This is a genomic window from Marinilabilia rubra (genome assembly GCF_003121985.1).
Taxonomy (GTDB): Bacteria; Bacteroidota; Bacteroidia; order Bacteroidales; family Marinilabiliaceae; genus Marinilabilia; species Marinilabilia rubra.
Genome location: NZ_QEWP01000006.1, coordinates 57,672 through 115,342 on the forward strand (window position 1 = coordinate 57,672; position 57,671 = coordinate 115,342).

A 57,671-nucleotide genomic window follows, 5' to 3' on the forward strand; every position below is an offset into this window, starting at 1 on the left:
AATAGCAATGTTATGTGTTTGTTGCATAGCCTGATCAAACATCAGATCGAACCAATCGGTATTGGCTGCAAAGAGCCACTCCTCACCGGTTTCATTTACAATGGCATCAATCGCCGGATCCTGAATGGCGTTGAGGTGTTCGGTAGTAAACCTGGGATTACGCCCGGAGTTCTCATAAGCCAGGTTGCCGGCGACAGCTACGTCATAGGGACTGGCAAATTCTGGATGTGTGGCTGGTTTTTGCAAGCTCACATTACCCGTGTAGTTTACTGATATACCAGCTTTATTGGCTTTCTTGGTAGTCACCAAAATAACACCTCCGGCACCACGCGAACCATAAATGGCGGTCGAAGCCGCATCTTTCAATACCGACATTGATTCAATATCTGAAGGGTTCAGATCATAAATAGCGGACATATCACTAGGTACACCGTCTAACACCACATGCACACCGGCATAATTAACAGAAGACTGCCCCCGGATACTAATCTCAAATCCTTCACCGGGAATACCACGATCGGTAGTAACATTTACACCGGCAACAGTTCCCTGCAAAGCATTGGTTGCCGACGGAATGGGACGATCTTTGATAACTTCATCGGCTTTTACCTGAGCAACTGAAGTTACCAGGTCGGCTTTGGTTTTAGTTCCGTAACCAATCACCACAACTTCATCCATGGCAAATTCTTCCGACTCCATTACTACATCGATAGTGCTTCGTCTTCCGATATTTACTCGTTTGTTTTTCATTCCTATAAAAGAAAACTCAAGGAATTGAACTTCATCAGAGACGGATAAAGAATAATGCCCGTTGGTATCACTAATGGTACCATTTTGAGTCCCCGAGGCCACTATGGTTACACCAACCAGAGGCTCTCCCTGCGTGTCAGTTACTGTTCCGCTTATAGTTTTCTCCTGTGCGCTGGCAAATGCTGATATGGCCAGAAACCATAAGCACAGAAGGCTATAATGGAATGTTTTTTTGAAATGAATCTTTTTCATAGATTAAAAATTTTACTTCAAGGCTTCTTTCAATCGTTTCTTTTAGAGATCTCTTTGTAAACAATCATTGACCGCCTTAACGATTAACAATTAGTGTCAACAAATGTATATCCCATCCAAGGTTTTAGGAAATTTTCTCTACCTACAAAAGCCCGACAGAGCATAATACCACCTCTACAAAACCACAACAAACAACAAATTTAAAACCCCTTTTACCCTGATTCCCTGATTCTTGAAAACAATTCATCTTTATTTTTCAATCTCAACAATGGCGCTCTCAATGTCAGTAATAAAAGCCCTTTTACTTTTTAACTTTTATTGACACAATGTTCAAAAATGAGAAACCAAAATTGTTTTGAACAACAAAACCCCACCAAAAATTAAACAAAACTTAATAAAAAAAAGAGCAACCTTTGAAAATAGGGCTGCTCCTGAAAAATTATTATGGAATAATGGAAATAATTTTATCATTTTCTCCATTTTTTTGAGTTCACTCAAACCTTAAACCCAGTTTGACACTCAATAACAGTTATCAAATCTTTTTTTTTTAAGTAAAAACCAACTCTGACCTTAAGAGAAGAGGTTGTCATAAAAGTATAATACGCCAAAGGCGTGTCATGTTGAAAGTCGTCGAAACATCTGTTTATCCAGGGAAAAGATTCTTCGACAAGCTCAGAATGACACTAAATTTGGACTTTTGAGGCAGCCTCAGCCAACGAAAGCCTGAAGGTTTTCTAAACTATTGTCAAGTCAAGTGTAGAATGTCAGGTAAGCCGCCGATATTTTTCACCTTGGGCAAATCAACAAAAAAGATAAGCATAGCAGTAGCTACGTGAGTCTATTTTTTGAGAAGCACAAGGTCGAAAGAGCAAGGCTTGGGCCGTCAGACTGTGCTTGACTTGACACTAGCATTTAAAAAGAACTTATATATTCAGACAAACTCTCTTCGGGTGATAAATCCAGTTTTTTGCGAAGCCTGTATCTGCTCATCTCCACGCTTCGAACAGAAATATTCATCAACGAAGCAATTTCTTTGGAAGAAAGATTCAATTTCAAATAAGCACACAACTTAAAGTCATTGGCAGTCAGACCCGAATGTTTTTCACGAATCTTATCAAAGAAATGGGCATGTGCATTGTTAAAATGCAGCTCGAAGGAGAGCCAGTCCTCCTGACTGTTGATTTGCCTGTTAATTTTCTTAATTAGTTTCTTGACTGAGGACAACGCCTGATCTCCTGAATTTTTCTCCAATTGCTTAATATCGTTCTTTATTTCGGAGAGCAACTCGTTTTTTCGAATGTTGATCATAGCTGCAGATGACAGTTCGTTGTTCTTCTGCTCAAGTTCCAGGCGGTATTTTTCCTCTTTCAACACCAGCAGTCGCTTTTCCGATTCAAGCTTTTCCCGCTCATATTTTTCTTTTTGGCGCTGCATTTTCTCCTCATCCTTTTTTTGGAGCCTTTCCTTTTCTTTCAGCGCTTTACGCCTGAAATATTCACGAATCATAAAGAAAACAGCCACCACCAACAGGGCATATAACACAATAAAGAAAGTTCCCAGATACCAGGGATGCTCGACTTCGAATGAATAGGTAACAATAGGCGACATATTACCATTCCCATCCATAACCCGGAGGTTGAGTTCATAATCTCCGGGAGAAAGATTAGGAAAATTGAGTTGTTTGCGGTTGATCCAGTCAGACCAATCGTCCGTTAACCCTTTAAGTTGATACTGTACTTTCCAAAAATCACCTTCCGGAGCATTGGGAGTGGCAATCTTAAACTCGATAAAATTGTTTCGGTAAGGCACACTCACCGGGTCTGATGGGGCTATTGATGCGGCGATGGTGTCTTTTGAACTAATCAGATTTACACCCCGGATAATCGGTGCTGCCGGAGAGCCTGCCACCAATGAATCCGGCACCGGGGCACGGCAAAATACCAGGCCGTCATAAATGCCTATAGAAAAAATGTTTTTCCTGAGTTTGGAAATACTGGTAAAATCACCCAGATGCTTATTCCTGAAGTGGGCAAAAGGTTCCTGGATATTTTTAAACTCATTGCCTTCTCTTTGAATGAAACCTAATGAGTTTTTGGAAATATACCAGAAAATATCCCCGAATTGTTCAATCCGCGAAAGGTTTTCAACGCCTTCAAACAACTCTGTGGCATACCTTGATTGGTAAAAATCATTATCCACCTCATCAAACTGAAAAAATCCCTGGGGATTGAAAAAAATCAAATTCCCATCGATGCGGGTCATGTAGGCATATCTTTCTATATTTTGGTTATCCATCCCAAAGAAATCCATTTTTTCAATGGCAAGCCCATCGTTTGATAACAACAATCGATAATACCCTTTTGAGGGATGTGCAACCCACAAGCGACCGATATTGTCAAACTCCATAAAGCGGGCAGATTCGTTAAAAGTGTTCAGTTTTGTGATAAACTTCCACTCCCCCTGTATTTTCTTATAAACGCAGATCCCGAAATAATTACCACTGTATACAATATCATCCCTTTTAGGATGCTTTTGAAAGATCCACGCACCCGGTTCATTCGAAATTTGGGTAAAGGCACCCTCTTTCAAAAGAAATGCTCCCTTATGATGACCAATCCATATCTGCTGATCAATGTTTTCAACACTCCAAACCTGCCCCTGTGAACCTTTCACCAATCTTGGACGGCTGCTCTCTTTTCTCAAATCCAGAGTATAAAGGCCCTGGTTACTGCCAATGTAATGCATTTTAAGCATTCTTTGACTGGCATATACTGTCCCAATTTTGGCTATTTCATCCAGCAAATAACTTATTCCACTATTGATTTTCAAATAATTAACACCCCCATCAAGTCCCAGCCACAAGTTGGTTTGATGATCCAGGAACAGACTTAAGATGGTATTTTTCTCTAATCCTTTACGTGTATCAAAATGGAGCAGGCGCACTCCTCTTTTGTTACTAACATAGATGCCATTCATAATGGTGCCGAAAACCAGGTTACCATTATCCAACTCCTGAAAGGAATAAATACGATCCCGCTTTAGTCCCACATTTAAACGCCATCGTTTAGAGCGAAGCACCCCATCCTTCCATTCGAACACGCCATCATCGTCAGAAACAATTAACAGCTCATTGTCCTCAACTACGGATATACCAACGATTCCCCCTCCAAAAACACCGGTGTTGGGAATTTTGACAAGTTCATCACCGACCACTTCAAAAAGCCCCTCTACATAATCTTCTACAAAAACACGTCCTTTACTTTTATGCAAAAAAGAAAATACGGATGGTGCATCTATCGAATCCATTGTTTGGGTCCCGGGAGTATAGAAAAACAATTTTTCAAATGACTGGAACAGAATGTGCCCTTCCAATTCGCCAACACTCCAGAATTCTGCAGCATGATTGCTCTCTTCCAGGCCTGCTGAGTATATTTCATAATAGTTTAGTTCTCCTTTTTCATCCTTTTTCCAAAACCCAAAACCACCATATCCTGCAGAGTAAAGAATCTGATCTTCTTTATTATAATGAACTGCCCTAAGGTTGTTGTGAAGAGGATTGGTATAATTGGTCCAACGAGTTCCGTCATACTCCCACAATCCGTTGTTGGCTGCAAAGTACATTATGCCGTCCCCGTCCTGCGTGATATCCCATATTTTTCCATCTCCCCTGAATTGCTCCCGCGCAAAACTTTTAATCAAAGATACACCTTGCTCAACCGGTCCCTGCCCCCAAACGGTGTATGAAGAAAAAAAACCAAAACCCAATAATATCAGTCGACTGAAAAGACTTATCCGCATATTCATTTGTTTATTCTCTATTCGTAAATTTAAAATAAAATAATCCTAAACAGTGTCTGTTCATAAAGTCCCATTTGGTGCGTTACGCTTGCCCGAAAATTACTCATCCCGAAGGGTAGGGACTGCGTATTTTTTGGCTTCACAAACCCCCGAAGAAAAATCGGGGCAGGCTTTGTAAATAAAACTTTCTGAACAGACACATATATTTTGACACTATTTGCTTAATTTATAGACGGGCTAAATAGTTAAAATCCGCTCCTGGATCAGGGAAGAAAAAAGGGGAAAGCATTTGCCGGTATCAAATATAACTTAAAAAAAGACATATATCTAAAAATTAAAATTCACGGGAAATCTAACCAAAAATGAGCCGGCGAATCGATGTTTTATTTCTGTAAGGTGTTTCTCCACTAAGATCTATTCATCAAACAAAACCACAAGGTTATCAAAGATCCAACTCCATACCTTCTAATTTCTTGATTTATTAGATTTTTATCCTTAAAATTGATGAACATTTGTTCAAGAAACCAAATTATTGAGCGGCGGAATCCGAAAAGCCTTACGAGTAGGTACACAAAACACCCTTTCACTTATGCTGAATACCACTTGCCCCAATTCCCCCAAATGCCCTATTTTCAATGGCATTCTTGCCGACAAAGTAACCACTGCCAAAGCTTATCGCACCAAATACTGTGAAGCCGGCCCACAAGGGTATAAAACCTGCAAACGCTTCCTGGCCAAAGAAAAATTTGGTGAGTGTCCTCCCAATTTATTACCAAATGCAGGATTAAGTCTGGATGAAATTGGAGCCCGTTATAATTTGGCCTGATTTATAAATGAATCTGTAACCACAATCTATCAAGGGCCGTGAAGTTTCAGATTGTCAAAATTTCTGTTTGTAGTTCATAATTTTGAATTTTAAGAGGAAAAGGGTTATCCGGAGGGGTAGCCTTTTTTTTGTAAATGCATATTCCCGAAATGTAGAAGGTTTCGCAGTTCAAGTCAGGGAGAGGTCCAGGTTAAACTGAACTGTAATCATAAGGGAAGTAATTCAGGAAACCAGCTTCAATAGTTCAGGACCTGCTATCCACGAAAATTTCATTAATTCGCTTTTTTAGTTCCTGAATTTCTTGTTCTACAGGCTGTTTTTTGTCGAGAACATGAACAACGATGGCGTCCTCAGTCATAACGGTGCTGGCTGTACCAGGGAGCAGACTAATAATCCAGACAAGAACCAGTGTTTTTCGCCGGTCCTGGTCGTGTTTGATGGTTATAAAATCCGGATCTATAGGAACAGTTCGGAAAAAGACGCGTCGGGCTACATCCCAACCACCTCTTAAGGCGGTTATGAGAAAAAAGGGAAAAAACCGAACGACTCCCAGGGGCCTTAAAACCCATTGACCGGGGGGTACAGTATAGATGCTGATAGCGGTAGTAGCCGCTATAAAAAGAACCACAAACCAAATGTCGCTGAGATGGTCTCCCCTTAACAATACCAGCCAACCTCCGGTGAATATAACAAATCGCAGGAGAAAGCTTTTAAGAAGAGTACTCCTTTTCGTTTTATTTGTGCCAGTTTGCATCATCTCTATTAATTATCTGAGAACCAAAAACAAAATTAAGAAAAAGATAAAAAAGCCGATTCCAACAAACTCCCAGCGGCGGAGTAATGCTTCTGCCGCGGAACTGATTCTTGATGTTCGCTTACTGTCTGAAATTATATAAAAGATTTTCTCAGGGCCTGGAATCGACTGAATACCGGATTCCAGCAAAGAAATCCCTTTACGCAATGGTTTTGCAACCGCAGCTCCGGCAAAGAGAATCAGGTGAATAAAATCCCCCGGTGGCAGGGATGGTTTCTTCGTTGGCCAAACGTTAAGGTGAGTAAACTTCAGAGTAAAAGCCATAATAATTACGCCTATACTGATTGTCCAAAATGCGGTCCAGTTTTTCTGCAGATTCATAAAAAAGTCCATTATCCCTTTTGCTCCTGAAATGTGGGAAAGTAATTCCCCGGGCAACAGGCCCGGGGACATAGTCCACCATCCTCCAGCCAACAAAAGAAGCACCCATGGCAGAAAAAAAGCAGGTGCCACATTACCTGAAGGTGCCTTTATCCGGTACAAAAGGTGTAAGAAACGACTCAGCAATAAAGCTGTGGTGACAGCAGACAGTTTAAGTAAAAGCATAAAAGTCTGAGCCCCCGGAAGGCTTGTTTCGCCAAGGAAGGTTTTCACCAAAGATTTGGTCCAGAGCCCCCCTGTAAGAGGTCCTCCGGCTATGGACAAAACGCCCAGTCCTAAACCCACCCACATGAGAATTCGCCACGCTCCTCCTACTTTGGCCGGAAGTGCTGTACCCATAAACAAGAGAGCTTTGGCTGTTCCGTGATTAAACGCATAAAGGGCAATTGCAGGAAGGAGCAACTCCGGGGGAATGTCACCGTACAAACCAATGCCCAACAGTACGGTCATAACGCCCATTTGGCTGATGCTTGAATAGGCAAGATTGGCTTTTGGATCAACCTGGGTCAGACCATAAATCGCAGCCCCAAAAACTGCCGTAAAGCCCAGGGAGACCATTAGCAAACTCAGGAAAGTCCATTCTACCAATCCCACCGGTGCAAGGTGCATCCACCCAACCAGGCCGGCTTTGATCATGGCCCCGCTAAGGACTGCACTGGCCGGAGCAGGAGCTGCCGGGTGCGCCAGAGGAAGCCAGAAATACAGGGGTATTGCCCCAACCTTTACTCCGAAGCCTATCAGACCCAGTAAAAAAATGAACGGGCCATCGGGAGATTCTGCCAGTGCCGGTGGAATATCGGCGAGTAGCATACTGCCGGCACTTTCCACAGCGAGATACAATGCAGTAATAAGAAACAACTCTCCAATGATGGCCATTACCAGGTAAATATTGGCCGCCCGCCTGGCTGATGGGGTACGGCTGTGGATGACCAACCCGTAAGAAGCAAAGGTCATCAAGGCAAAGAAGGTATAGAAGGATGCCACATCAGCGGAGATCAGCAGACCGAAATTCCCTGCCATAGTGAGGCCAAAATAAAATGAAAACTCACCTCTCCGGGCATCGTCTTTCAGGTAGGAACCTGAAAAAAGACCGGCTGTGGCCCATAGAATGGCGGTCAGCAGAAGGATAATTCTACGGGGCGTATCAAGAGAAAAGTGCGATTCCATTAAAAACCACGGTGCCGTGACTCCGGACACCTCCACCAATCCTAGCCAAAGGGCAGGTAAAGCAGCACCCGCCAGAATAAATCCGGAACCCCGTCGCCCGGCGGGCAGGAATACGGCGAAAAAAGCGGCCAACAGCGGTAATACTATGGTGAGAAACCAGATCATAGAAGATAAAATTTTTCGATAATTTCACGTGCAATGGAAAGAGGACTTCCAGTCACGGCAGCAAACAACCCGGAAGTAAGGGAGAGGATGCCGGTAACTACCACCGGGATTAACAATAGTGCCTGGGTCTCCAGACGACCAGAGCGCAGCCGTTCAACCACCTCATGATCAGGCTCACAAAACCAGGCCCTGTAAACGATGGGCAGGAAATAAGCGGCGTTCAAAGCACTGCTTGCCAGAAAAACCAGAACGACCCAATAACTGCCCGCTTCTACAGCGCCCAGACCGAGATACCATTTACTGATGAATCCGGCAACCGGAGGCACACCGATCATGCCAAAGGCAGCAATGGTAAAAGCCCCCATCGTGAGGGGCATGCGCCGGCCGATTCCGTTTAACTCGCTGATTTTTTTGTGACCATAGGTTTCGGCAACGTTTCCGGCTGCAAAAAACATGGTAATCTTCATGAGGCCCTGATGCACCAGGTGAACAATGGCTCCCGTCGATGTAAGGGCTCCCGGAATGGCCACACCAAGGGCAATATAGGAAATTTGGCTGACCGTGGAATAAGCCAGTCGCTTTTTAAAATCATTCTGATACAAGGCCCGGACTGAACCGTAAATAATCGTAAAAGCCGCAAATACTGCCAATACAGAGAGGAAGTTCATCTCTTCGGCTACACCAATCCCATAAACATCGTAGACCAACCGCACAATGCCAAAGGCCCCGGCTTTGACAACGGCTACGGCATGCAAAAGGGCGCTGACGGGGGCCGGGGCAACCATAGAGACGGGTAACCAACCATGCAAAGGAAAGATCGCTGCCTTGACTCCCAGTCCCGCCAAAACGAGGAAGAAAAGAATGGTCAGCTGGGTTGGATATTCCGAAATCAGGCTTGCAATAATTTCAGTCTGCCCAAAGTAAATTGGACCGGCAACGGCATACAATCCGACAACACCCAAAAACAAAATTGTGCCGCCGCCAATGGTATACCAAAGGTAGGTTCTGCCCGCTGCAACAGCCTCATCCGTCCCTTTGTGAACTACCAGGGGATAAGTCGACAATGTGAGAAATTCGTAAAATATAAAGAAAGTGATCACGTTCCCCGACAACGCAATGCCGGTACTGGCCGTTACACAGAGACTGAAAAAAGCAAAAAAACGATTCCGGTGCAGGCCTCCCTCCAGATAGCCAATGGCATAAAGTGTGGTGATCAGCCAAAGTGCTGATGAGAGGGCGGCAAAAAATAATCCCAGGGCATCCAACCTCAGAGCAAAGGTCAGGTCGGGGGCCAGTCTGAAAATGAAATTATACTCCTCACCACTCAAATAACCTGCAAAAACCCAGCCGACAAGGGCCACTTTGGCTACAGCTCCAAAAAGATTCAGAAAAGTCCGCATAGCGAACTGTTCCTCCCGCAACAGAAGAATCATAATCCCGGGAACCAGAGAACTGATGAGTATCAACAAAGGCAAAAAGCTAGTCGTTTCCATAGAAACCTCCTTTCAGTACTGCCTCGATACCCGAACCAAAGATTTCACTATTTTCCAGAAACTGAATCAGATAATCTGCCGGAAAAACGATCAAAAAGGAACTCACCGCTAGTAGTAAGGCAACGACCTCAAGCGTTTTGGGTACTGGTCGAAACGGTTCTTTCTCACGAGCGGGGGCAAAAGCCAAACGCAGAAGCATAAATACATAACCGGCAGTGAGCAAACTACCTGCCACAACCACAGGTGCCCACCACCATTGACCGCTTAATAAGATCCCCTTTAAAAGCATCCATTTCCCTACAAATCCTCCACTCGGGGGAAGCCCGATTAAACTGACTCCGGCGAGACCTATAGCCATGGAGGTTATGCGCATGTTTCCCACCAGGTCCCGCAGGGATTCTATGCGGTCGTGTCCCACAGCCATTATAACGATACCTGCGGAAAGAAAAAATGAGGCTTTGGCAATGGCATGAGAAATGACCTGATAGACTCCGCCTGTCCAGGTTACTGAAAGCCAATCAGCAGAATCAGCAGTCACCCCGGGAGGCAAAATCAAGAGTGGAAAAATCATAAGCAAATACCCCAGCTGGGCGACACTTGAATGTGCCACAAGCAATTTTAAGCTGGTCTGCATGAAAGCCTGCCAGGAACCCCAGATAACTGCAATGGCTCCGGCCAGTCCAATGAGTTGTCCGGCGGCATAAGTAATACCCACTCCGAAAACTTCCATCCACAGGCGAAGTAAAATGTAAAAGGCTCCCTTCACCACCAAAGCCGAAAGGAGCGCACTCACAGGAGCAAGTGCATTTGAGTGTGCCGGTGGCAGCCAGAAGTGAAACGGGAAGCCCGCCATTTTAATCAAAAGTCCGAGGGTTACCACCAGCAAGGCAAAGGTGGTTGTTGTGCCGGGTTCCAAAACCTGTCCCAAATGGTCAAGATCCAGTGTACCCGTACTTCCGTAAAGGAGAGCTACCCCAAAAAGATAAGCCATTGAGCCGGTAATTGCTGCCAGCAGGTAACGTAATCCGGCCTTTAAAGCACCGGCTTTCCCGGATAGCACAGCCAGAGCTACTGCACAGATGCTAATAACCTCAATGGTAACAAATAAATTAAACAGATCATTGGAAAGAAAGAGTCCGTTCAGTCCCGCCCACAGAAAAAGCCACAAAGGCCAGAATAAGGGGTATCCACCAGTGGCCGGATCCTGGGCACGCAAATACCGCCAGGCGTAAAGGCTGATAAAACCTCCCACCAAAGCCGTCATTCCAATAAAAACAGCTGCCAGAGCATCCATTCTTAACAGAATTCCCAATGGCGGGTCCCAACCTCCAGGAGTATGGATAACCGTTCCACGCTGGGTCACTTCAACGAAAGCGATAAAAGCCAGTAAAGCCGTGAGCAGACACCCTGCCAGGCCAACCAAAGCTTTTACTCCGGGCCTGAAAAACAGGGTGAGTATAGCCAGCAAAATCGGAAACCCTACCAAAAGGGCAGGAAGAGGGGATGTTGGTAAACCTGTCATTTTTCGATGGTAAAGGATTCTTCTCCGGTGAGTTGGTAAATGCGACGTGCCAAAGCCAGGGCAAAAGCAGCGGAAGCAACAGCCACGACTATTCCGGTTATAACTAAAGCCTGAGGAACCGGGTCAGCAAAGGAGAGGGCATCGCGTTCAGCAAAACTGACAAAAGCAAGAAAGACCCCTGACCCCATAATAATGGTGGCAATGATCTTTTTTATAAAATGTTTCGACAAAAAGACTCCTCCCATGCCTATGACAAAGAGAACTCCGGATGTTATGCTATAGATCTGATACGTTTCCATACTAAATAGATTGTTAGTCCCGATGCTTCGGGATAGATATAAGATGTAAGATGATTCGTACAATCTTGATATTCTATATTTCAATAAACACAATCTGCCGGCTTGAAGCGCATTGCAATCCCGATCCATCGGGATAACGGAGTATTGATACTTCTTGCTCAATTTAATTCGATTCCTCTTTATTCAATTGGTTTAAATGGACAAATACAGAAACCAGGGTTACGGCAATACTTATTGCTGCCAGCGTTTCTATAATCAAAATCAGTACACCGGCGTAAGAGGGCGGGTATTCAAACAAGGAAGCTCCTCCGGCCAATAAAAGAAAGCCCAGCATGAGGAAAAAACCAATTCCCATAATCAGGAGTAGCTGACTCAGCCAGCGGGGTATCACCGTAAGAACCGGTCTGCCTCCCAAATGAAGAAGTATCCCAATGGCCCCCCACAAAACCGCAGCCTGAAAAGCCCCTCCGGGGCCGTTTTTTCCAAAGTACAGAAGGAAAGCTCCAAACAGGAACAAAATTGGTGTAAAAAACAAAATAACCTGTTGTAATACGGGGTCTTCGGGAGTTTTTCGGTGTACCGGGAAAATTTTGATCCCTCCGACCGCCATAACGGCCAAAAGGCCCAGAAGAATCACGCCCATCTCCAGCCAGGTGTCGTAAGCACGAAAATTCAACAGCACAGCGGTTACAGGGTTTTCAACTCCCGATTCGGGAAGCAGAGCCTCCGTGGCTGCGGTTAACCCTCCACTTTCCGGTACCTTCCAGACAGCTTCCAACGTAATAAGCAGGAAAAGACCGAGTCCCAAAACTAAAACCACTCCGGGAAGTGATAAAAATGCGGGTTTCTTCTTCGAAACAGAATGGTTTGCGGCATCAGAGCTTTCCTGTTTACCTGAAGTAATAAAAGAAAAGTCCCTTAAAGCATCCAGGAACAAAACTCCCAGAAAACCAGATGCAATGGCGGCTTCGGTAATGGCCACATCCACAGCCCCCAGTCTTACCCATGCCAAAGCCAAAGCCAGCCCAAAGGCAAAAAACAGAAAGACGGTCTGGGTTAGTCTTGGTGCCAGAAGACATTGTAAAGCCAGGTAAACAATAAGGATGGCCAATAAGCTGTCGATCAAAACACTCATCCTTCCTCCTTTCTGTTTTTGGGTGGATTTTTTTCTTTCTGAAAACGGGCGATCAGATAACAGGAGGTAGAACTGGCGAGGAGAGTGAAGAGCCAAATAGAGAATATCTTAATCGCTGCCCAGGGCGATGCAATGTGAAGAGCCATGCCGGCTGCAATAAAGCCGAGCCCCAGATTGTCTGCTTTAGTGAGGGCATGAAGACGGGTAAATAAATCCGGAAACCGCAGCACTCCCAGAGTTCCCGCAAGGAAAAAGAAACAGCCCGCCACCAGGAGAATAACAGTGAATAATTCAGTTATGGTCATGGACTCTCTCCTTTCTTTTTTTTCCAGACTTTAACCAGCCCAATGACTAATAAAATGGCCAGCACATTGAAGGTAATAGCGACATTCAGAAAATCAGGATCCTCCAAATAACCCGCCAGCACCAACAGAATGGCCATTCCTGTGGTACCAAACAGCTGGGTGGTAAGCAAGCGGTCCGCGACAGTGGGTCCGCGCCACACCCGAATCAACCCCACTGCGATATTAAGTAACAGGAAGACAATGACAATGGTAAAAAAAACGTCCATATAAAATATTATTCAGTCTATGATTTCTGATTCTCAAATATATCAGCTAACAACTACCAAAAATTATTTGTTCAGGATGTCCTTTCCCACAAATCAGGAAAGCTGAATGAGGCCGGTTACTGATATTTATGTTCAAATATAGAATAAATCACTATTGTCCGGAGAAAATATCTCTTTTAAAAGGAGATTGCTTCGCCTTGCTCGCAATGAACATAGTGAAGCAATCTTAGTATTTTAACCGTACACCAATGATAATAAATTATTATCTGAATATTGAATACTATTGGATAAGTGAATCTCAAAGCTGGCAATTTTAAATCAGCCTATAAGTAAAATTGGTAAGCCGGCACCTCCTCAAAATCATGCGAAAAAACATGAGTTCATGGAATAAGAATGTTGGCCTCTTATCAGGAACGTACAAGAAAAATCGAACACTTGAAAAGCCCCCCTCATACAGAAGAAATTCCCTGTCGCTGAAAGCGGCGAATCCGAATAACCCTCCCGAATTTGTCGGGACAGGCTCTGGCGAAAGTCCCGGGGATTGGATGGACTATCTCCCCCTAAGATCCCTGATAAGGGATCAACATCCTCCAGCTCTTTTACAGGTCGAGCTCTTTGCATCTTGATCCCTGTCAGTTAACTTAATCAATCAGAAAAAAGGTATCATCGATCTTAATTCAACTCTCTTCGATCAACCGACGGTATTCATCCAGGAAGCTCTCGCTTTCCGAATTAGTTGGCCCCTTTCAGGGACCCGGTGCCGGGAGCATGTTTAACCCCGGGACAGTTGCCCCGGGGTTATTTAAGTTCGCCCCTTATCAGGGACTTGATGGATTAGCCCTATTTGTGTCATTCACAAGGAACGTAATTTATAGAAAGAACCTAATTGATAACATCATCGCAAATATAGACTACACCCAAAAAAAACAGATAAGTTTGAAAATTTGGGAATGAGAAAAAAGAAGATCCTTTTTAACATCTATTAAACTTTAAAAGAAGAGCCAGATCTCATCTGAAAATAAGGAATCCATTAATATTCAGGCTCCCATATTTCCACTTTTTTCTGTTACACAAAAAACCCTTAACAACTCTTATTCATCTTCTTGGCTTCAATATAAACTTCATTCAATCCACTCTTTACCCACTTAATCTTTTGACTATTTGATAGGCATACTTATTGAAAATACATTTGTGCAATGATGTTAATTTTTATTAATCGAAATAAAGTTCAACCAAAGACAATTTTTATATGAGAACATTTCTTTCTAAAATGAAAATTCCACTTGTTTATATGTTTTTGTTTTGCGGAATGATTATTTCAGCTTCTGCACAAAATTCATTAAATGTAAGTGGTGTGGTAACCGACTCTAATGGCGAATCGTTACCGGGAGTGAATATTTCAATCAAAGGAACTTCCCAGGGAGTAGTAACCGGAATAAACGGTGGTTACCAAATAGAAGTTCCGGATGGTGATGCAGTATTGGTGTTCTCGTTTATCGGGTTCCAGGTACAGGAAATTCCTGTTGATAACCGAAACGAAATTAATGTAACGCTCGAGGAAGATTTGGAATTAATCGATGAAGTAGTTGTTATTGGTTATGGCTCGGTTGCCAGAAAAGATGTAACAACAGCCGTCTCGAGCGTTTCAGTAGACGATGTGGATGAACGACCAATGGTTTCTGCCGCACAGGCCATTCAGGGAAAAGCGGCCGGAGTAAATGTTTACAAGCCCAGTGGAGAGCCCGGTGCCGGTATGGTAGTAAGGGTGCGCGGGGCAACTTCTTTTAATGGAAGCAACGATCCTTTGTATGTGGTTGATGGCGTACCGGTTGACAACATCGATTTTTTGTCGCCAATGGACATTGCCAATATTCAAATTCTTAAAGATGCGTCTTCTGCAGCCATTTATGGTTCGAGGGCCGCAAATGGAGTGGTCCTGATTTCAACCAAAAAAGCAGGTGAGGGAGCAAAAGTTGCTGCAAACTTTCAGTATGGGGTTAACCAGGTGGCCAACCAAATCGAGTCATTAAACGCAGCGCAGTACAAAGAATTAATGGATGAGCTCCGTCCCGGTGCTATTCCGGCAGGAACAACCGACAGGACCGACTGGTTTGATGAAGTTTATGGAACCGGAATCACTGAAAACTACCAAATACAGGTATCCGATGGCAACGAAAAATCGAACTATTTTATTTCGGGAGGCTACCTGAAAGAAAAGGGAGTAATCAGTTCTGCTTTCTTTAAACGTTACAATTTCAGGAGCAATGTGGAGAGCCAGGTACGCGACTGGCTAAAATTCGGAATTAACGTTTCGTATTCCGACAATACCAGCAATGGCATTACAACCGGCCAGGGATCAAACCGCGGTGGAGTAGTTCTGTCAGTGATAAACCTGCCAACCTCAGCCAGAATCAAAAATCCCGAAACCGGATTATATAACCGCGTTTTCTTTGGGCAGAATATTACCAATCCCATTGAAGCAATCGAAAATGAGAAGAACAACGAAAACAAAGAGAACCGCCTGATTGCCACAGGTAACGCTACCATTACTTTTTTGCCTGATCTTAATCTGAAAAGTTCACTGACTTTAGACCGGCGAAACGGCACGATAACGGGTTTTACACCGGTTGTACATGGCCCGGACAGAGACGACTGGGGATATGGCTGGGATACGCGCAATACAAACACGCTGTTAATTTTCGACAACGTACTGACTTATAAGAAAACATTTGCCCAAAGTCACAATGTAGAAGCCATGGCTGGTACATCCTGGACCGATTCCAGATGGTCGCAAAGCTACATTAATGGGTCGCATTACAGAAACAACAGCATTCAAACACTCAATGTGGCCAATAAAATTGCCTGGGACAATACCGGTTCAACGGCTTCAGAATGGGGCCTTATGTCAATGTTTGGAAGATTGGCTTATAATTTCGAAAGTAAGTATTTGCTGACCTTTAATGTTCGTCAGGATGGCTCCTCAAAACTACATCCCGATCACCGGTGGGGAACTTTTCCTTCGGCATCGGCTGCCTGGAGAATAAGCTCGGAAAACTTTATGCAGAATTTAACCTGGCTTGACGATTTGAAAATTCGTGGTGGTTGGGGACAGACAGGTAACCAGTCCGGAGTGGGCGATTATGCTTACCTGCAGCGTTACAACATCACCCGTCAGGCATGGTTTGAGACCGGACAGGAAGATGCCCTTCCACTTATTTCCCAGGCAAACCTTCGCACATCCGACCTTACATGGGAAACAACAACCCAGTTAAATATCGGGCTCGATGCTACATTATTCAACAATCGGGTAGTACTGGCCATGGATTATTATGAAAAGCTTACATCTGACATGTTAATGAACGTGTCATTGCCGGCAGGAGCTGCTGCAGCCAGTAATATCGTGCGCAACGAAGGCGAAATGGAGAACCGTGGTTTTGAGTTTTCGGTTGATTCACGAAACTTCACAGGCATCTTCAACTGGAGTACGAACTTCAATATGTCGTTCAATTCAAATGAATTGAAAAGCCTCGAGTTACAACAGGTTTATTACGACGCAGAAACAACAGATGCATTTCACCAAACAAGAATTGTTCGTAACGAGCCGGGACGTCCCCTGGGTGGGTTTTACGGATACATAAGCGATGGCGTTGATCCGGAAACCGGAGAATTGATGTACCGCGACATTAATGAAGACGGAAAAGTTACCGCTTCCGACAAAACCTATATTGGCGATCCGAATCCGGACTTCATTTACGGACTAACCAACTCGTTTTCATACAAAGGATTTAGCCTGAACGTATTCTTGCAGGGAGCCGTAGGCAATGATATTTTCAATGCCTCGAAAGGTGACATCATGGGAATGTACGACTTGAAAAACCAATCGACAGAAGTGCTCAGACGCTGGCGCACACCCGGACAGATCACGGATATACCAAAAGCCGGATACAACCTGCAGCCGTCGAGTTTCTTTATTGAGGACGGAAGTTATTTGCGCATTAAGGACGTGACACTTTCCTATAATTTCGAAGGAAATTTTCTCAACAGATTGGGTATTTCAAAATTGCAGCCTTATGTAACGGCCAGTAACCTGTATACATTTACCGACTACAGCGGAATGGACCCGGAAGTAAACCAATGGGGAAACAGCGGTGCCGTACAGGGTATTGACTGGGGAACCTATCCTCATAGCAAAACTTTCCTGTTTGGATTAAATGTTGAATTTTAATTAGTTACAAAATGAAAGCAAAATATATTTTATTCATTTTCGCAGCTCTTTTTATTGTTTCCTGTGAGATGGATTACGACCCGGTAGCTGTTTATTCAGATGTTACAGAAGGAGTTACAGAAGACAGCCTTCAGGTTGAATTTAAAGATAAAGCAGCCGTTTTAGAGCATAGACAAACACTGCTAAACTTGTACGAAAATGGTCAGGAGCATTGGTACCTCGATGTATTGCTGCTCGCAGAAGTACATGCCGACAATGCTTATGCCGGCTCACCAGGTGCTGAAACAACACCCTTTGAAGTGAATTCTATTGAAGGTTCGAACATCAACCTTAAGCGTGACTGGAACGCCCACATGGCAAATGTTGCCCAAACCAACAAATTAATAGAGAATATCGACGAAGTTAATGATCCGGCCCTTACCGAAACTGAAAAAAATCAGTTTAAGGCGGAAGCTAAAATTCTAAGGGCGATGATCTACTTCGATATGGTAAGGATTTGGGGAAATGTTCCGTTGGTAACCAAACAAGCCGGGGACATTACTTCCGAAACCGTCGAAGAGGTTTATCCGGCTTACTTCCCCCCACAAACCGATGCGTTGACCATCTATCAGCAAATTGAAGCAGACCTTTTGGAGGGCCTGGAATATGCTCCGGAAAATGATCCGGCGAATAAAACCCAACTTTCACAATCTGTTGCAAAGGCTCTGTTGGCAAAAGTTTATGCTGAAAAACCCCTGCGCGACTATGATAAAGTTATTAAGTATGCCGATGAACTCGCCGCCGATGGTTTTGAGTTAGTAGAAGAATACGGCGATTTGTTTGGTGTTGTGCTTAGCGACCCGAATCAGCCGCCATCAAACGACAACAGGGCTATTGATGCAACATTACGCAATTCAAAGGAAACCATTTATGAAGCTCAGTATTTTCCGGGAAACACCAATTGGGTAACCTGGATGTTTGGTCGCCCGCTCGAAGAATGGAACGCCAATTTCACCTGGCTGAAATGGATCACACCTTCGCGTGACTTAATCAGGGCATATGAGAGCGAGACTGGCGATAAGCGCTTTGAACAGGCCGTTGTATTTTACGAAGCAGACTGGAATCTTTACTATCCTGCCGATCAGTATGCATTTATGTATAAAACCCGCAGTGCTTACAACAGCATTATCAAATTGCGTTATGCCGATATCCTGCTGCTTAAAGCCGAGGCTTTAATAGCCAAAGGAGATTTTACGGGAGCTGCTGCAATTATTAACCAAACACGCCAACGTGCAGGTTTGAATGATTTGCCGGCGTCTGCATCAGCAAGCGAAGAATCTATTACAGAAGCCTACATGAAAGAACGCCGATTAGAACTCGCATTTGAAGGCCAGCGCTGGTTCGACCTGGTTCGCCTGAATAAAGTGGAGGAAGTGATGAACGCTGTGTTTGAAACAGATGAAGGACGGCCTGATCTGGTATATCCCTTCACAGAATTATCATACATTCTGCCGATTCCTCAGGATATAATCGATCAAAACCCAAATCTTGTTCAAAACCCTGGTTATTAATTTTGTAGTGCAATCATTGTTTAAAAAAGAAAATATGAATTCATTATTTAAATATTTCCTAATTGCAGGAATCTTCACACTGGCATTTGCCTCCTGTGAGGAGGACGAATATGGCCCCCGGAAAGAGTCGACTCCGGTAATCGAATCCGCTGCGGTTACACCCCCGGGTTTCACTTTTGGCGACTCCATCACGCTTACAGCAAGCGTTTCTGACCCGGCCACCGAGCTTACCAACCTCACCTACGAGGTAGTTTCAGCAAACCGGGTAGTTTCATCAGGTGAAATTCTGTTGGCAGGCGAAAGTGACGTAGTCAGCAAGAACGTGTTTGTGTCGTTACTGCCCAATCAGGAGGACAATTCCGATGTCCACGTCAACCTTGTAGCTCACAATATCCTGAAAGGGACCTCTTCTTATCAGATTGATGGGTTGACAGGAAACAGACCGGAGTTCAATCAGCTGTATATGGTAACCGAAAATGGCTTTGTAAATGTTCTTGAACCCCGGGCAGACAATAGCAATATCTTTCAGGGAAATGACCTCACGCTCGAAACATCATTTCATTTTAAAATTGCGGAACGCCTTCACGAAGACAATTCCATCGATTACAGCGGCGCTGTATTTGGAAATGTAAACGGCAAAGTTGCCATGATTGATGAAGATGGTGAGTCTGCCTTTGCTTTTACCCCCGAAGCCGATTATACCAGGGTTTTCACTTACGATATGTTTGCATTTGATGTGGAAACGACAGGAAGTACTTTAGGTGAGGCCGACCTGGCATTGGGTTCTTTCGGGTCAGAGGATATTAATGGCGAATCTTTCAGGACACTTAGCCGTAACCTCGAAAACGGAAAAACTTACAGTTTATTCGGCGCTCTTGCCGACAACCAAAACGTGTATAATCCTGATTTCTTTGAGCGTACCGCACAAAACAAAGTGACATTTTTGGGAGAAACCGGGGATTACACAATCTATTACAATCCTGTAAGGAAAAATATTTTTGTGGGTGTTGATAATCCTTCCTACCCTAATTATCTCTTAGCATGTGGTTGGGGATTGGGCTATCCTACAAAAGTTTCTTCTGAAGAAATAGCTTCAGCATATCCGGGACATCAGCGCACCCATACCGACTGGGGTTTTGACCATGTGATGAAATACGTGCTGCTGCGAAGAATCGACGAAGGGGTATACCAGGGAACATTTTACACACCCGGCGACCACGATTTTTACGCAGATTTTAAACCTTTTGAAAACACCGGATGGGCTAATGAAAAGAAAGCTGGTGATTTTACATTTACCGGCGAACAGATTATTTCAGGCGATAACAACTGGAACATTCCAAATGGTGAAGATGATCCGGTTATTACTCCGTCCAATTACAGGTTCACAGTTAATCTGAATGACAATACAGTTCACATTGAGCAAATAACACTTTATTAGTATGAGGGGATTACACATTTTGACAATAGCATTGATGGGGATTTTCTGGTTTAGCTGTGCCGCCTGTCAGAAAGAAGAAGTAGACGCTCCGGATGAAAAGGAGGAAATTGAAGTGCCTGAAACCGGAGATGTGACCATGTACATTACCACAAATACACGGTCGCAGGATTTAAACCAGCAAGCTGCCGATTTCAGCGATAAAAGCAATATGTCACCAACTACCATCAAACTGGAACCAGAAACACAGTACCAGACAATGGATGGTTTTGGAGCGGCTCTGACCGGTTCATCATGCTACAATTTAATGCAGATGACACAGAAAGACCGGACTGCGTTTTTAAAACAAACTTTTTCGGACTCCGAAGGGATGGGACACAGCTATATTCGGATAGCCATCGGTTGTTCCGACTTTTCGCTCAGCGAATACACCTGTTGTGACACTCCGGGAATTGAAAATTTCGGCTTAACATCAGAAGAAACAGAGTACGTGATTCCTATTCTGAAAGAAATTCTGGAAATTAATCCGAACATTAAAATTCTTGGATCGCCGTGGACGCCTCCACGCTGGATGAAAGTGAATAATCTTGAGGATTTGGAACCATACAACTCGTGGACCAGCGGCCATCTGAACCCGGCTTATTATGCCGATTATGCCACCTATTTTGTGAAATGGATTCAGGCGTTCGAACAGCAGGGGATTGACATTTTCTCGGTTACGCCACAAAACGAACCGTTGAACCGTGGAAATTCTGCATCCCTTTTTATGGGCTGGCAAGAACAACTCGATTTTGTTAAAAACCATTTGGTGCCTCAGTTTAAGGAAGCATCATTTACCACCAAAATTTATCTGTTCGACCATAATTACAACTACGACGACATGGCCGACCAGGAAGATTATCCGGTGAAAATTTACGATGCGGGAATTGATGAAGAAGTAGTAGTTGGTGCAGCCTATCACAATTATGGAGGTAATAAAAGCGAATTATTGGATATTCACAACAAATATCCCAACCGTGAACTGATTTTCACTGAAACTTCCATTGGGACGTGGAACGACGGCCGGAATCTGGAAGTGCGTTTAATTGAGGATATGCGTGAAGTTGCTCTGGGTACGGTTAATAACTGGTGCAAAGGTGTTATTGTCTGGAACCTTATGCTTGACAGCGAGCGTGGCCCCAACCGCGAGGGAGGTTGCCAGACTTGCTATGGAGCTGTGGATATTGACAAATCGAACTATTCATCTTTAACGCGAAATTCACATTATTACATTATCAGTCATCTGGCGTCGGTTGTTAAACCCGGAGCCGTTCGTATCGGCACTTCCGGATTTTCAGACCCGGGGTATTATTACTCAGCATTTGAAAACACCGACGGCACATATGCTTTTGTTTTACTTAACAGCAATGCTTCTTCAAAATTGATCACCATCGATGATGGCAACAATCATTTTAGTTACGAAGTTCCTGCTAAATCAGTTATTTCTTATCGATGGAAAAAATAAAACCAAACGCAATGAAGAAAATAAAATATTTAATACTCGGTTTAATGGGGTTGGTAGCTTTTTCCTGCACAGAAGACGAGGCTACCGAAATCCAGCCGGAAGGCAATCCCGTTTTAGAAATTGATGATCAGTTTGCCAACGTTCATTTTGGCGACGATCTTCCATTCACTGCAACAGTAAGCGACCAGACGCCTCTGTCAACATTAACGGCAGTTTTGTATTTTGGAGAGGAAGAGGTTTCGAGAACTGAGATTCGCACCAAAGAAAACGGGGAATATTCAGGAACCATTCATGTTCCTTTTGAACAAAATATCCCGGATGGGACTGCCACACTGGAATTTGAATTGGTAAACACAACGCTCAACAGTGTTACACAAACCTTTGATGTGCCTGTTACGCGTGCTGAATATCCCTATCTGATTTTGGTGACCGAAGATGGTTCCTATCCGATGGTTCCTACAGGAGAATCTAATGAGTATGCTGCAACAGAAGCTTTCCCTTCTACCGATCTATCGGCTTATATTAAAACCCCGGTTGTCGATGACAAAGGCAATGAAATGGTCTTCGGTTGGGATGCCGGTGAAATCACCAAAGGCTCAACAGATTATATTCCTTTCGTGAGTCCGGTATCGGGTACATATTCCGTAACCTTTAATACACTAAATTACGAAGCCGGACCATTTTTCGAAATCTTGTTCAACGGGCAGAAAATGAACATGATTGATAAGGAGAATTACCAAATCGACGTTGATCTGACCCAGGGGCAGGAAATTCAAATAGAAGGACTCGGAAATCTTGATCAATGGTGGATTGATGCAGATTACCTGGACCAACAAGAAGTTGGCATGTATAACTTTGTTCCAATTGACGGGAAATACAGGGTTACTGCGAATCTGTCCATGAATTATTTCAAGGCAGAAGCACTTGACGGAAATTCACCAGCTTCACTGAATGAAGACGGAACAGGTGCTATTTGGGTGATTGGTACCGATGTTGGAAAACCCTCTGTGGATGGAAATGAGGTAGGATGGAATCCGGATAACGCGCTGTGCATGGCCCCTGTTGGTAACAAGCAATACCAGCTTACGGTGGTTGCAGGTGAATCAATCAGAGCAAGCGAGATTAACTTCAAATTCTTCCACCAGAAAGGCTGGGGAGGCGAATTTACAAACGAATCTATTTCAACTGAAAGCGACATTATTTTCATTGGAAACGGAGAAAATGATCGTGACCCCGGTAACCTTGGGCTTGTTTCGGAGCTGGAAGCGGGTGCAACTTATGTTTTGGTTGTGGATCTTTCTGCGGGGAATGACCAGGCTGTTTTAACAGTTACCAGGCAATAACAGATAAAAGGTTTTTATTTTAAAAGGTTGTGCAATCTCACAAGAGATTGCACAACCTTTTTTTTGGCATTAAACATTTGATTCAGAATCCATTTTGCCCCCTGCCTGCCGGCAGGCAGGGGGGCAAATTAAAATAACCCCGGGTACACCTGCCCGGGGTTGAAAATAAGGATATAATTGGTCTCTGAAAGAGGCCAACATTTCATAATTCATTAAAATACCCGGAATAGTTGGCCCCCTGTCAGGGACCCTGCAACTCCGAACTCTACTCCCCGGGCTTATCTGCCCGGGGTTATCTAAATTTGCCCCTTATCAGGGACGTAATGGATTAGTATTGTATGCATCATGTAGCTGTTTTTAAACAATCTTTCAGAACAAAAACTACTAAAATTTTATCCTAAAGAATTCCCCAAGTACAAAGCTAATTGTGATTCCAAACAAACATCCTTGCACCTCATTCTTGTTAAATAACCCCCAATGTGCTGATGCGTAGAAATATAAGTGTTTTTCAGCAGCTCCTTAACAACCTGACATCAATCACTTTTGCCAAACAATCAACGTCATTAGTCAAAGTTTTATTGACATTTATCAGGAATAGGAATTGATTTGCAAACGAAAATCTTTTATTTATTAATCCTAAAATTCCAAAATGCCCACCGTCTCTTTTCCTACCCTGAATTATGGCATAGCTGAAATGAAAAACGTTCAGCTCTCTGGTGATGAGCCGGAAGGGTTGAGGTTTTTTAAAAAAAATTTTTTGTTATGTCAAATTCTCAGGACTACCAGGCCAAACTGGCCGATGCAAAAGCCATTTCAGGCGACCAAATTCAAACTCCTTACATGCCGGCAGGCATTTATGTCCAGGAAGCCGAAGACCTGGCACGCTGGGCCACCAAAGATCTGGCACAACTGGCTGCTTCCGGACTGTCTGAACATTATGTGACCGATATCCCTGCACGCGCAGGAGCGCTCAGGGAAGTACAGTCGATGTGGGCAGAAGAAAGGCGCGACCAAAAGGACGCCGAAAAAGAGTGGAAACTAAAAGCGCCCCTGGCTTATGAGTATCGCGACGATATGATAGACACCCTGCGCTATGCCTTCCGGAAAAATGAGTCCCTGTTGATGAATGTATCTAAGATTGCCGATGGGAGCGGCCACGCCGACATGATCCAGGATCTGAATGATTCAGCGGTATTGGCCCGTTCCAATCCCGAAGCCATGCAGGCCATAGGAGTAGATGAATCATTCTGGCAAAAAGGCGCCCAACTCTCAGATGAAATGGCGGACTTAAGAGCCCGTGCCAATGGGGAAAAATACGCAGACAATAAAACAAAGGAGTTGCGTGACCAAATGTACACACTTCTTAAGCAGGCCGTGGATGAAGTTAAAGACTGCGGCAAATATGTCTTCCGAAAAGACAAAGACAGACTGCAAGGTTATTATAGCCGCTATAATCAGAAGCATTAAGCTTGTTTTAATCGTTAGATTTTCTATCAGCATTAAGGGTTCCGGAGCTTCCGGGACCCTTTTTGTTTGCCCCTGCCGGTGAATTGCACCTCCCTGCCAGTGAATTGCACCTCCCTGCCGGTGAATTGCACCTCCCTGCCGGGGAATTGCGCCTTCCTGCCCGGCAGGAGAGCACAGTTCACCCGGCAGGAGAAGGTAATGCACCGGCAGGAGACGATAATGCACCGGCAGGAGATGCCCCTCCGGCGGCAGGAGAGTGTGCTGATCCGGCAGGAGCACATGATCAGGTGGCAGGGGCAACAATTGTTGCGACAGGAGCAGGTGATGAGGCGGCAGGCGGCGGTGGCGGGGCGGCAGGAGTGTAAAGATGTGTTAACACAAACCCCCGATGTACTTTTCAAATTTCCCTTACCTGACAAGGTTTAAAAAAACGAAAATTGTATCTTTCGGAATTAATTACTAAAAATTCGATTATTTAAGCTCATGTCTGCCAAACTCAACCAGAATCCCGAACAGATTGCAAGAGATAAGATTGATACCACACTAACAGATGCCGGGTGGATAGTGCAATCAAAACACAAGGTAGATCTTTGGGCCGGCAGCGGGGTGGCTGTCAGGGAGTACCAGACAGACGTGGGACCGGCAGATTATGTATTGTTTGTTGACCGGAAACCCGCCGGAATAATTGAGGCAAAGAGAGAAGAAGAAGGGCATCGTTTAACAGTCGTCGAAGATCAATCCAAAGGATATGCGGAAGCAACGCTAAAGTATCTCAACAACGATCCGCTACCATTTGTATATGAAAGTACGGGTGTCGTAACCCGGTTTACCGATTACAGGGATCCCAAACCCAGGGGTAGAAATGTTTTCAGTTTCCACAGACCGGAGACCATCCGCGAATGGTTGAAAAAGGGCAAAAGCCTCAGAACCGCATTAAATGGCCTGCCATCACTTGATACCACAGGACTTCGGAGGGCTCAGGTCAAAGCGATTGAAAAACTTGAAGACTCTTTCAGGAATAACCGGCCACGTGCCTTAATACAAATGGCAACCGGTGCAGGAAAAACCTTCACTGCTGCCACTTTTATTTACCGCTTGCTGAAATTTGCCGATGCCAAAAGGGTTTTATTTCTGGTGGACACGAAAAACCTTGGTGAGCAGGCCGAACAGGAATTCATGACATTTCAGCCGGTAGATGACAACCGGAAGTTCACAGAACTATACACCGTACAAAGACTGGCGTCCAGCTATATTTCTTCTGACAGCCAGGTTTGTATTTCAACCATTCAGCGGTTGTACTCTATTCTCAAAGGCGAAGAGCTGGATGAAACTGCTGAAGAAAGCAACCCCAACGAAAGCACCTGGATGCAAAAACAGTTGGGCAAAAGAAAGGCCGTGCCGGTTGAATACTCCGAAAAAGTTCCCATCGAAAAGTTTGATTTCATTGTAATCGATGAGTGTCACCGGTCCATTTACAACCTTTGGAAGCAGGTGCTGGATTATTTTGATGCGTTTCTGGTTGGTCTGACAGCCACACCTGACAAGCGAACATTTGGTTTCTTCAATGAAAATGTGGTAAGTCAGTACACGTATGAGCAATCGGTCACCGATGGTGTCAACGTGCCTTATGATGTTTACTCCATTGAAACCGACATCAGCAATAAAGGAGAGGTTGTTCAGGCAGGTTGGTTTGTTGACCGCCGGGACAAACTAACCAGAGAGAAACGCTGGCAGCAAGAGGATGAAGATACCGAATACTCGAAAAACGATCTGGACAGAAAAGTCGTTAACCCCAGCCAGATCAGAAATATCATTCGCGAATATAAAAGAGCTTTACAGACTGAGATATTCCCAAAAAGATTCAATGAAAACGGTGAATACGAAGTGCCCAAGACATTGGTATTTGCCAAAACTGACAGTCATGCAGATGATATCATCCGGATCATCAGAGAGGAATTTAATGAAGGGAACGACTTCTGCAAGAAGGTTACTTACCGGATTGACGAGGATCCAAAGTCGGTATTGAATCGTTTCCGGAATTCTTACTATCCCCGCATTGCCGTAACGGTTGATATGATTGCCACAGGAACGGATGTGAAACCGCTGGAGGTATTGTTGTTTATGCGCGATGTAAAAAGCACCAACTACTTTGAACAGATGAAAGGGCGCGGAACCCGCACTATTGATAATGATAAACTGATGCAGGTAACCCGCATGGCCAATACCAAAACGCATTTTGTGATTGTGGATGCCATCGGTGCCACCAGGTCCAAGAAGACAGACAGCCGCCCCCTTGAGCGAAAACCATCTGTCAAAATGAAAGACCTCCTGGGGGCGATCACCATGGGCGTTGAAGAAGAAGACCTGTTCCTGTCTCTTTCCAACCGGCTTATCCGGCTTGAAAAACAAATCACGCCAAAAGAAAAGGAAAAGCTGCTGGAACATTCAGGGGGTAAGAACCTAAAACAGATGGCTAAGGAACTGATTAATGCTTTTGACCCGGACACCATTAAAGAACGAACTCAGGAAAAAATATCACAAACCCCAATTGAAGAAAGGACTCCCTCAAAAGAAGAAGGGGCCAGGAAAGAAGCGCATCAGGAGCTGATACGTGAGGCTGCAAGTACTTTCAACGGAGAGTTGAATGAATATCTGGAAAATGTAAGACAGGAGCATGAACAAATCATTGATCACATCAACATTGATTCGGTTGTAAACTCGGGGTGGGACCATTTCACCATCGACAAAGCCAAAGAAACCGTTCATGATTTTTCGGAATACCTGAAAGCGCATAAAGATGAAATCAGAGCGCTGAGCATATTTTACAACCAACCTTACCAGCGCCGGGACATTACTTTCAAAATGATCAAAGAGGTGATGGAAAAGATCCGGCTGGAAAAACCCAAACTGGCTCCCGATTATGTCTGGAATGCTTATGCCACCATCGAAAAGGTTAAAAGCAACCAACCCAAAGATGAGCTAACAGCGCTGGTTTCGTTGATTCGACGAGCCTGTGGCATCGATAAACAATTGAAGCCGTTTGATAAAACCATCAATGAAAATTTTCAGGACTGGATTTTTAAACAAAACGCCGGAAAGCATAACCGTTTTACGCCCGATCAGATGGAGTGGCTGCGCATGATTAAAGACCATGTGTTGAGCAGTTATCATATTGATATGGACGACCTGGATTATACGCCTTTTGATTCCCGGGGAGGACGTGGCAAAATGTATCAGCTCTTTGGCAATGAAATGAATGACCTGATCGACGAACTTAATAAAATATTGGTGGCTTAAACAACAGACCGTTAGTCCCGATGCTTCGGGATAGATATAAGTAGCCCGGCCGCGCGGCAGCCGGAAGCCGGAGGCTGGAAGTTAGAAGCTGGAAACTTTCGCCTATAAGAAATTTTGATTCTTTTTGCGGCATATTTAAAAAACTAAGAAAATTATATAAAACACATTTTAAATGGTTTATGATTCTACTTAGATTTAAGAGAAATCATATAATGCTGAAAATTTCCATCTTAACACAAACCACCTGTTCAATCAAACAACTGATTCAACGGCTCTTGAAAAAGTTTAGCGGACTATTAGTAAATGAACCATTCCTTTGACGAAAATGTTAAAAATAAACCTGTGAGTTGATTTTATGAAAATTGTTCCTATATTCGGCAAGAACTTTAAAGCAATTCAATATACAGGTGAAAAGAAGGATGAATTTCATCGGGTTTTTTCAGTTTGGAATGACCCTGAGTATTTGGATTCTTTTTTCGAAAAAAATAAAATGCACTTGTCAGGTGAATTTTGGGGGAATATGGATGTTGAAACTGCAATTACTAAAACCCTTTTCTATGTGGAAGAATTTGAACGACAGTTTGAAGACCTCAACAGTAAATATAGCAGAAATGAATTAGTTAGGGAGTTAGATGATTTTTTTATCCCTTTGCACAAAATCAAAGAGTCAGGTGAAATAATTTCTCAACATAAAGCCTTTTTTAACTGGCTTCGTCTTTACGCATTAAAATTAGATGGGGATGTTTTTATTGTAACAGGAGGAGCAATTAAATTAACTAAGGCAATGCAGGACAGCAAGCATACAAATATGGAACTGAGGAAAATAAAGAGTTGTAGAGATTATTTGATAACACAGGGTATTATTACTGCAGATACAATCGTTGAAGAAGTAGAATTTTAAGCTTACAAAAACATGTCAAAAGCACTGGATAAAATATTGGCCATTGAGGAGAAACATCAATCAGGTTGGATGGAAAAAGCCAGGCAGAGAAAGGAAAACAGAGTCTGGACCAAACGGTCGTTTCAAATTGCCGTGCTTATTTTGCGCGAAATTCGACGTCAAAAACCCATTAACGGTATGACTCAGAAAATGCTGGCAGAGAGGCTGGGCGTTTCTGCTCAATATATCAACAAAGTGGTAAAAGGAAAAGAAAACCTCACCCTTGAAACCATTGGGAAAATTGAGGAAGTGCTGGGGATAACTTTAATTGAAATTCCTGTTTCAGAAAGAACATTCGATGTTTCTGTCGAAGATGGGGAAATGGATGACCTTTTATTTTACAACCAGGCATCTTCGTTCGCATACAAAGTTTTTGAATCTGATACCAACTATACCAAACCAAACGAGACCAATGGATAATGATCAAGTAAACGAAATTGGCTTTGCGCTTGCCAAGATTACCACCGAGCAATTTGCTGTTATTGAGACCAATTTTAGCGAAGGCACCAAACCTAAGTTAAGGGTGAATTTTCATTTTGCTTCCGACGCTCAAAAAATGCTGATTGGCATTTTGGGCCATTTTAGGTTCGACTGTGACGGGAGGCCCTTTTTAGTAGTAGAGGCCGGGTGTCATTTTAACATCCAACCTGATTCATGGAGTATGTTGGTAAATAAAGAAAAAAATGCACTTTCAGTACCCAAAGGTTTGTTGCAGCATTTGGGAGCTATTACCGTTGGTACCGTCCGCGGCATTCTTCATGCAAAAACCGAAAACACGAAATTTAACCGGTTCCATTTGCCTGCCATAAACCTGGCGGAGATAATTACGGAAGACAAAGTTTTCAACCTTGGAAACAATGAATAGAAGAGACTGTCCCGAAAGTCTGGAAAACAATTGTTCCACGTCATTCTGAACGCAGTGAAGAATCTCATTGTCGAAACACAGGATTCATTTGCTACGACCAGCGACAACAATGATGGAACCTCTTTGGACACCCTTTTTTTTTGTGAATGTGAATTGAAAAATATTGCCAGATAAGTCGAATAATTATGAAAGAGGATTGGGTTGAAGTTAAGTTAGGAGAAATTTGTAATGTAAAAATGGGTCAATCTCCTCCCTCTGAAACATATAACACAGACAAGAATGGATTGCCATTCTTTCAAGGAAAAGCAGAATTTACTGAAATACATCCAATAGCTAAAAAATGGTGTACTTCTCCCAAGAAAGTTGCAAATAAAGATGATATACTAATTTCAGTAAGAGCCCCTGTCGGAGCGACCAATATTGCTGATCAAAAGTGCGCAATAGGAAGAGGGTTAGCAGCAATAACATACAAGTATTCCAACTCTTATGTATGGCATTATCTAAAATCAATTGAGAAAAAATTAGATAACCAAGGAACAGGTACAACCTTTAAAGCAATATCAGGAACTGTTCTCAAATCTCAAATTTTCCCCCTCCCTCCTCTCCCCATCCAACGGGCCATCATTACCAAAATAGAAAACCTCTTTGCCTCCTTAGACAAAGGCATTGAAGACCTGACGAAAGCCCGCGAACAACTGAAAGTTTACCGGCAGGCGGTGCTTAAAAAGGCGTTTGAGGGGGAGTTTACAAAGGAGTGGAGGGAGAAACAAACTAATCTTCCCACTGCCGAAGAGCTTCTGGATGAATTAAAGAAAGAGCGTCAAAGGTTTTATGAAAAGCAGGTGGAAGATTGGAAAGAGGCTGTAAAGGAATGGGAAGAAAACGGGAAGGAAGGGAAGAAGCCTAAAAAGCCAACTTCTTTGATCAAGGAACTAAGTATTGACATCTCTATACTACCCAAAATTCCTGTTTTATGGGAATATATTAATATAGATTTTGCAACTTACAAGCTTGGAGATGGGTTACATGGAACCCCTTCTTATTCAACCCATGGGGATCACTATTTCATAAACGGAAATAACCTGGGCGGCAAGCATATTTGCATTAAAAAAAACACCAAAAGAGTCGATAAATCTGAATACCTCAAGCACAAACGCGACTTAAACAACGATACTGTTTTAGTATCCATCAATGGAACGATAGGAAACACTAGTTTCTACAACAACGAAAAGGTAATTCTGGGGAAAAGTGCTTGCTATTTTAATCTATTACCTCTTTTAGACAAACAATTTATTCGATGGCGAATAGACAGTCTTGAGTTTAGAAACTATGCCTTCAAGAATGCGACAGGAAGCACAATTAAGAATGTCCCTTTAAAAGCAATGAGAGATTTCGCTATTCCACTTTGCTCTAAAGAAGAACAACATCAAATCGTCCGCGAAATCGAATCTCGCCTTTCTGTTTGCGACAAACTGGAACAAAGCATCACTGAAGGGTTAGAAAAAGCAGAAGCCCTTCGCCAAAGCATCCTGAAAAAGGCCTTTGAAGGTAAGCTGCTGAGTGAGGCAGAAATTGAGAAATGCAAACAGGAAGCCGATTATGAGCCGGCGAGTGTGTTGCTGGAGCGGATAAAAAAGGAGAAAAAGAAGTAATCATAATTTACTAAAAAACAACTAAATATAGAGAAATGGCAAAATATGAGTAGTATTTTTTTTAATGTGTCCGGTTCTGAAGCTTACCATTAAATAACTTTACCCTCGAAAAAGAAAATTATCAACATTTTACTGATCAAAGTCACATTTAATTCCTGATCAGGTTTTACTGGGCAAAAGGCGCGCAGGCCTGTCCGTTTTTCCGGGCCGGCGGTGGCGAGAAGGCTTAGTGGGCGACTTCAAAGCCTTGCGGGCCAGCCGGAAATTAAGCCTGATGCGGGCGGATAGGTTTAAACGGACTAGACCTTTTTCTTTCTTTTTGGGGCAATGCCAAAAAGAAATTAAATAAAAGAAAGCAAAAATTGGTCTGCTGATTTTTTCAACAGAACCGAAATATGAGAAATAAATCTATAAAGAGATTGAACAATGACTGATACAGCAATCATTTCAAAGATATGGAACCTCGCAGGTGTTCTGCGTGACGACGGTGTGAGCTATGGCGATTATCTGGAGCAGATAACTTACCTGCTCTTTCTGAAAATGGCCGACGAACTGAACAAGCCACCGTACAACAAAGGTTTAAAGTTTCCCCGGCTGAAAGATGTGGAAGGAAAAGAAATAGAAGATGCCGACTTCTGTAACTGGGAAACGCTGGTCGGTAAAAGAGGAGCTGAACTGGAAGCCTTCTACAACCAGTTGTTGCGCAGTCTCAGTACCGAAAAGGGAATGCTGGGGCAGATTTTCACAAAGAGCCAGAATAAAATACAGGATCCGGCCAAGCTCAAGCGCGTGATCAATCTCATTGATCAGGAACAGTGGTCACTGATGGGTGCCGACATCAAAGGCAGGATTTATGAAGGTTTGCTGGAGAAAAATGCCGAAGACACCAAATCGGGTGCGGGGCAGTATTTCACTCCCCGTCCCCTCATCAAAACCATGGTGAAATGTATGCAGCCGGCGCCCCTGAAGACCATCGCCGACCCGGCCTGTGGTACGGGAGGTTTCTTCCTGGCAGCTTACGACTGGATAACAGAAAACCATGCACTGGATCGCGATGAAAAGGAATTTCTGAAAAAGGAGACGTTCCACGGCAATGAAATTGTGGCAAATACGCGCCGTTTGTGCCTGATGAATATGTACCTGCACAACATCGGCGAAATAGACGGAGACACCTTTATTTCGCCCAATGACGCCCTTATTTCCGACGATGGTAACCGCTTCGATTATGTATTGACCAATCCTCCTTTTGGGAAGAAAAGCAGCATGACCATCACCAATGATCAGGGTGAAATTGAAAAGGAAGATTTGAGTTACAACCGGCAGGATTTCTGGGAAACCACCTCCAACAAACAATTAAACTTCCTGCAGCATATCAAAAACATGCTGAAAGTGACTGGTCAGGCCGCCGTTGTTTTGCCCGACAATGTGCTGTTTGAGGGCGGTGCCGGAGAGGAAATCCGAAAGCAGCTCATGAAAACCACCGAGCTGCACACCATCCTTCGGTTACCCACCGGTGTTTTTTATGCCCATGGGGTGAAAGCCAATGTTCTGTTTTTCGAAAACAGGCCCGCCAGCAAAGAAGCTCAAACCCGGGAAGTCTGGTTTTACGATTACCGCACCAATGTGCACCACACCCTGAAAAAGAAACCGATGACTTCGGCGGATCTGGAAGAGTTTGTAAAACTCTACAATCCGGAAAACCGACATAAACGCAGTGAAACATGGAGCGAAGAAAATCCCAATGGCAGATGGCGCAAATTCACTTATAACGAAATTCTTGCCCGGGATAAAACCAATCTGGATATTTTCTGGCTCAAAGACAAAAGCCTTTCCGATCTCGACAATCTGCCGGATCCCGACGTACTTGCCAATGAAATCATCGAAAGCATAGAATCGGGACTTAATAGCTTTAAGGAGATTATGGGGACGATTAACGGAGGGGAGGAAAAATAAAGATTATTTACATCACAACATAAAAGGTTTTATCATGCAATATCAAGAGGCAAATAGCCTTGATACTACATACCATGCAATTCTTGAAGATTATAGTTTTATCGAAGTAACATCTATTGAAACAGCTTTCAAACAGAATAGTAAAACGCTATTTGCAGTAAAAAAGGAGTACTCGTCTAAGACCAAATCACTTTTCGATGATTATTATTTCATTCACTATAAATAATATTTCTATGATGAAAGTTTAGCCCCATACTCCTTTGAGAAAAACGGCTGGAAACTTTTATCAATAAACGAACCTTCTGGTGACAGAAACAATGCTGTGATTTACAAAATTGCTGCTCCCGATGGAACCGTCCGTAACATCTCAAATTTAATGCTATCTGAAGGGAATTGGTCGTTGTATTACAGAGTTTCAGGTCTATGCAATTTACTTAAATATTTCGAGACTTTTTTCAAGTATCCGGATTGGGACTATTTTGACCTGAAAAACGAATATAAGGAGCTACAAAAAGAGTACAATAAGCTTAAAAGGGTTAATCACAGGCAAAACAGGAGACTTGAGGAGAATGGGATAAATCCAGTTTAATAATCCCCTATTTTTGGACTTTTTATTGTTTCCTAGAATATTCTCAGTCCTCAATAAATAAAGTTTTACGGAATTTTAAATTAACTCGCCTCTCTCATTTATTCAGACCAACATAAATTAACTTAGATCTTAATCACGAAAATCATACATCAATCATAGAATTTTTAAAAAAATTCCTGTTATTTTCGATTAATTATAAACATTATCACTATTTATTTTATTATGAAAAAATTTTATTTCTTATTAGCTCTATTTCTGTGCGTAAGCATATCATATGCACAAACCTCCAAAACAATTAATGTGGAGCAAGCTGGAACTCTTAAAACCTTGCTTTCAGAAACGGAGCTATCAACAGTAACCAATCTCACAGTAACAGGAAATATTGATGCGAGAGATGTAAAAACGATGCGGGATGATATGCCCTTGTTGGCAATACTTGACTTAGAAAAAACAAACATCCAATATTACAGAGGCAGTTATGGTACTGATACATATATGACTGGTTTTGCAAATCAAATGCCAGATTATTCATTTTATAACAGATCAACTAACAAGTCTAAAGTCACCCTTTCTTCCATTACCCTTCCTAATTCAATTACATCAATAGGAAAAAATGCTTTTAGGGGTTGTACTGGTCTATCATCTATTCATAGTCCTAATGAAATACCTCCAAGTGTTGATAATTCAACTTTTTACCCAAGCTTTAAGAATACCTCTTTTAAAATTGTATTTGTTCCATCAAATTCAGTTGCAGCATATAACGATTCTCCAGATTGGAGTAATTTTATTATTGCAACTGATAAACATGTAACGATTAATGTTCCTACAGCAGGCTCGATGGCGGCAACCATCATAAACAATAATGCAGGACCTTTGGATTCTATTACTCACTTAAAAGTCACGGGTAACATTAATACTATTGACATCAATCATATGAATTCAAATATGAAAACTCTTACTTTTCTTGATCTCACAGATGTTTCCATCACTTCCAACACATTTCCAGAAAAAGCGTTTCAAGATAAACTTACATTAAATTCAATTGGCTTACCAAAGTCTTTACTTAGTATTGGCAATTATTCCTTCGCTGGTTGTACAAATCTCAAAGATGACCTTACTCTTCCCAATAAATTAACATCAATTGGGAATTATGCCTTTCAAAATTGCAGTGGATTTTCTGGGGAGTTAACTTTCCCTAATACATTAATATCAATTGGAGATTATGCTTTTTATAACTGTAAAAACATTTCAGGTGAATTAAATCTGCCTAATACAATAACATCAATTGGTCACAGCGCTTTTGTAAATTGCAATTCCCTTACAGGTAACTTAATTCTACCAGACTCAATATCATATATTGGAAACAGTGTTTTTAATCAATGCAGTGGTTTAACTGGAAGCTTAACTTTACCAAATACAATAACTTCAATTGGAGATTATGCTTTTCAAGGCTGCAGTGGATTTACTGGTGAGCTAACTCTGCCAGAATCAATAGTATCTATTGGACATAGTGTTTTTAAAGATTGTAGTGGCTTAACTGGCGAATTAACTCTACCTAATACAATAACTTCTATTGGATATTATGCTTTTTATAGTTGCAGTGGATTTACTGGAAAATTAACGCTTCCTGAAACGATTACTTCTATTGGAGATAGAGCTTTTTATAATTGCAGTGGCTTAACTGAACTATATATGACTAGAACTCTCAATAATATTGGTAGCAATTCTTTCGGTGGTTGTAAAAATATAGAACTAATAAAGTCCGCTAATCCAACACCACCAACCATTTACGAAAGCACTTTCACCGGTATTCCAATAGAAAGCTGCATGGTCGATGTACCAACGGGCTCAGTGTCTGCCTATCAATCCGCAGATTACTGGAATAGCTTTATTTTTTATAATACGGAAGCAATCTATAATTTGGATGCATCGGAGACTGTATGTTCCAATCAATTACCTTACATCTTTGGGAACCAAGAACTGATTGAGAATGGTACATATACCCAAAGATTCCAAACTTCGAATGGAACCGACAGTATTGTAAAGTTAGATTTAACTATTGCCTCAGCATATAATTTAACGGAAGAGGTAACTACTTGCCATGGGGAGCTCCCCTATACTTTTGGGAGTCAGGAGCTACTCAAAAGTGGCACTTACACCGAAACTTTCCAGACCGTCAACGGGTGTGATAGTACTGTGACATTAAATCTTACCGTTAATTCTGTAAATACCGGAATAATAAAGGAAGAAAATATACTAACTGCTCAGGCAACAGATGCCAGCTATCAATGGTTAAATTGTGACAATGGTTTTGCTCCAATTATAGGAGAAACTAACCAGACCTTCATTCCTAATAAAAATGGCAACTATGCTGTTGAAATTACCGAAAACGGTTGTACGGATATTTCTGGTTGTTTTGAGATCTTTTTTACAGAAATTTCAGAAAATAGTTATGGAGCAGAAACTGCTGTTTATCCAAATCCTACAACAGGCAAAGTAACTATTAGCCTAGGAAATAATTATCCTAAAACAGTCTCGGGCCTACATGATGTAGGAGGCAACTTAATCCAGAAATTTATATTTAAAGACAAGAGTGAAATCGATATAGACATCAACACAAATCCGGGGGTTTATTTTATTCATTTGCAATCAGGAAACCAGAAAGCTATTTTAAAAGTCATAAAAAAATAATTTCTTAAAAAGGGTGTGTCACACACAAAAAAAAGTGGCACACTGCTTTTTATGGTTCATATCCATTCAACAATAGGTAAAACCATAATCCTAACGGAATGAATGCTGTATAATCACCCACTTAATCTTGACTTGCGGTGTCATTTACGGTGTCAAAAAACAAAAGCACCCTGATAATCAGAGTGCTTTGTAGCCCCACCAGGACTCGAACCTGGATCTACGGTTTAGGAAACCGCTATTCTATCCCTTGAACTATGGAGCCATTAATGTGAGCGCAAAAATAGAAAAAGCTGCGTAATTAAAAAAGAAGGAAGCCTTTTATTATCTAAGTGAATAATAAACAGGCTTCCCTTTAATTCAGTGATCACATTGTAGGATCAAACATCTAAAACTTCGACAACCTCCGGGCCACCTCAACCAGGTTTTCATCTGTGCGGGCAAAATTGAACCGCAACAAATGCTTTTTGGATTTCTCATGATAGAAAGCACTTATTGGTATTGTAGTAACACCTGCCTCTTCCACAAGGCGGACAGCAAAATCTTTGTCCCTCTCATCCGAAATATCATCGTAACTAAAAAGCTGAAAAAATGAACCATGTGAAACAATGGGCTTAAATCGGGTATCTCCCATCAATTCATTAAAGCGATCTCGTTTTTCTTTGTAAAAGGTCGATAGCTCAAGGTATTCTTCTTTGTACTCCAAAAACTCTGACAATGCCCACTGAAAAGGTGATGATACACTCTGCATCATTACCTGCTGAACTTTTCTAAGCTCATTCATCACTTTTGAGGGCCCGGCACAATAGCCAATTTGCCATCCGGACACATGATAAGTTTCTCCAAACGAACTTATTATAACACTTCTTTCTGCCAGCTTGGGGTAAAGAGCGACACTCTGATGAGAATCGCCATTGAATACCATATGCTCAAAAATCTCATCAGAAAGAACAGTAATGCGTGTGCCGTTTATTATTTTTTGAAGGCGAAGCATGTCAAGCTCCGAGAGCACCATCCCGGTTGGATTGTGAGGAGAATTAATAATGATCATCCTTGTATTGGAAGTGATCATTTTTTGTACCTCTTCCCAGTCGATACGGAAATCGGGTCCCTTAAGTGGCACAAAAACCGGCTTTCCTCCATTTATCTCAATCGCCGGAACATAACTATCGTAAGCGGGTTCAAAAATAACCACTTCATCACCTTCCCTGATGAGGGCAGTAATGGTAGTGAATATAGCCTGAGTGGCTCCGGCTGTAATAGTAATCTCGGTTTCCGGATTGTATTTATGCCCGTAAAGCGATTCAATTTTATCTGACACCCTTTCTCTCAATGCCACAACTCCGTCTGAAGGAGCAAATTCATTAATGCCCTCGGAGATATGCTTCCGCACAAGATCAATCAGTTTTGGTGAACAGTGAAAATCAGTATAGCCCGCAGCCATATTGATGGCATTCTGACTGTCACCAAGTTCCGTCATCGCTTTCACAATACTATTCTCAAGGGTAATAAGCTTGGGAGCTATCATGATATTTTTTTTTATTTCTGGTTCTATGTGCTGTTTTTCAAATGCGCGTGATATAATTTCAATAGCCTCTTTAAATCCAGACAACCTGCTTCTATCAAATATACGCAATATTTACTGCAAAAATGCACCTTTTAATCAATTTACAACAATTCAAAAACAGTATCATACATTACTGAATATCAAAACATTTTCATTTAGCCGGGAAAGTTCAAAAAACCTAAGCCACTAAATTTCAAAAGCTTTTAACACCTTACAAAGAGCTTTCATTTTCCGCCAAATTTCAACCTTAATTTGATGGAGCTAACATTTTTCTTGATGATTTATGGTTTTGGCCGGAGCAAAACACCTTCAGGAATGTAAAAGACTTTGCAAAACACTCAAAGTATTTAATTCACCGAAACTGTGTGTATGTAACCGGTAAAACCCCAATAAAGCATTTAATATCACATTGCGCTCAAAAGAGTTAACGGCAATTTGTTTTAGATTATAAACGTCAGCTGATAATAATCGGTTGAACAAAGCGGCCTTTTGCGGAGTAAGAAACAATTCATGAACAGGTTCTGTTTGCACAAAATCGCCATTTTTTAAGTCAAACCAGGATTCTTTGCCAAACCGGTTTTCATTGGGATAAAACCCCAGGTATTGTGTTAGTTTGAACAGAATAAACAAATGCAGGTTCTCGACCCCTTCTACAGCGGAATCCATCAACTCAACTGAGTGGTTCAAAAAATCATACATCTCCCCTGCCGGATCCTGCATAATTAAAACCTTTGAAAGCAACTCGGTTAGAAAAAAAGCCTGAGCCCTCGTTCCCTGATGATAAGGGATATTTTCCATCGGGTGCATCAGGGAAAATTCTTTAATTCGTTGAAGATCTTTTCGCGGTGAGTGATACACCTCCATTGAGAGCCGGTTGAGCGGCTGCAATAAGGCAGTTTTCCGACTCTTACGGTTACCGCGCACTCCGTTTACAACATAATTTTGCCGGCCCAGCTCTCGTGTATAAATATGAATAATGGCGCTGGTTTCCCTGTATAATATATGATCCAGCACGATGCCCTCAGTCTTAACTAATGCACTCATGGTATATTTAGTACTTTTCGTAAGCAAAGATAGCAGATAAGAGTCAAAGACAGTGTAACCCTCACCGGGTAAATCATGTCCCACTATTCCATTGGACATGCGTCAAAAAAATTATCACTCCATTTTCCTCTAGCACACAGGGCATATAAAAAAGATTGTATGAAAACGACATTTTTTTGTTTGCAACAACACAAGATTGTTTTATATTTGCATCCGCGAATTAACCAATAGCAACCACTATGCCCAGGTGGCGGAATTGGTAGACGCGCTGGTCTCAAACACCAGTGATAGCAATATCGTGCCGGTTCGATCCCGGCCCTGGGTACTCAGAAGCCTGATGATAGAAATCGTCAGGCTTTTTGTTTCCTTTATAATACATTTCCAAATCGTGTCCCCGTATGGCTTTATAGGAACTCTTTTTGAACAACATTTTTTTCAATCACCCTTAAATCAATTGTCAATGTTTGTATATTTGTGACAAGAATTGATTTAGGGAGCAACTTGATTATTTATCATCTGCTTTTGCCGATCTCATTATTTCCAATTGAGGATTTTTTTATGAAGAAATACACTCTTTCCTTCTTGATTCTTTTATTCACACATTCTCTTCTGGCTGACATTGGTGTAGACTCTTTACTAACAGAGTTGGAAAAGACTATGGCAAAACGGTCGGTATATGATCAACAAAAAGAGGCCAGAATAAACGGGCTTAAGGAAATGAGAGCTAAGAACAACCTGAATCTCACCCAGGAGTTTTTGATCAACAGTCAGTTGATAGAAGAATATGAACCTTATAACTTTGATTCAACCTTTCATTATTTGACCATCAATCAAGAATTAGCCAAAACCCTGAACAATTATGAATTTCAGACTAAATCAAACCTTAAGATGGCAGACATCCTTGCATCATCGGGGAGATACATGGAAGCTGTTGATATACTGAAGGAAATTAACAGGGACTACTTAAACCAAAATCTTTTGATCCGGTACTATCTGGATTTCATTGATATTTATTCCGACTTATGTATTTACACCCAATCTCCCACTAATTACCGGAGATACTTTCGCATAACAGAAAATTACAGCGATTCGGTAATGCCGATGATAGATCCGCAATCAGAACTCTATCTTTCCCTGTTGGAAAAAAAATACCGGGACAACCGCCAACTCATGAAATGCCTGATGGTCAACTCCAAACGCCTGGAGAAAGCAAAAATGGGCACCCGGCTTTATTCAACCATAACCTTTGAACGCTCCCTGTATTATGATATAGTATCGGACCGGGAAATGGAAAAGAAGTATTTAATTCTCTCGGCCATCTCCGACATAAAAGCAGCCGTGAAGGACAACGCCTCCCTGGCAAAACTGGCAATAATTTTACATGAGGAAGGCCAATTAGACAAAGCTCATAAATTTATCAATTTCTCATTTGAGGATGCTGAGTTTTTCAATTCCCGGCTCCGGTTTATTTCCATCTCAAATATTCTCCCTGTAATTAATGAAGCTTACCAATTAAAAAGTGAGAAGCAAAAGGCTAAGCTGGAAAGATTTCTAATCATTATCTCTTTGCTGAGTTTGTTTCTGGGACTAGCCGTGGTATTCATTCTCAGGCAGATGACCAAACTGAAAAAAGCAAGAAAGGAATTACAGACCGTCAATGGAAAATTAAAAAGCCTAAATTTAAGCCTTAGGGACACGAACCAATCCCTTAATTCTCTCAACAAGGAACTTTCTGAATCCAATCATGTAAAAGAACAATACATAGCAAGCTTCCTGACCATTTGTTCGGAATATATAGAAAAGCTTGACGAGTTTAGAAAAATGACGAACAAACACATCGCCTCCCAAAAGATTGATGAACTTTTCAAATTCACAAAATCTCAAAAAATAATTGAACAGGAGACCAGGGAGTTTTATGAGAATTTTGATACTACTTTTCTACACATTTATCCCCATTTCGTTGAGGAATTAAACCGCCTTCTAAAAAAAGATGAGCGTATTGAGCTAAAGAAGGATGAGCGTATGAATACTGAACTACGCGTTTTTGCCCTTATAAGACTGGGAATCAATGACAGCTCGGAAATAGCCAAGCTTTTACGTTACTCAGTCAACACAATTTACAATTACCGGGTTAAGATAAAAAACAAAGCGGCTGTTAACAGAGATGAGTTTGAGGATCATATCATGAGAATAGATGCCTATTTAGAATAAAGCAATTGGTTATGCAAATATCCCAAAGCTATAAAGTTATTTTACGAAAAATTACTTCGTGGCTTGTATAAAAAATCTGCCATGAAAAAAATTCACTTTCTCATTTTTCTCTCTTTTTTGGCATTTAATGCAAAAAGCCAATTCAGTGTGACTCTTAAAGTCATTGATAACCATAATGGCGAACTAACAAACAATGTTGATGACTTTAATGGGACAAATGTTTATTGTTGGGCAGGGAATGATTCTATCACGCTGTATGATGACAGCGACTACTGGTGGCACCCTATGTACGGGAATTCCGAAAGGCCCGGAGGAGAACTGATCAAAAACAACGGGACCTGGATCTGGCAATGCACATTCGACAATGTGCCGCCCGGAGACTACCGATGGAACCCTTATATGAAGAATCTCGGATGGAAACCAATCAACACTTTTTACAACTATGCCCAGGAACCCGATATACACTTTAGCATCGGCAGCGATGGCAAAATAACGGGCCAAACAACTCTTGAGTTACCTCTGGTATCCACTTCTCTTTTACGACAATTTTGAGTCAGACATTAAAGTTTATACTCAAAATCAAAGAATATGTATGGAAAACCTACATTATCCGGCCCTAATTGGAGCGTACAACCCGGCAGGCATGCCCATAACCGAGGAGACAGCTCAGCAATCCGGAACACAAATCAATGTCCATCAATCCGGTCTTTACCTGGTTCAGAACGAACAAATTGTTCATAAAGTTTTAGTAAAGTAAATGATCCGGTTGAGTCAGGACCTACTGAAAAAAGTTACAAAAAAAGACCAGGTTTAAGAGCTTATCAATCGAAGAAGTATTGCTATACCCCGAGACTTGGTCGGCTTCTTAGTTTTGGCCTTTTGATTAGGCGCTTCTAAGATATCTTTGCACCCACCCAACAATCAAACACAGTGTAAATAGTGCATGTACTTAAAAAGAACAGATTAAAAACAGAACACTTCAACAATATTCCTACTACCCCTGGCCGGCTACCTCTAATGCAATCAATTTTCAATCCTGCTAAACTCCTAACCCGCTTTTGAAAAGTTAATGAAAATTGGCATTCTAAAGAGAAAAAAATCTATTTTTAAGGGTTCAAAAAGGGAAATGAAATTACAGGTTTGTTAATTATGCGCATTAGCTATATAGCATTACTACTATTACTCTCAGTACATTTACCTGCCATTGAGAAAGGGTTTCCCGTTATAAAAAACTTCTCTGCAGATGATTATTCAGGTGGAAGCAGAATATTTTCCCTTGTTAGCACGAATGATGGTATACTATATGCCGGCGATAAAAATGGAATTCTGGAGTATGATGGCTCAAATTGGAGAAAAGTCTCGTGTGGTTTTGCAATTAAATCTATGGCTATTGATTCCTCCAACATTATATTCATTGCCGGAGACAAAGGCATCGGAAAGTTGATTGTGGACTCCAAAAACCAAATGCAATATGAATCCTTAAATCATTTTATTTCTTCTGAGAAAGAACTACGAAAGTTTAGAAATGCCGAAGTTTTTTATCTGAAAGGAAAAATAGTATTTGCTCTCAGAAATGAAATAATCATAAATACCCGGGAAAACATCAGGATTATTGAAACCCCACATACCTTCAGGCACTATCAAAAATTAGATGATCAATTATACTTTTACTCTCCTGAAGATGGAGTATACATGCTTGAAGGCAATAAATTAGCCCTTTTATCAGACAATAAAGCCATCCGAAACCAGGCTGTCAGCGGATTTATCAGAATCAATAATAAACGGCATGTACTAATTGGAGAAAAAGGAGCTTACAACCTGGACGATGAAACCTTCACTTCACTTACCGATTCATTTAAAAAAAGTGAACTACAAGACCTTAGAGGAGTCAATCAAATAGATGAAAATACATTTGCTCTAAAGACCTTTTACGATGGGGTAATCATAATCAATTCAAAAGGCGAGGTATTGAATAAGTTCCACTTTGAAGGCGGTTTGATAAACAACACCGTATTCTGCATTCACAAGGATGAATGGGATAACTTATGGATTGGAACGGCAGCAGGGATATCTGCCGTGCATATGGATTATCCCTATACCGTATACAATGATCACCATGGGCTGGGGACAGGGTTTGCAAGCATTAAGTATAAAAACAAAATTTATTTTGCAACCACTCAGGGGCTTTACGATCTGCATGCCAATAAAACCGGCAATAGAATGTTCAGAAAAATTGCAGATGGCCATGTATGGTCTTTGCATGAGATAAATGGCATTTTATACTATGGAACAGCCTCCGGACTGCATGCATATGATGAGCGCCAAACACGCAGAGTGAACAACTTCCCGTGTGGTTGGTACATTACTCAATTGCCGGAAAGGCCTGATTATTATTTAACAGGGTCTCCCATGGGGATTGTATTAATGAAAATGAATGAAGATGGGTTTTTGAGCCATGTAAGACTACTTGATGGGTTAAACGTTAATGTTAAAAACATAGAAATTGACTCTGAAAACAATATATGGGCCGAATTCGAAAAAGGCATTTTCAAGTGTAAGATCTCCGAAGATCTGCTAAAACTTGAAGGAATAAGGAGATTTGACAGACTTCAATTGGACAATAAATTTAAGCGCGTGCGAAAGTTGGGTGATGACGTCTTCTTTTTAGCTGATAGCGGCGCGTATCGGTATCAAAATAACGGAGATTTTAAAAGAGACACCCTTTTCAATGTTATGTTCGAAGATGAAAAAAGTCCTTCAAATTTAATTATTGACAGATATAACAGGATATGGATGTTTCAGGACGGCTTAATCCATTGCTATTTGAAGATTGGCAGCCAACTACAATCTAAGAATTTAACATTTAAATATTTCGCAAAAAACTCCTATCCCATAGATTATGAGAATGTATATTGTCTGGATTCTTTAAATGTAATTATTGGGCGTGAAGAAGGTTTCCTGCGCAGCAATCTGAGTCACGATGGCCTGCATCCGTTTTCGGCCAATCGAATTCGGGAAGTCGTGGAGATTTCACCCGATGGCAACATAAACCATCTGAAATCTCATGCAAAATATGTTCGAAGCAGTCAGGTAGCAAAGGCTGTAGAAAGCGTCAAATATGGAAATAGAATTAGATTCTATTACACCGTGGGATGTGGCAATTATATTTCAGCCCAGTATGCTACCTTCCTGGAAGGTTACGATGAAACATGGTCCAACTGGAGCACACAAAACATTAAAGAATACATGGGGCTGCCTCCGGGCGATTACCGGTTTATGGTGAGAGCGATAAATAAAGCCAACATAGAAAGCATTGTGGCCCTTTACGACTTTAAAGTATTACCCCCGTGGTATTTTACTTTAACCGCGAAAATTGTTTATGCCATTTTTGTTCTGTTGATGGCCTTTTTTATTGAAAGATTAATCCGACTCAGGACAAAAAAGATCAAGGAAAAGCTGAAGAAGGAGCAGGAAGAATTAATGTATCGGAAAGAGCAATCACAAATTCAAAGAAAATTAAAAGAGCAAAGGGAATTAGAAAAACTGAAGAATGAAAAACTGAGGATTGACAACCTCTACAAATCCAAGGAATTGGCAAACAGCACAATGGGCGTCATTAAAAAAAATCAGTTCCTGACAGAACTGAAAGAAAACCTCGAAAAGATTAAAAATTTTTCGGAGCAAAATAAGGAGGTAACCAATGATATTTCAGGAGTCATCCGGAAAATAAACAAGGACCTCGACAATGAAGAAAGCTGGAAAGTGTTTGAAGACTACTTTGACAAAGTGCATGAAAAGTTTCTTGAAAAAATGAAAGCCCGGTATCCCATTTTAACTCCAAAAGATTTGAGATTAAGTGCTTACTTGCGCATGAATTTAACGACTAAAGAAATAGCTCCGCTCATGAACATTAGTGTCAGAGGGGTTGAAATAAGCCGATACAGACTAAGGAAAAAGATGAATTTGGACCGCAATGAAAGCTTAAATGATTTCTTAATCAATTTATAGCATGCCCTCCAATATCAGGTAGATCCCCCGGCTGTCAGGATACCTTCTTTTGTAATAATACCTCCTTCACTATCCAGGGCGCTGAAAAACGCATATTTTATTAAATATCACTATTGTCCGGTAAAACAATAGAATTCTCTTTATTTGCGCTCAAGCCGCGCGGGCTTTTACTTCTTTTCAACAGCAAAAAGAAGTAAACAAGAAATGCCGTCGCTTAAAGAATCCCGAAATAAGTTTTTGTTGCTTTTGCCTTTTGGGGCAAAAGCTTACAAAACAATAATCGGGAAAAAATCAGAATATTTTCCTAAAATCCGGAAACTCGCTTCGCTCAAACAATCCGGATTTCTTGACGGAAAACAGTCTGATTTTCTTAACGAGATTGTCTTGATGCGAAATCGAAGTCTACAAATTTGCCAAACACGCATAATAACCATACATTCAATAGACTGACTGCCATGTTAAATATTTTAACCGGACACCAGTGATTAAATATTTAAATAATGACAACGAGTCTGTAAGTGAGAGGTTATTTCACAAAATACTCATATTCCTTTGCACTTATATATAAGAAAACAGCTAATCAAAAGAACCAAATTTACTTCACCGTTCCAATCTCGAAGTATTTGAATACTCCTTCGATCGGATAGGCTTGTAAATTCTGCTCTTTTGACTTTTTCAGCAGGCCTATCTAACCAATAGTTCTTTTTCAGGCATCTCAAATGAGCCCCAATCGGCCTTTTGATTATTAGTAATTGTGTAATTTAATGGAGAATTTAACACCGGAAACATACCTTTAATTGTGTTCCGTTGTTCTGCCCCGGAGAATCCCAGATAGCTATATTTGCCATAATGCATTAATTTTGTTTTTAAGGCACCCAACGACTCCGGATTACTGACATTTATATGACCTACAACCTGGTTTCCCGAAGAACTTTGGATGGCATACACTAAGGTTTCGGTTTCATAAATTTCATCGATGCTTTGTACCAATTCGGGCGAAACAGAAGAACCATAAACTCCTGTTAAATCACAGTTATCTGCATACCTGTTATCGCTCCCCAGTATCCAGACACTTTGATTCACGGGTAATTTTTGTATTTCGGTATCATTGACAATGTTCACCTTCACCCCTCGTCTCGAATACATTGAAGACCAATCCCCGGCAAAAGTTTTATAGGCTTCAAAAAAGTCACTCGATTTTGGAAGAATAATGGTCCAGGCTTTTGAGCCAAACAATTTTGATAACGCAGGAGGAACTTCTTCGGGGGCAAGGATTCTCATGACATCAAAACAGGGGTCAATTTCAATACGGATTGGTTGTTTGGGGAAACGGTATGAAAACACTTGCGAAAGTTGTTGAAGAGCGGCCGTTTTTCTGACAACTCTATCTTCACCTTGCAAATAAACATGAAAAGGAACTTCCATATCAAAAGCTTTTTTAAGGCCTGATTGTCTCAATTCAAAATTAAGTGTAAATGAATTTCCTTCTTTTTGTACATCTACATTCTTAAGATCCAGTTTCGGAGCCCCTGTTTCGTAAACCCACTGCTGAAAGAAGTTATTAAGGTCATCTCCTGTTACCGCCTCAAAAGTCTTTTGTATGTCCGAAAATGTGGCTCTTTTAAATTTATAATTTTTGTAGAAAGTTTTGTAGGTTTCAACAAATGTGCTGGTTCCCAATTTTTGCCGAAGCATGTGGTTTATAAAAAGCACTTTCCCATATCCGATAGCCTGACTAGTCATATCGGTTTTAAATTTAAAATCGCAAACGGGAAAATCATTTTCATTGTTGACGTAATCGGTATAATTCTTCAATTGTGATCTTCGATAGTTTGCACCTTCATTTTCCAGCTCTTTTATCAGGAAATCGGCCATGTAGGTGGTCAGCCCTTCACTCCAATTGCCCTTTTCATCATCCACATAAACACTATTCCCCCAGTAATTGTGGAGCATTTCATGTGGATAAGACGAGTTTAATATCCAGGGAAAGCGCATTACCTTTTTCCCCAGCAGCGTGAATGAAGGCAATCCATATCCTGTTTCCCAAAAATTTTCAACTACATCAAACTTCTCATATGGAAAATCTCCAATGAGGTTGCTGAACAAATCAAGGTATCGACCTGAAACCTGAAAGTACCTTTCGGCCAACCTGTCATCAGATTTGAACAAATAGATATTTATATCAATATCATTAATTCTTCGTGAATAACGCTCATACTTGTTACCTATCAGGCAAACCTGATTGGTGGGATGATTCATATCAATGCTTATCTTATTCTCACTGACCCCACTTTTTATATATCTGGTTTTTGCCTGTGAAACCAATTTCCAATCGTCAGGAAGCCGCGTCTCTACTGAAAATGTTTTCAGGTCGGAACCCACAAAATCCGGCACCCAATAAGTTGTTCCTGCAAGGTATATTCCCTTTTCGAAAACAATTCCGTTGGTGCCCTGAAAGGAATTATGCCCGGCCTTATTGCTTAAAGCCTTTTTATTGTGATCAACAACACCTTTGTACTTAATAATGAATGTTGAAGAGGCGGGTAAGCCATCAAATTCATATTTCGTGTAATTATTTATCTGCTCTATCTTTGTTAACGGTACAGAAGACTCATAAACTACCAGATTGGAATTCAGCAAAAAGGCATTAGCCCCCTGATTTTCTATAGATATGGTATCAGTTACATCAATAAATGAATGAGGAATATCAAATTGAATGCTCAAAGAATGATGATTGGTCTGCCCCCGGCTTATTGCTGCAATAAGAGTAATTGTAAAAACTAAAATAAGATGTTTCATTTCAATAAAAAGTTTACCTTCTGGTGCCAATTAGACTGTTGCCTTCTAAACACTTTGTTTACAAACACTCAAAGCTAACGAGTTAACCTGCTTGAAACAAACAGCATAAATCGGAAACGATGTATTATTTCCAAATAAAAACAGACTAAGTCGCTGTAAATGTTCAGTTAACACACACCACAAATGAGATAACAGTTTCGGTTGCAGATGTATTTGAAATGTAACTGAAAGAAATGAAAACAATACTTTAAAGTTTTATATTGGCGCTTTTCTTTTAAATTTTGTAACAATCGCAGTTACAACTTAACTACAGCATAGCGTATTAATACTTTCTCACACTACATCACGTTAGTTTACTGTTTTTCTTTATTTTAAGCACTTCTCAGGCACTAAAAATTACATCATCCTGTATTCTTCTCAGTTTGTGAACGCCCACTTCTTCAGGTACTTTTACATCAAAATAGATGAAAGATGAAAAGGTTTTTATTTATTCTGATACTTGTCTCTTTATTTCCCCTGGTTGTCTGTGCGCAAAAGTATAGTTTAGATGGAAAAGTCTTTGACTCCGAGAAAAAGCCTCTTTATTATGTTGCTGTAAACCTGGTTGGAACGCACATCTATGATTTAACAAACGAAGACGGCTCCTTTCATCTGGAAGGTATTTTGCCTGGTCAATACACGCTTCATGTTCAAATTCTGGGATATCAAAAACTGGAGAAAGAAATAGATATTCAAGAATCAATACAGGACTTTAATATTTATCTGAAAAAATCCTCACTCGCTTTGTCCGAAGTTCAAATTACCGCGAAGGTAAGTCAAAGCCAGGAAGGAAGTACCACCTATAAAATAGATGAAGAAGCCATAAAACAGGTGCAACCCATCAGTGTAAGTGATATTTTGCAGCTATTACCAGGCAATCAGGTAGAGGCTCCCGACTTAAACTCTATGGCACAGGCTGACCTGAGAAATGCTGGGGACTATTCCGACATAAATGCCTTTGGAACCGCTGTTATCATCGATGGAAATCAGATAAGTAATGATGGAAACATGCAAACCGAAGGACAAACGGTAACAGCCAACAAAGGAATTGACCTACGACAAATTTCGGCTTCAAACATTGAATCGGTTGAAGTGGTTTCAGGAGTGCCAAGTGCCAAATACGGGAACATCACTTCCGGCGCTATTTTAATAAATAAAAAAGCCGGTTATACCCCTTACAATCTCAGTGTAAATACTAATCCAACCTCCTATCAGCTGGGTATTAATAAAGGTTACAAACTAAAAAACGGTGACTTTTTAAATATTAATCTCGATTATACTTATTCAAACAGCAAACCCACATCCCGAAAGAAATACTATCAAAGAATAAACAGTGGATTGCGATGGTCAAAGCTGCTGTCAAAAAAACTCGATTGGAACAATCATTTTTCCCTGAACTATGCCTACGGATTTGACGGACAAAGAAAGGATCCGGATGAGACAGTAGTCATCGGGGAGTTTGAAAATAAAAATCACAACATATCCTTTACCACTAATGGAAACTTAAAAATACTTGGAACCACCAATTATTCAATAAGTGGAAATTACACGAAACAGTATTCTTATAAAAAGACCTCTGAGGCAGGACCTATTCCCATCATCGAATCGCTTGAAGAGGGCACTTATGTTACCAGCTTTTCTCCCATCACATTTTACCAGAAAACCGAATTTTACGGCAAACCTGTAAATATTAATGCCACCCTCGAAACCAACCAAAATTTTTCAACCTTTGGCATAACACACAATACAAGCTCCGGTTTTAATTTCTCATTTGATAAGAACTATGGGGAAGGCCGGGTAATGGATGAGGAAAATAATGCCGCAACAGGAATGTCGGGAGCAAGAGACATGAACTTTTACAATGTTCCGGCCTCCGAAGTATACTCTTTGTTTGCTCAGGATAATATGAGTTTTAAAGGTGAAAACTCCAGTTACTTGTTCAAGTTGGGCATGAGGTACGACTATATGCTAAAAAAGTACAACTTATGGTCTCCAAGAATATCCCTTTCAGGAAAATATTTTAAAAAGTACCGCCTGCGACTGGCCTATGGGATATCGTACCGAACTCCATCTATGCTCCAATTGTACCCGGGTCCAAAATACTTCGATTTAATAAACCTGAACCACTATTCAGAGGAGGATATTCGTTCTCTGGCAGTGGTTACTACTTATATTTATCAACCCAGGCACGAACACCTGGAACCATCCAAAGGAACAACCCTGGAAGGGGGTATTGATTTTGAACACAATGGGTATTTCCTAAGATTAACAGGCTTCTATAAGAAGTTAAAAGGGGGGATATCCTCAGTAGATAAGTTGCTGACTTTTGATAAAGTAAAATGGGAAGTACCGGAAGAAATCCCCGGAGAAAAACCAAATCCGGTTCCCACAGATCAGGTTGAACGGGTTTCATCCGGTTTTTTGACTTATCAAAACACCATTGAAACACAAACACAAGGCATAGAGCTGTCAATGCAATTCCCCAAAATAAAGGCTACAAATACCAGCATTAACCTGTCTGGCAGTTATATGAAAACCCACTCAGAAAATGAGTCTCCAACGTTGAGATCGGCAGCTTCTCTAACAGGTGCCTCCAAAAATAGATACGGGCTTTATGAACAAACATCTTACAACAATTATTTGTCAAGATCGAATGTGACGATTGCTCAGCATTTCCCTGAGTTAAGAATGATGATTTCGTTGGTTACGGAAGCCAACCTGATAAAGAAAAGGGAAGTTGAACACTTTCCAAGTGAATATCCAATAGCTTATTACTCCATTGATGGGACCTATCATGAAATTCCTGAAGCCGAAAGATCCAGTCCTGAATACTCAGACCTTTTGTACTCGATAGATCATACAAAACAAGTTCCTGAACCAAGCTATTTCAATTTCCACATTAGAATAAGGAAAGAGACCAAACAGGGACACAGCTTTTCATTCTATGCCAATAACTTTTTATGGTATAATCCTACCTACCGTGATGATTTCAACAATGCGATCAAGGAACTCAACTCTCGGGTAACCTTCGGTATTGGGTTCAATTTTAAACTATAACTATAAAATTTTAAACTATGAAAAAGAGTTTTTTATTCCGAAACGCCATCCTTGCGATCTTCATTGCATTGGGATTCAGTGCCTGTGAAAAGGATGATGAAGTAAGCCTTGCAAACCTGGATGTACAGCTTGAAGTTGCTGAATCTTTTACAGGTCTGTCCACCGGTGAGGTTTATGTATACATTACCAACACCATCGATAATGGTGTAGATTCTGCATTAACCAATGCCGATGGACTGGCTCAGTTTATGAATATTGCCCCCGGGACTTACAATGTATCCGCATCAATGAATTTAACCGAAGAAGAAGCCGGTGCGGCTTCAGGATACTATGAGGAGATGACCCTGAATGCCGTTGAGAACGATGTTCAGTTAATGGGAGGCATCGATTCACAGGTGTTTATCACTTTGGACGGAGAACCTGCAAGCAGTCTGGTCATTAAAGAGTTTTACTACAATGGCGCCAATGACCCGACTTATTCTATCATGTTTAAAGATCAATTTGTTGAGATCTACAATAATTCATCAGAAGTCGTTTACGCAGATGGCCTTTATCTGGCTAGTCTGGCCCCTTCCAGAAACGGGAATGATGAGAATGATGTTCCACTTTCTCTTGAGATGACCGAGTATGTATATGCTTCGAAAATACTTCAGGTTCCTGGAAGTGGTGAAGAATATCCAATACAACCCGGCGAAAGCATTGTTGTTTGCTTAAATGCAGTGGATTATACCAATGACGGGGCCAATGCTGATATAACCGTCGATTTAAGCACAGCAGACTTTGAAACTTACGCGGTAGATTGGTTGCAATCTCTTGGCAGAACCGGAAGTGCATATTTTGATCTGGACAATGTTGATGTGCCAAATATGGAATGCGTTTACCTGAATATTGAGAATTATGGTTGGTTCAACTTTGACATTTCCAGTTCCAGCATTGTCATTTTCAGAAACGAAAATTTTGAGATAGAGCAGGTTGCTGACCCATCAAAAGATGTTCCCGATTTCAGCGATTATTTTGCTAAAATAAATGTGAATGATGTCGTTGATGGCATAGACATGATGTATAACGCTGAAACCAGCGCTTTCAAAAGATTGCCTGAAAAAATCGATGCAGGCTTTAATTTTATTGAAGGGGAAACATACACCAGTAAAAGTGTACGTAGAAAAGTGGCCAAAGAGGTTGATGGAAGACGTATTCTTTTAGACACCAACAACAGCTCCAATGATTTTGAGGTGATAGATTTACCCACTCCACGTGGATTTGGAGAATAATTTACCAAAAGGGCTGTCTCAAAAGTATAAAATATCAAATGCATGTCATGTTGAGCGAAGGCGAAACATCTGTTTTTCAAATGAAAAGACCCTTCGACAAGCTCAGAATGACATCTAAATTGGACTTTTGAGACAGCCTCTGTTAACAATTTCGGAAGATGAAGAAATTATTGCTCATAGTATTATTCATAGTTCTGTTTTTTGCCAATCATACGCGGGCACAAGACTCTCTGGACAACAATAACGCACTCCCGGAAAACCTGAACCGGGGTTTCTATATTGAAAAACCCTTGAAGGTATATCGTTTTAATCCGGCAGATTTGCGCTTATGGCAGCATGGAGACTTTTCCAGCATTGGTGTCAGCGGAAAATATGATGAAGGCAATTTTAAAACTGTAGATGAATTTGATAAAAATGAGCAATTATCCGTAAAGACAGAATCTGTACAATCACTGAAAGAATCAAACTGGAAGTTTTACGGGAACTTCACCATGTCCGTTTCCCGCCACGATAATGCCATGTGGAACCTGGGGTACCACAAATCGAAGATAGGTTCTCCTTTCAGATTATTGATTCAAAGAATGGGCGACTTCAATGTAAAGCATTATGGATTGCAGGGAATAGCGAACAAAAAACTAAATGAAAAAATCTCAATTGGACTGGGAATTAAGTACAGAGGAGATCTGTATTTCAGAGTCAGCGATACACGAAATGAGTTTTATACTCTGACTTCCGAGTTTTCAGGTGCCATAAATTATGCCTTAGGAGATAATAAGTACTTATCACTGGGAGCCTCTTATTTCTACAGGAAAGGACAGCCAAATTTCAATAATGAATTTAAAACCAATGGCCCGGAGTATTACTTATACTTCAATGAAGGATTAGGTGATTTTAATGATTTCTCGATTGATTCTCGTCATTATTGGAAAAATCAAAACCCCAAATATTATGTGAGTTTCTTTACCGGAGACAAAAACAAATTCTCTATTTCTTATTCCGGGTTTTTTGGAGAAGAAAAATGGGAAAACAAAATAACTTCAACCTTAGTGCAGAATGCCAAAGACCTCTACAAGTATGAATACTTTGAAAACAAGTTATTGACCTCCCACTACATTAGCAAGGAGGCCTATAAGCTCTTCAATTTTATTGAATCTGTCTACATAAGCGGAACCGGATATAAGAATACAGGCGTATTCCAAAAAACATATAACTATGAGGGACTGGATATCAATAGCAGCTCAGAACTTATCAGACCTCAGGCAGACCTGTTTTATCGCAGTTCTATGGACTTTTTCTTTGAATCAAAAAGCAAAAAAGACATGGTTTATGCGCATCAGATAGACTACACCAATTTATCGGTAAAATTAAAAACAGGCTATAGAAAACAGTTTAATCCGCTTAATGCTCTTGCTCTGGACCTCGAATTTTTATACAAGCAAAATATAAACTTTACTCACAATGTCGTTTCAGCAGGATCGAAACCCTATACATTGAATCTGGCATACAATGAAGTTGCCTATCATGCCGCTGATTTCTATCAGATCGGTGGAGACATCACCTGGTTTAAAAAGGTCAAAAAGATGGGCCTGGAATTTAAGCTTGGATATAAGCTTATTAATCCTGCCAATATTCCGGTAAGTAATAATTATTCAACCATTAACACTGACACCCAAAGAGAATATCTTGAAACGAGTTTGGAAATTTACTTTTAATAAAATAACGAAATGAAAAGAGTTACAACCACTATTCTGATTCTTGTTTTGGCGCTGAATGTGTCATTTGCAAAAAAGAAAAAAACAAAAGACGATACATATTCCAGTGATTTACCTGCTTATGTGATTTACAATTCAAAAGGGGAAAAGGTTAGTTTTTCAAAAATGATGGAAGAACTATATAATCATGACATTTGCTTATTTGGGGAAATGCATGATGACCCGATTGCGCATTGGCTTGAAAAACAAGTCACCCAAAAGCTGGTTGAGGAGAAAGGCTCAAACCTTGTGTTGGGGGGCGAAATGTGGGAAGCAGACCACCAATTACTGATGGATGAATTTATGATCCACGGCCTTGTGGATAAAAAAATGTACGTTGAAAGCGCCAAAAACTGGCCTAATTTCAGAGACTACAAGCCCTTATTGGGAATCGCATTGAGAAACAACCTCAAATTCGTATGCACGAATATACCCCGCCGCTATGCAAGGGTTATTTATAAAAAAGGCATTGAATACCTGGATAGTTTGCCAAAACAGGCTTATCAGTATCTGCCCCCTATGCCTGTTCACTTCGATTTAACACAACCTGCCTATGCTAATATGCTAAGTGTTTTTGATCAGGATGATGAAGCAAAAAACAAGCACCATGCAGGAGCAGCATCGGCTATGATGAATTACAAGGGATCAAACCTGGTAAAAGCACAGGCTATTAAGGACGCTACCATGGCCCACCGTATTCTTCAGAACTGGGAGGAAGGACAGTATTTCCTGCATTACAATGGCACTTATCATTCGAAATTCTACGATAGCATCTATTACTACCTGAAATATTACAACCCCGATGTGGATATTGTTACCATTCACACCTGGGAAGCTGAAAATGTCATGGAACTTCCGGAATCGGAGAATGCCGCAGATTTTAATATTATGATCCCTGCATCAATGCCTGCAACATACGATCAGTAAGGATTAAAAGCAGTGAGTCAAACTTCTAGTGCTATTAAAAAGTCATATTGATTATATGTTTTATATCAGTATTGGCTTTTTCGTAAATTTTTTAATATGAAAAATCTGATATATTTTTTTTTATTGGCAATTCCATCCATTCTAATGGCCAAGGAGAAGCCGGTGGTGGATTTTATTGAATACGATTTAGACAATGGGTTGCATGTGATTATTTATCATGATGTAAATGAACCCAATGTCATTGTGGGAACAAAATATCATGTGGGCTCAAAAAACGAAGATCCGGACCGCACGGGATTTGCCCATTTCTTCGAACACCTGCTGTTCCATGGCACCAAAAACATTCCGCAGGGAGAGTTCGAAAATACCATTATGAATGCGGGAGGCTACTGTAATGCATACACCAGTTATGATGTAACCTATTATTATCAGCTTTTACCGGCCCATGAATACAAGCTGGGATTATGGGCCGAGTCGGAAAGAATGCTGCATCCCGTAATTACCGAAGAAGGTATCAACCGTGAAAGGGAAATCGTCAAGGAGGAAAAACGTATGCGATACGACAATAAACCTCTTGGTAATGCCTATAACGATATGATGGGAGCCATGTTTCCTTATGAGACTTACGGGCATGGCATGATAGGTTCTATGGAAGATTTAAATGCATCCTCCATTAAGGACTTTGATGCTTTTTTTGAAAAGTATTATGTGCCCAACAATGCATGTTTAGTGGTAGCAGGCAACGTTAACATACCTGACACAAAACAATGGATTGAATATTACTTCAAGGATATCCCCAAAGGGAATGCCATTAAAAGACCAACCAACTTTGATCCCCCTTCAAAAAAAGAAAAGATCATTGAAAAAACGAAAGAGGGATTAAAGAAAACAGCCGTGGCATTAAATTATTATGCTATGCCTGAGACCCATGATGATGCCTATGTTATGAATGTTATTGCTGCCATTCTATCCGGAAATAGTGACTATTCATATTTCGAAAAAGAAATTTTAGAAGAGGAAGATACCATAATAAACCACGTATCTGCCTCATCAGAGCTTTGGGAGAAAGTTGGCGCTTTAAGGATAAAAGGAAAATTAGATGTGGCAAATCAGGAAGAATACCTGATATCAAAGGTTGAAAACCAATTGGAGAGGTTAAAAAATGAGCCGGTAGAAGATTATGTGTTGCAACAGGTTTTGAATGCCTTTGAGGTAAACTATACCGATTTTTATTTTCATGCAGAATCATTGGCAGATATGATAACCAATTATTACCATTTATGGGGTGATGCCAGCGAGTTTAACAATGCAATTGAGCATTATACCAGTATAACTTCGGAAGATATTCAACGGGTGGCCAGAAAATATTTTACAAAAGACAATCGTGTTACCATTATTTATCATCCTGAAAAGTAGAGAAACATGAAAAAGATAATATTATCACTTACTGTTCTGTTTATTTGTTTCTCAATTAAGGCCCAGGTGGACAGAACCCATGCTCCCGAACCCAACAGACCTGAAAAATTGGATGTAGGCGTTCTAATTCCAATAAAAATGGATAATGGCATGCAGGTTTATTTAGCACCTGTGAAAAAATATCCAAAATTCACCCTTACTTTAAATATTGAACAGCCTGGCTTTAAAGAGGACGAGAGACAGGAAGAAAAAGGCATATTGCTGAAGGCCTACTATGCCAAATTATCGAAAAAATACCCCGGAGGGGAAATCGACTCACTGGTTAACTTAAAAGGGGCCATGCTAAATGCAACAACTACTGGTGGAACCATAAAGGGGATGAATCGGGATATAGAACCACTGCTCGATATGTATACCGATCTTCTGTTTCATCCTGTCGTCAAAGAAGAATACATAAAGACTGAAGCGGAAGAATATGAAAAGTCGCAGGAGAATAAAGACCCATCAGCTTCTGTTTATGGTAATGATGAATTTAACCCGGAAAATTTAATCGATTCATTATTGCACGGTTCGTCCGCTAAACAAGAAATAAACAAGAAGATTGCTCTCAACTATGATAGTATTGGAATAGAAGAGGTAGAAGATTTTGTAGAAAAAAGAATTGCCTCAAATAATGCAGTTGCCGTACTCATTGGCGATTTCACCCCAAAAGAAACCAAAAGACTAATGCAAAAATATTTTGGTAACTGGCAGCCAGGGAAATCTTACAGCAGGGAGCGGCAAATAAAATCGGACAAAGCCATCATTAAAAACCGGAAAATATACGTGGTTGATAAACCCAATAATGTTCAATCAAGAATAAATGTTAACTGGATTATGGGTGATGCCTATCCGCATGAC

At 41.2% G+C, this 57,671-nt stretch carries 39 protein-coding genes and 2 tRNA genes (2 of these 41 cut by a window edge); 27 read left to right on the forward strand and 14 right to left on the reverse strand.

What is annotated here, in order from left to right; translation table 11 throughout:
- Together DDZ16_RS08970 and DDZ16_RS08975 are read right to left on the reverse strand one after the other, a co-directional pair.
- Positions 1 to 1,002 carry the beginning of a SusC/RagA family TonB-linked outer membrane protein gene (locus DDZ16_RS08970; protein ID WP_109264118.1) on the reverse strand. Its footprint begins 2,091 nt before the window's first position, so 1,002 of the gene's 3,093 nt are visible here — the first part of the coding sequence; its start codon is at positions 1,000 to 1,002; the stop codon falls past the left edge of the window.
- Positions 1,003 to 1,914: 912 nt separating this feature from the next.
- A complete protein-coding gene (locus DDZ16_RS08975) occupies positions 1,915 to 4,800 on the reverse strand; it encodes a triple tyrosine motif-containing protein (RefSeq protein ID WP_158275637.1) in 2,886 nt (961 codons plus the stop codon).
- A gap of 589 nt (positions 4,801 to 5,389) precedes the next feature.
- Between DDZ16_RS08975 and DDZ16_RS08980 the strand changes: the two genes are divergently transcribed.
- Positions 5,390 to 5,626, forward strand: coding sequence for a hypothetical protein (locus tag DDZ16_RS08980; protein ID WP_109264120.1), 237 nt, complete (start codon positions 5,390 to 5,392; stop codon positions 5,624 to 5,626).
- Between the two features lie 244 nt (positions 5,627 to 5,870).
- Here the strand turns inward: DDZ16_RS08980 and DDZ16_RS08985 are convergent, their stop codons facing one another.
- The 8 genes from DDZ16_RS08985 to DDZ16_RS09020 all read right to left on the reverse strand — a co-directional run bounded on the left by DDZ16_RS08985 (position 5,871) and on the right by DDZ16_RS09020 (position 13,173).
- On the reverse strand, positions 5,871 to 6,383 hold the full coding sequence (locus DDZ16_RS08985; RefSeq protein ID WP_109264121.1) for a Na+/H+ antiporter subunit E: 513 nt from the start codon (positions 6,381 to 6,383) through the stop codon (positions 5,871 to 5,873).
- A gap of 9 nt (positions 6,384 to 6,392) precedes the next feature.
- The gene (locus tag DDZ16_RS08990; protein WP_109264122.1) at positions 6,393 to 8,153 is read right to left on the reverse strand and encodes a complex I subunit 5 family protein; all 1,761 of its coding nucleotides are present in this window, start codon (positions 8,151 to 8,153) and stop codon (positions 6,393 to 6,395) included.
- Positions 8,150 to 9,646: a proton-conducting transporter transmembrane domain-containing protein gene (locus DDZ16_RS08995; RefSeq protein WP_109264123.1), complete on the reverse strand. Its 1,497-nt coding sequence runs from the start codon at positions 9,644 to 9,646 to the stop codon at positions 8,150 to 8,152. Before DDZ16_RS08995 ends, DDZ16_RS08990 begins: the two co-directional genes overlap by 4 nt.
- Complete coding sequence (locus DDZ16_RS09000) at positions 9,633 to 11,168, reverse strand: complex I subunit 5 family protein (RefSeq protein ID WP_109264124.1); 1,536 nt, start codon at positions 11,166 to 11,168, stop codon at positions 9,633 to 9,635. The genes DDZ16_RS08995 and DDZ16_RS09000 overlap by 14 nt, the downstream gene beginning before the upstream one ends.
- Entirely contained in the window at positions 11,165 to 11,467 is a 303-nt protein-coding gene (locus DDZ16_RS09005; RefSeq protein WP_109264125.1) for an NADH-quinone oxidoreductase subunit K, read from the reverse strand. Before DDZ16_RS09005 ends, DDZ16_RS09000 begins: the two co-directional genes overlap by 4 nt.
- A 163-nt stretch (positions 11,468 to 11,630) precedes the next feature.
- Complete coding sequence (locus tag DDZ16_RS09010) at positions 11,631 to 12,602, reverse strand: hydrogenase subunit MbhD domain-containing protein (RefSeq protein ID WP_109264126.1); 972 nt, start codon at positions 12,600 to 12,602, stop codon at positions 11,631 to 11,633.
- A complete protein-coding gene (locus tag DDZ16_RS09015) occupies positions 12,599 to 12,907 on the reverse strand; it encodes a cation:proton antiporter (protein WP_109264127.1) in 309 nt (102 codons plus the stop codon). The genes DDZ16_RS09010 and DDZ16_RS09015 overlap by 4 nt, the downstream gene beginning before the upstream one ends.
- Positions 12,904 to 13,173, reverse strand: coding sequence for a monovalent cation/H+ antiporter complex subunit F (locus DDZ16_RS09020; RefSeq protein WP_109264128.1), 270 nt, complete (start codon positions 13,171 to 13,173; stop codon positions 12,904 to 12,906). The genes DDZ16_RS09015 and DDZ16_RS09020 overlap by 4 nt, the downstream gene beginning before the upstream one ends.
- A gap of 1,249 nt (positions 13,174 to 14,422) precedes the next feature.
- Here DDZ16_RS09020 and DDZ16_RS09030 point away from each other — a divergent pair.
- From DDZ16_RS09030 to DDZ16_RS09105, 15 genes are all read left to right on the forward strand, one after another.
- Positions 14,423 to 17,398: a SusC/RagA family TonB-linked outer membrane protein gene (locus DDZ16_RS09030; RefSeq protein WP_109264130.1), complete on the forward strand. Its 2,976-nt coding sequence runs from the start codon at positions 14,423 to 14,425 to the stop codon at positions 17,396 to 17,398.
- A gap of 11 nt (positions 17,399 to 17,409) precedes the next feature.
- Positions 17,410 to 18,948, forward strand: a complete 1,539-nt coding sequence (locus tag DDZ16_RS09035) for a RagB/SusD family nutrient uptake outer membrane protein (RefSeq protein WP_109264131.1) — start codon at positions 17,410 to 17,412, stop codon at positions 18,946 to 18,948.
- Positions 18,949 to 18,982: 34 nt separating this feature from the next.
- Positions 18,983 to 20,386, forward strand: a complete 1,404-nt coding sequence (locus tag DDZ16_RS09040) for a hypothetical protein (RefSeq protein WP_109264294.1) — start codon at positions 18,983 to 18,985, stop codon at positions 20,384 to 20,386.
- Between the two features lies 1 nt (position 20,387).
- On the forward strand, positions 20,388 to 21,887 hold the full coding sequence (locus tag DDZ16_RS09045) for a glycoside hydrolase family 30 protein (RefSeq protein ID WP_232526596.1): 1,500 nt from the start codon (positions 20,388 to 20,390) through the stop codon (positions 21,885 to 21,887).
- An 11-nt stretch (positions 21,888 to 21,898) separates the two neighbouring features.
- Complete coding sequence (locus DDZ16_RS09050) at positions 21,899 to 23,230, forward strand: DUF5125 domain-containing protein (protein ID WP_109264296.1); 1,332 nt, start codon at positions 21,899 to 21,901, stop codon at positions 23,228 to 23,230.
- 762 nt (positions 23,231 to 23,992) lie between these two features.
- Positions 23,993 to 24,697, forward strand: coding sequence for a hypothetical protein (locus DDZ16_RS09055; RefSeq protein WP_109264132.1), 705 nt, complete (start codon positions 23,993 to 23,995; stop codon positions 24,695 to 24,697).
- Between the two features lie 62 nt (positions 24,698 to 24,759).
- Entirely contained in the window at positions 24,760 to 25,062 is a 303-nt protein-coding gene (locus tag DDZ16_RS09060; protein WP_109264133.1) for a hypothetical protein, read from the forward strand.
- 118 nt (positions 25,063 to 25,180) lie between these two features.
- Positions 25,181 to 27,994 (forward strand): type I restriction endonuclease subunit R, encoded by a 2,814-nt coding sequence (locus DDZ16_RS09065; RefSeq protein ID WP_109264134.1) that lies wholly within the window; start codon positions 25,181 to 25,183, stop codon positions 27,992 to 27,994.
- Between the two features lie 355 nt (positions 27,995 to 28,349).
- Positions 28,350 to 28,895 carry a hypothetical protein gene (locus DDZ16_RS09070; protein WP_109264135.1) on the forward strand — a complete coding sequence of 182 codons (546 nt, stop codon included), beginning with the start codon at positions 28,350 to 28,352 and terminating at the stop codon, positions 28,893 to 28,895.
- Between the two features lie 12 nt (positions 28,896 to 28,907).
- Positions 28,908 to 29,354: a helix-turn-helix domain-containing protein gene (locus DDZ16_RS09075; RefSeq protein WP_109264136.1), complete on the forward strand. Its 447-nt coding sequence runs from the start codon at positions 28,908 to 28,910 to the stop codon at positions 29,352 to 29,354.
- The gene (locus DDZ16_RS09080; RefSeq protein WP_109264137.1) at positions 29,347 to 29,799 is read left to right on the forward strand and encodes a hypothetical protein; all 453 of its coding nucleotides are present in this window, start codon (positions 29,347 to 29,349) and stop codon (positions 29,797 to 29,799) included. The genes DDZ16_RS09075 and DDZ16_RS09080 overlap by 8 nt, the downstream gene beginning before the upstream one ends.
- Before the next feature lie 185 nt (positions 29,800 to 29,984).
- The gene (locus DDZ16_RS09085; protein ID WP_109264138.1) at positions 29,985 to 31,451 is read left to right on the forward strand and encodes a restriction endonuclease subunit S; all 1,467 of its coding nucleotides are present in this window, start codon (positions 29,985 to 29,987) and stop codon (positions 31,449 to 31,451) included.
- Between the two features lie 426 nt (positions 31,452 to 31,877).
- On the forward strand, positions 31,878 to 33,404 hold the full coding sequence (locus DDZ16_RS09090; RefSeq protein WP_109264139.1) for a class I SAM-dependent DNA methyltransferase: 1,527 nt from the start codon (positions 31,878 to 31,880) through the stop codon (positions 33,402 to 33,404).
- Between the two features lie 322 nt (positions 33,405 to 33,726).
- Complete coding sequence (locus DDZ16_RS09100; RefSeq protein WP_146192221.1) at positions 33,727 to 33,993, forward strand: hypothetical protein; 267 nt, start codon at positions 33,727 to 33,729, stop codon at positions 33,991 to 33,993.
- Positions 33,994 to 34,215: 222 nt separating this feature from the next.
- Complete coding sequence (locus tag DDZ16_RS09105) at positions 34,216 to 36,684, forward strand: leucine-rich repeat domain-containing protein (protein ID WP_109264142.1); 2,469 nt, start codon at positions 34,216 to 34,218, stop codon at positions 36,682 to 36,684.
- 190 nt (positions 36,685 to 36,874) lie between these two features.
- On the opposite strand, the gene DDZ16_RS09110 is transcribed toward DDZ16_RS09105, so the two are convergent.
- The 3 genes from DDZ16_RS09110 to recO form a co-directional block, all read right to left on the reverse strand.
- Positions 36,875 to 36,946 (reverse strand) — tRNA-Arg (locus tag DDZ16_RS09110).
- Positions 36,947 to 37,069: 123 nt separating this feature from the next.
- Positions 37,070 to 38,209, reverse strand: a complete 1,140-nt coding sequence (locus tag DDZ16_RS09115) for a methionine aminotransferase (RefSeq protein WP_109264297.1) — start codon at positions 38,207 to 38,209, stop codon at positions 37,070 to 37,072.
- Positions 38,210 to 38,557: 348 nt separating this feature from the next.
- Positions 38,558 to 39,391: a DNA repair protein RecO gene (gene recO / locus DDZ16_RS09120; RefSeq protein WP_232526597.1), complete on the reverse strand. Its 834-nt coding sequence runs from the start codon at positions 39,389 to 39,391 to the stop codon at positions 38,558 to 38,560.
- Positions 39,392 to 39,533: 142 nt separating this feature from the next.
- Here recO and DDZ16_RS09125 point away from each other — a divergent pair.
- The 5 genes from DDZ16_RS09125 to DDZ16_RS09140 all read left to right on the forward strand — a co-directional run bounded on the left by DDZ16_RS09125 (position 39,534) and on the right by DDZ16_RS09140 (position 45,511).
- Positions 39,534 to 39,617, forward strand: a tRNA-Leu gene (locus DDZ16_RS09125).
- A gap of 233 nt (positions 39,618 to 39,850) precedes the next feature.
- Entirely contained in the window at positions 39,851 to 41,503 is a 1,653-nt protein-coding gene (locus DDZ16_RS09130; protein ID WP_146192222.1) for a DUF6377 domain-containing protein, read from the forward strand.
- A gap of 81 nt (positions 41,504 to 41,584) precedes the next feature.
- On the forward strand, positions 41,585 to 42,055 hold the full coding sequence (locus DDZ16_RS09135; RefSeq protein WP_109264144.1) for a hypothetical protein: 471 nt from the start codon (positions 41,585 to 41,587) through the stop codon (positions 42,053 to 42,055).
- 40 nt (positions 42,056 to 42,095) lie between these two features.
- Positions 42,096 to 42,260 carry a hypothetical protein gene (locus DDZ16_RS20730; protein WP_158275638.1) on the forward strand — a complete coding sequence of 55 codons (165 nt, stop codon included), beginning with the start codon at positions 42,096 to 42,098 and terminating at the stop codon, positions 42,258 to 42,260.
- Between the two features lie 392 nt (positions 42,261 to 42,652).
- The gene (locus DDZ16_RS09140) at positions 42,653 to 45,511 is read left to right on the forward strand and encodes a triple tyrosine motif-containing protein (RefSeq protein WP_109264145.1); all 2,859 of its coding nucleotides are present in this window, start codon (positions 42,653 to 42,655) and stop codon (positions 45,509 to 45,511) included.
- Positions 45,512 to 46,195: 684 nt separating this feature from the next.
- Here DDZ16_RS09140 and DDZ16_RS09150 read toward each other — a convergent pair.
- Positions 46,196 to 48,310: a M1 family metallopeptidase gene (locus DDZ16_RS09150; protein ID WP_109264147.1), complete on the reverse strand. Its 2,115-nt coding sequence runs from the start codon at positions 48,308 to 48,310 to the stop codon at positions 46,196 to 46,198.
- 471 nt (positions 48,311 to 48,781) lie between these two features.
- On the opposite strand from DDZ16_RS09150, the gene DDZ16_RS09155 reads away from it, so the two are divergent.
- The 6 genes from DDZ16_RS09155 to DDZ16_RS09180 all read left to right on the forward strand — a co-directional run.
- Complete coding sequence (locus tag DDZ16_RS09155; protein ID WP_109264148.1) at positions 48,782 to 51,406, forward strand: TonB-dependent receptor; 2,625 nt, start codon at positions 48,782 to 48,784, stop codon at positions 51,404 to 51,406.
- Positions 51,407 to 51,423: 17 nt separating this feature from the next.
- Positions 51,424 to 52,677: a DUF4876 domain-containing protein gene (locus tag DDZ16_RS09160; RefSeq protein ID WP_109264149.1), complete on the forward strand. Its 1,254-nt coding sequence runs from the start codon at positions 51,424 to 51,426 to the stop codon at positions 52,675 to 52,677.
- A gap of 158 nt (positions 52,678 to 52,835) precedes the next feature.
- Positions 52,836 to 54,389, forward strand: coding sequence for a DUF6850 family outer membrane beta-barrel protein (locus DDZ16_RS09165; RefSeq protein WP_109264150.1), 1,554 nt, complete (start codon positions 52,836 to 52,838; stop codon positions 54,387 to 54,389).
- 12 nt (positions 54,390 to 54,401) lie between these two features.
- On the forward strand, positions 54,402 to 55,355 hold the full coding sequence (locus DDZ16_RS09170; RefSeq protein WP_109264151.1) for a ChaN family lipoprotein: 954 nt from the start codon (positions 54,402 to 54,404) through the stop codon (positions 55,353 to 55,355).
- Positions 55,356 to 55,451: 96 nt separating this feature from the next.
- Positions 55,452 to 56,771, forward strand: a complete 1,320-nt coding sequence (locus DDZ16_RS09175) for a M16 family metallopeptidase (RefSeq protein ID WP_109264152.1) — start codon at positions 55,452 to 55,454, stop codon at positions 56,769 to 56,771.
- A gap of 6 nt (positions 56,772 to 56,777) precedes the next feature.
- Positions 56,778 to 57,671, forward strand: partial view of a M16 family metallopeptidase gene (locus DDZ16_RS09180; protein ID WP_109264153.1) — the 5' portion only. The gene runs 561 nt beyond the window's last position; only the first 894 of its 1,455 coding nucleotides appear in the window; its start codon is at positions 56,778 to 56,780; the stop codon falls past the right edge of the window.

Excerpts from the sequence above, each read along its gene's own strand:
- DDZ16_RS08975 (WP_158275637.1), bottom strand. The coding sequence starts at position 4,800 with ATGCGGATAAGTCTTTTCAGTCGACTGATATTATTGGGTTTTGGTTTT.
- DDZ16_RS09135 (WP_109264144.1), top strand. The coding sequence starts at position 41,585 with ATGAAAAAAATTCACTTTCTCATTTTTCTCTCTTTTTTGGCATTTAAT.
- DDZ16_RS09010 (WP_109264126.1), bottom strand. The coding sequence starts at position 12,602 with ATGAGTGTTTTGATCGACAGCTTATTGGCCATCCTTATTGTTTACCTG.
- DDZ16_RS09050 (WP_109264296.1), top strand. The coding sequence starts at position 21,899 with ATGAAGAAAATAAAATATTTAATACTCGGTTTAATGGGGTTGGTAGCT.
- DDZ16_RS09175 (WP_109264152.1), top strand. The coding sequence starts at position 55,452 with ATGAAAAATCTGATATATTTTTTTTTATTGGCAATTCCATCCATTCTA.
- DDZ16_RS09115 (WP_109264297.1), bottom strand. The coding sequence starts at position 38,209 with ATGATAGCTCCCAAGCTTATTACCCTTGAGAATAGTATTGTGAAAGCG.
- DDZ16_RS09090 (WP_109264139.1), top strand. The coding sequence starts at position 31,878 with ATGACTGATACAGCAATCATTTCAAAGATATGGAACCTCGCAGGTGTT.
- DDZ16_RS09065 (WP_109264134.1), top strand. The coding sequence starts at position 25,181 with ATGTCTGCCAAACTCAACCAGAATCCCGAACAGATTGCAAGAGATAAG.
- DDZ16_RS09040 (WP_109264294.1), top strand. The coding sequence starts at position 18,983 with ATGAATTCATTATTTAAATATTTCCTAATTGCAGGAATCTTCACACTG.
- DDZ16_RS08995 (WP_109264123.1), bottom strand. The coding sequence starts at position 9,646 with ATGGAAACGACTAGCTTTTTGCCTTTGTTGATACTCATCAGTTCTCTG.
- DDZ16_RS09140 (WP_109264145.1), top strand. The coding sequence starts at position 42,653 with ATGCGCATTAGCTATATAGCATTACTACTATTACTCTCAGTACATTTA.
- DDZ16_RS09165 (WP_109264150.1), top strand. The coding sequence starts at position 52,836 with ATGAAGAAATTATTGCTCATAGTATTATTCATAGTTCTGTTTTTTGCC.
- DDZ16_RS09020 (WP_109264128.1), bottom strand. The coding sequence starts at position 13,173 with ATGGACGTTTTTTTTACCATTGTCATTGTCTTCCTGTTACTTAATATC.
- DDZ16_RS09045 (WP_232526596.1), top strand. The coding sequence starts at position 20,388 with ATGAGGGGATTACACATTTTGACAATAGCATTGATGGGGATTTTCTGG.
- DDZ16_RS09055 (WP_109264132.1), top strand. The coding sequence starts at position 23,993 with ATGTCAAATTCTCAGGACTACCAGGCCAAACTGGCCGATGCAAAAGCC.
- DDZ16_RS08980 (WP_109264120.1), top strand. The coding sequence starts at position 5,390 with ATGCTGAATACCACTTGCCCCAATTCCCCCAAATGCCCTATTTTCAAT.
- DDZ16_RS09015 (WP_109264127.1), bottom strand. The coding sequence starts at position 12,907 with ATGACCATAACTGAATTATTCACTGTTATTCTCCTGGTGGCGGGCTGT.
- DDZ16_RS09070 (WP_109264135.1), top strand. The coding sequence starts at position 28,350 with ATGAAAATTGTTCCTATATTCGGCAAGAACTTTAAAGCAATTCAATAT.
- DDZ16_RS09155 (WP_109264148.1), top strand. The coding sequence starts at position 48,782 with ATGAAAAGGTTTTTATTTATTCTGATACTTGTCTCTTTATTTCCCCTG.
- DDZ16_RS09075 (WP_109264136.1), top strand. The coding sequence starts at position 28,908 with ATGTCAAAAGCACTGGATAAAATATTGGCCATTGAGGAGAAACATCAA.
- DDZ16_RS09160 (WP_109264149.1), top strand. The coding sequence starts at position 51,424 with ATGAAAAAGAGTTTTTTATTCCGAAACGCCATCCTTGCGATCTTCATT.
- DDZ16_RS09080 (WP_109264137.1), top strand. The coding sequence starts at position 29,347 with ATGGATAATGATCAAGTAAACGAAATTGGCTTTGCGCTTGCCAAGATT.
- DDZ16_RS20730 (WP_158275638.1), top strand. The coding sequence starts at position 42,096 with ATGGAAAACCTACATTATCCGGCCCTAATTGGAGCGTACAACCCGGCA.
- DDZ16_RS09005 (WP_109264125.1), bottom strand. The coding sequence starts at position 11,467 with ATGGAAACGTATCAGATCTATAGCATAACATCCGGAGTTCTCTTTGTC.
- DDZ16_RS09000 (WP_109264124.1), bottom strand. The coding sequence starts at position 11,168 with ATGACAGGTTTACCAACATCCCCTCTTCCTGCCCTTTTGGTAGGGTTT.
- DDZ16_RS08990 (WP_109264122.1), bottom strand. The coding sequence starts at position 8,153 with ATGATCTGGTTTCTCACCATAGTATTACCGCTGTTGGCCGCTTTTTTC.
- DDZ16_RS08985 (WP_109264121.1), bottom strand. The coding sequence starts at position 6,383 with ATGATGCAAACTGGCACAAATAAAACGAAAAGGAGTACTCTTCTTAAA.
- DDZ16_RS09105 (WP_109264142.1), top strand. The coding sequence starts at position 34,216 with ATGAAAAAATTTTATTTCTTATTAGCTCTATTTCTGTGCGTAAGCATA.
- DDZ16_RS09170 (WP_109264151.1), top strand. The coding sequence starts at position 54,402 with ATGAAAAGAGTTACAACCACTATTCTGATTCTTGTTTTGGCGCTGAAT.
- DDZ16_RS09130 (WP_146192222.1), top strand. The coding sequence starts at position 39,851 with ATGAAGAAATACACTCTTTCCTTCTTGATTCTTTTATTCACACATTCT.
- DDZ16_RS09150 (WP_109264147.1), bottom strand. The coding sequence starts at position 48,310 with ATGAAACATCTTATTTTAGTTTTTACAATTACTCTTATTGCAGCAATA.
- DDZ16_RS09030 (WP_109264130.1), top strand. The coding sequence starts at position 14,423 with ATGAGAACATTTCTTTCTAAAATGAAAATTCCACTTGTTTATATGTTT.
- recO (WP_232526597.1), bottom strand. The coding sequence starts at position 39,391 with ATGTCCAATGGAATAGTGGGACATGATTTACCCGGTGAGGGTTACACT.
- DDZ16_RS09035 (WP_109264131.1), top strand. The coding sequence starts at position 17,410 with ATGAAAGCAAAATATATTTTATTCATTTTCGCAGCTCTTTTTATTGTT.
- DDZ16_RS09085 (WP_109264138.1), top strand. The coding sequence starts at position 29,985 with ATGAAAGAGGATTGGGTTGAAGTTAAGTTAGGAGAAATTTGTAATGTA.